This is a genomic window from Mucilaginibacter lappiensis (assembly GCF_050433765.1).
GTDB classification, from domain to species: Bacteria; Bacteroidota; Bacteroidia; order Sphingobacteriales; family Sphingobacteriaceae; genus Mucilaginibacter; species Mucilaginibacter lappiensis_A.
Map to the genome: position 1 here is coordinate 288,356 of NZ_JBNPWP010000003.1, position 57,671 is coordinate 346,026.

The 57,671-nt window shown below is 39.2% G+C and carries 61 protein-coding genes and 1 tRNA gene (2 of these 62 running past the window's edge); 23 read left to right on the top strand and 39 right to left on the bottom strand.

The window, feature by feature from the left end:
- The 9 genes from M2273_RS11355 to M2273_RS11395 form a co-directional block, all read left to right on the top strand.
- Nucleotides 1-1,987, top strand: the 3' portion of a protein-coding gene (locus M2273_RS11355) for a hybrid sensor histidine kinase/response regulator (RefSeq protein ID WP_429396813.1). The gene continues 2,129 nt to the left of window position 1, outside the view; 1,987 of the gene's 4,116 nt are visible here — the last part of the coding sequence; its start codon lies off the left edge, out of view; it ends in the stop codon at nt 1,985-1,987.
- A 166-nt stretch (nt 1,988-2,153) separates the two neighbouring features.
- Complete coding sequence (locus tag M2273_RS11360) at nt 2,154-3,671, top strand: glycosyl hydrolase family 28 protein (protein WP_429396815.1); 1,518 nt, start codon at nt 2,154-2,156, stop codon at nt 3,669-3,671.
- A complete protein-coding gene (locus M2273_RS11365) occupies nt 3,668-5,329 on the top strand; it encodes a hypothetical protein (RefSeq protein WP_429396817.1) in 1,662 nt (553 codons plus the stop codon). The genes M2273_RS11360 and M2273_RS11365 overlap by 4 nt, the downstream gene beginning before the upstream one ends.
- Nucleotides 5,326-6,957: a hypothetical protein gene (locus tag M2273_RS11370; protein ID WP_429396819.1), complete on the top strand. Its 1,632-nt coding sequence runs from the start codon at nt 5,326-5,328 to the stop codon at nt 6,955-6,957. Before M2273_RS11365 ends, M2273_RS11370 begins: the two co-directional genes overlap by 4 nt.
- 92 nt (nt 6,958-7,049) lie before the next feature.
- Nucleotides 7,050-9,080 carry an alginate lyase family protein gene (locus M2273_RS11375; RefSeq protein WP_429396821.1) on the top strand — a complete coding sequence of 677 codons (2,031 nt, stop codon included), beginning with the start codon at nt 7,050-7,052 and terminating at the stop codon, nt 9,078-9,080.
- Between the two features lie 628 nt (nt 9,081-9,708).
- Entirely contained in the window at nt 9,709-10,578 is an 870-nt protein-coding gene (locus tag M2273_RS11380) for an alpha/beta hydrolase (protein WP_429396823.1), read from the top strand.
- A gap of 22 nt (nt 10,579-10,600) precedes the next feature.
- Nucleotides 10,601-11,896: a CitMHS family transporter gene (locus M2273_RS11385; RefSeq protein WP_429396825.1), complete on the top strand. Its 1,296-nt coding sequence runs from the start codon at nt 10,601-10,603 to the stop codon at nt 11,894-11,896.
- The gene (locus tag M2273_RS11390; protein WP_429396826.1) at nt 11,897-13,231 is read left to right on the top strand and encodes an acyclic terpene utilization AtuA family protein; all 1,335 of its coding nucleotides are present in this window, start codon (nt 11,897-11,899) and stop codon (nt 13,229-13,231) included.
- Entirely contained in the window at nt 13,221-13,526 is a 306-nt protein-coding gene (locus tag M2273_RS11395) for an AtuA-related protein (protein WP_429396828.1), read from the top strand. The genes M2273_RS11390 and M2273_RS11395 overlap by 11 nt, the downstream gene beginning before the upstream one ends.
- A 710-nt stretch (nt 13,527-14,236) precedes the next feature.
- Here M2273_RS11395 and M2273_RS11400 read toward each other — a convergent pair.
- Nucleotides 14,237-14,659, bottom strand: coding sequence for a hypothetical protein (locus M2273_RS11400; protein WP_429396830.1), 423 nt, complete (start codon nt 14,657-14,659; stop codon nt 14,237-14,239).
- Between the two features lie 872 nt (nt 14,660-15,531).
- Here M2273_RS11400 and M2273_RS11405 point away from each other — a divergent pair.
- On the top strand, nt 15,532-15,726 hold the full coding sequence (locus tag M2273_RS11405; RefSeq protein WP_429396831.1) for a hypothetical protein: 195 nt from the start codon (nt 15,532-15,534) through the stop codon (nt 15,724-15,726).
- Nucleotides 15,727-15,993: 267 nt separating this feature from the next.
- Here the strand turns inward: M2273_RS11405 and M2273_RS11410 are convergent, their stop codons facing one another.
- Nucleotides 15,994-18,423, bottom strand: coding sequence for an ABC transporter permease (locus M2273_RS11410; RefSeq protein WP_429396833.1), 2,430 nt, complete (start codon nt 18,421-18,423; stop codon nt 15,994-15,996).
- Nucleotides 18,424-18,653: 230 nt separating this feature from the next.
- Between M2273_RS11410 and M2273_RS11415 the strand changes: the two genes are divergently transcribed.
- Nucleotides 18,654-18,776, top strand: coding sequence for a hypothetical protein (locus tag M2273_RS11415; RefSeq protein WP_429396835.1), 123 nt, complete (start codon nt 18,654-18,656; stop codon nt 18,774-18,776).
- Nucleotides 18,777-18,971: 195 nt separating this feature from the next.
- Here the strand turns inward: M2273_RS11415 and M2273_RS11420 are convergent, their stop codons facing one another.
- The 10 genes from M2273_RS11420 to M2273_RS11465 form a co-directional block, all read right to left on the bottom strand.
- The gene (locus M2273_RS11420; RefSeq protein ID WP_429396837.1) at nt 18,972-19,430 is read right to left on the bottom strand and encodes a JAB domain-containing protein; all 459 of its coding nucleotides are present in this window, start codon (nt 19,428-19,430) and stop codon (nt 18,972-18,974) included.
- A gap of 194 nt (nt 19,431-19,624) precedes the next feature.
- Nucleotides 19,625-20,245 carry a hypothetical protein gene (locus M2273_RS11425; protein ID WP_429396838.1) on the bottom strand — a complete coding sequence of 207 codons (621 nt, stop codon included), beginning with the start codon at nt 20,243-20,245 and terminating at the stop codon, nt 19,625-19,627.
- Between the two features lie 632 nt (nt 20,246-20,877).
- Nucleotides 20,878-22,206, bottom strand: coding sequence for a hypothetical protein (locus M2273_RS11430; protein WP_429396840.1), 1,329 nt, complete (start codon nt 22,204-22,206; stop codon nt 20,878-20,880).
- Between the two features lie 766 nt (nt 22,207-22,972).
- Nucleotides 22,973-23,404 carry a hypothetical protein gene (locus M2273_RS11435; RefSeq protein ID WP_429396841.1) on the bottom strand — a complete coding sequence of 144 codons (432 nt, stop codon included), beginning with the start codon at nt 23,402-23,404 and terminating at the stop codon, nt 22,973-22,975.
- A gap of 1,161 nt (nt 23,405-24,565) precedes the next feature.
- A complete protein-coding gene (locus M2273_RS11440) occupies nt 24,566-24,823 on the bottom strand; it encodes a hypothetical protein (RefSeq protein ID WP_429396843.1) in 258 nt (85 codons plus the stop codon).
- Between the two features lie 132 nt (nt 24,824-24,955).
- On the bottom strand, nt 24,956-25,414 hold the full coding sequence (locus M2273_RS11445; protein WP_429396845.1) for a hypothetical protein: 459 nt from the start codon (nt 25,412-25,414) through the stop codon (nt 24,956-24,958).
- Nucleotides 25,415-25,778: 364 nt separating this feature from the next.
- Nucleotides 25,779-26,663: a hypothetical protein gene (locus tag M2273_RS11450; RefSeq protein ID WP_429396846.1), complete on the bottom strand. Its 885-nt coding sequence runs from the start codon at nt 26,661-26,663 to the stop codon at nt 25,779-25,781.
- Nucleotides 26,664-26,812: 149 nt separating this feature from the next.
- Nucleotides 26,813-27,019: a hypothetical protein gene (locus M2273_RS11455; protein ID WP_429396848.1), complete on the bottom strand. Its 207-nt coding sequence runs from the start codon at nt 27,017-27,019 to the stop codon at nt 26,813-26,815.
- Nucleotides 27,020-27,088: 69 nt separating this feature from the next.
- On the bottom strand, nt 27,089-27,556 hold the full coding sequence (locus M2273_RS11460) for a hypothetical protein (RefSeq protein WP_429396850.1): 468 nt from the start codon (nt 27,554-27,556) through the stop codon (nt 27,089-27,091).
- Between the two features lie 60 nt (nt 27,557-27,616).
- Nucleotides 27,617-28,348, bottom strand: coding sequence for an N-6 DNA methylase (locus M2273_RS11465; protein ID WP_429396851.1), 732 nt, complete (start codon nt 28,346-28,348; stop codon nt 27,617-27,619).
- A 379-nt stretch (nt 28,349-28,727) separates the two neighbouring features.
- Between M2273_RS11465 and M2273_RS11470 the strand changes: the two genes are divergently transcribed.
- The gene (locus tag M2273_RS11470) at nt 28,728-29,627 is read left to right on the top strand and encodes a hypothetical protein (RefSeq protein WP_429396852.1); all 900 of its coding nucleotides are present in this window, start codon (nt 28,728-28,730) and stop codon (nt 29,625-29,627) included.
- A gap of 72 nt (nt 29,628-29,699) precedes the next feature.
- On the opposite strand, the gene M2273_RS11475 is transcribed toward M2273_RS11470, so the two are convergent.
- From M2273_RS11475 to pyrE, 12 genes are all read right to left on the bottom strand, one after another.
- Nucleotides 29,700-30,005, bottom strand: a complete 306-nt coding sequence (locus M2273_RS11475) for a helix-turn-helix domain-containing protein (protein ID WP_429396854.1) — start codon at nt 30,003-30,005, stop codon at nt 29,700-29,702.
- Between the two features lie 298 nt (nt 30,006-30,303).
- Nucleotides 30,304-30,726: a hypothetical protein gene (locus M2273_RS11480; protein WP_429396856.1), complete on the bottom strand. Its 423-nt coding sequence runs from the start codon at nt 30,724-30,726 to the stop codon at nt 30,304-30,306.
- Nucleotides 30,716-31,291: a hypothetical protein gene (locus M2273_RS11485; RefSeq protein ID WP_429396858.1), complete on the bottom strand. Its 576-nt coding sequence runs from the start codon at nt 31,289-31,291 to the stop codon at nt 30,716-30,718. The genes M2273_RS11480 and M2273_RS11485 overlap by 11 nt, the downstream gene beginning before the upstream one ends.
- Before the next feature lie 219 nt (nt 31,292-31,510).
- The gene (locus tag M2273_RS11490) at nt 31,511-31,912 is read right to left on the bottom strand and encodes a hypothetical protein (RefSeq protein WP_429396860.1); all 402 of its coding nucleotides are present in this window, start codon (nt 31,910-31,912) and stop codon (nt 31,511-31,513) included.
- Between the two features lie 136 nt (nt 31,913-32,048).
- Nucleotides 32,049-33,053, bottom strand: coding sequence for a DUF4407 domain-containing protein (locus M2273_RS11495; RefSeq protein WP_429396862.1), 1,005 nt, complete (start codon nt 33,051-33,053; stop codon nt 32,049-32,051).
- 1 nt (nt 33,054) lies between these two features.
- Nucleotides 33,055-33,636, bottom strand: coding sequence for a hypothetical protein (locus M2273_RS11500; protein WP_429396864.1), 582 nt, complete (start codon nt 33,634-33,636; stop codon nt 33,055-33,057).
- Nucleotides 33,637-33,639: 3 nt separating this feature from the next.
- A complete protein-coding gene (locus M2273_RS11505) occupies nt 33,640-34,077 on the bottom strand; it encodes an HNH endonuclease (protein ID WP_429396866.1) in 438 nt (145 codons plus the stop codon).
- Nucleotides 34,078-34,783: 706 nt separating this feature from the next.
- Nucleotides 34,784-34,936 (bottom strand): Arm DNA-binding domain-containing protein, encoded by a 153-nt coding sequence (locus M2273_RS11510; RefSeq protein WP_429396867.1) that lies wholly within the window; start codon nt 34,934-34,936, stop codon nt 34,784-34,786.
- A 136-nt stretch (nt 34,937-35,072) separates the two neighbouring features.
- A tRNA-Lys gene (locus tag M2273_RS11515) sits at nt 35,073-35,145 on the bottom strand.
- Nucleotides 35,146-35,308: 163 nt separating this feature from the next.
- Complete coding sequence (locus tag M2273_RS11520) at nt 35,309-36,937, bottom strand: ABC-F family ATP-binding cassette domain-containing protein (RefSeq protein WP_429396869.1); 1,629 nt, start codon at nt 36,935-36,937, stop codon at nt 35,309-35,311.
- 368 nt (nt 36,938-37,305) lie between these two features.
- The gene (locus tag M2273_RS11525; RefSeq protein WP_429396871.1) at nt 37,306-37,701 is read right to left on the bottom strand and encodes an SRPBCC family protein; all 396 of its coding nucleotides are present in this window, start codon (nt 37,699-37,701) and stop codon (nt 37,306-37,308) included.
- A 203-nt stretch (nt 37,702-37,904) separates the two neighbouring features.
- Entirely contained in the window at nt 37,905-38,564 is a 660-nt protein-coding gene (pyrE, locus tag M2273_RS11530; RefSeq protein ID WP_429396873.1) for an orotate phosphoribosyltransferase, read from the bottom strand.
- Between pyrE and M2273_RS11535 the strand changes: the two genes are divergently transcribed.
- Nucleotides 38,563-39,195 (top strand): NUDIX hydrolase, encoded by a 633-nt coding sequence (locus tag M2273_RS11535; RefSeq protein WP_429396875.1) that lies wholly within the window; start codon nt 38,563-38,565, stop codon nt 39,193-39,195. The genes pyrE and M2273_RS11535 overlap by 2 nt on opposite strands.
- Here M2273_RS11535 and coaD read toward each other — a convergent pair.
- The 3 genes from coaD to nudK all read right to left on the bottom strand — a co-directional run bounded on the left by coaD (nt 39,170) and on the right by nudK (nt 40,657).
- Nucleotides 39,170-39,631, bottom strand: coding sequence for a pantetheine-phosphate adenylyltransferase (coaD, locus tag M2273_RS11540; RefSeq protein ID WP_429396877.1), 462 nt, complete (start codon nt 39,629-39,631; stop codon nt 39,170-39,172). The two genes, M2273_RS11535 and coaD, sit on opposite strands and share 26 nt — an antisense overlap.
- Before the next feature lie 82 nt (nt 39,632-39,713).
- On the bottom strand, nt 39,714-40,082 hold the full coding sequence (locus M2273_RS11545) for a DUF4406 domain-containing protein (protein ID WP_429396879.1): 369 nt from the start codon (nt 40,080-40,082) through the stop codon (nt 39,714-39,716).
- The gene (nudK, locus tag M2273_RS11550) at nt 40,079-40,657 is read right to left on the bottom strand and encodes a GDP-mannose pyrophosphatase NudK (RefSeq protein WP_429396881.1); all 579 of its coding nucleotides are present in this window, start codon (nt 40,655-40,657) and stop codon (nt 40,079-40,081) included. Before nudK ends, M2273_RS11545 begins: the two co-directional genes overlap by 4 nt.
- 60 nt (nt 40,658-40,717) lie before the next feature.
- Here nudK and M2273_RS11555 point away from each other — a divergent pair, with 60 nt between their 5' ends.
- Nucleotides 40,718-41,467, top strand: a complete 750-nt coding sequence (locus tag M2273_RS11555) for a DeoR/GlpR family DNA-binding transcription regulator (RefSeq protein WP_429396883.1) — start codon at nt 40,718-40,720, stop codon at nt 41,465-41,467.
- Between the two features lie 9 nt (nt 41,468-41,476).
- On the opposite strand, the gene rsmD is transcribed toward M2273_RS11555, so the two are convergent.
- The 3 genes from rsmD to M2273_RS11570 all read right to left on the bottom strand — a co-directional run bounded on the left by rsmD (nt 41,477) and on the right by M2273_RS11570 (nt 43,361).
- Entirely contained in the window at nt 41,477-42,019 is a 543-nt protein-coding gene (gene rsmD, locus M2273_RS11560; protein WP_429396885.1) for a 16S rRNA (guanine(966)-N(2))-methyltransferase RsmD, read from the bottom strand.
- Complete coding sequence (locus tag M2273_RS11565; protein WP_429396887.1) at nt 41,995-42,807, bottom strand: DUF3822 family protein; 813 nt, start codon at nt 42,805-42,807, stop codon at nt 41,995-41,997. Before M2273_RS11565 ends, rsmD begins: the two co-directional genes overlap by 25 nt.
- A gap of 62 nt (nt 42,808-42,869) precedes the next feature.
- Nucleotides 42,870-43,361 carry a hypothetical protein gene (locus M2273_RS11570; RefSeq protein ID WP_429396889.1) on the bottom strand — a complete coding sequence of 164 codons (492 nt, stop codon included), beginning with the start codon at nt 43,359-43,361 and terminating at the stop codon, nt 42,870-42,872.
- 56 nt (nt 43,362-43,417) lie between these two features.
- Here M2273_RS11570 and M2273_RS11575 point away from each other — a divergent pair, with 56 nt between their 5' ends.
- Nucleotides 43,418-44,842 (top strand): ATP-dependent DNA helicase, encoded by a 1,425-nt coding sequence (locus M2273_RS11575; RefSeq protein WP_429396891.1) that lies wholly within the window; start codon nt 43,418-43,420, stop codon nt 44,840-44,842.
- A gap of 485 nt (nt 44,843-45,327) precedes the next feature.
- Nucleotides 45,328-46,161, top strand: coding sequence for a nuclear transport factor 2 family protein (locus tag M2273_RS11580; protein WP_429396893.1), 834 nt, complete (start codon nt 45,328-45,330; stop codon nt 46,159-46,161).
- Between the two features lie 176 nt (nt 46,162-46,337).
- On the opposite strand, the gene M2273_RS11585 is transcribed toward M2273_RS11580, so the two are convergent.
- The 3 genes from M2273_RS11585 to M2273_RS11595 form a co-directional block, all read right to left on the bottom strand.
- Entirely contained in the window at nt 46,338-46,664 is a 327-nt protein-coding gene (locus M2273_RS11585) for a HesB/IscA family protein (RefSeq protein ID WP_429396895.1), read from the bottom strand.
- A 99-nt stretch (nt 46,665-46,763) separates the two neighbouring features.
- Complete coding sequence (iscU, locus tag M2273_RS11590; protein WP_183561102.1) at nt 46,764-47,177, bottom strand: Fe-S cluster assembly scaffold IscU; 414 nt, start codon at nt 47,175-47,177, stop codon at nt 46,764-46,766.
- A gap of 125 nt (nt 47,178-47,302) precedes the next feature.
- Complete coding sequence (locus M2273_RS11595) at nt 47,303-48,514, bottom strand: IscS subfamily cysteine desulfurase (RefSeq protein WP_429396897.1); 1,212 nt, start codon at nt 48,512-48,514, stop codon at nt 47,303-47,305.
- Nucleotides 48,515-48,620: 106 nt separating this feature from the next.
- On the opposite strand from M2273_RS11595, the gene mce reads away from it, so the two are divergent.
- From mce to prmA, 6 genes are all read left to right on the top strand, one after another.
- On the top strand, nt 48,621-49,028 hold the full coding sequence (gene mce / locus M2273_RS11600) for a methylmalonyl-CoA epimerase (RefSeq protein ID WP_429396899.1): 408 nt from the start codon (nt 48,621-48,623) through the stop codon (nt 49,026-49,028).
- A 112-nt stretch (nt 49,029-49,140) separates the two neighbouring features.
- A complete protein-coding gene (locus tag M2273_RS11605; RefSeq protein WP_429396900.1) occupies nt 49,141-49,389 on the top strand; it encodes a type B 50S ribosomal protein L31 in 249 nt (82 codons plus the stop codon).
- Between the two features lie 65 nt (nt 49,390-49,454).
- A complete protein-coding gene (locus M2273_RS11610) occupies nt 49,455-50,639 on the top strand; it encodes a putative sugar nucleotidyl transferase (protein WP_429396902.1) in 1,185 nt (394 codons plus the stop codon).
- Between the two features lie 90 nt (nt 50,640-50,729).
- Entirely contained in the window at nt 50,730-51,494 is a 765-nt protein-coding gene (gene tpiA, locus M2273_RS11615) for a triose-phosphate isomerase (RefSeq protein ID WP_429396904.1), read from the top strand.
- A 123-nt stretch (nt 51,495-51,617) separates the two neighbouring features.
- A complete protein-coding gene (locus tag M2273_RS11620; protein WP_429396906.1) occupies nt 51,618-52,088 on the top strand; it encodes a hypothetical protein in 471 nt (156 codons plus the stop codon).
- Between the two features lie 103 nt (nt 52,089-52,191).
- Nucleotides 52,192-53,028, top strand: a complete 837-nt coding sequence (gene prmA, locus M2273_RS11625) for a 50S ribosomal protein L11 methyltransferase (protein WP_429396908.1) — start codon at nt 52,192-52,194, stop codon at nt 53,026-53,028.
- 125 nt (nt 53,029-53,153) lie between these two features.
- Here the strand turns inward: prmA and M2273_RS11630 are convergent, their stop codons facing one another.
- On the bottom strand, nt 53,154-53,807 hold the full coding sequence (locus M2273_RS11630; RefSeq protein WP_429396909.1) for an NAD(P)-dependent oxidoreductase: 654 nt from the start codon (nt 53,805-53,807) through the stop codon (nt 53,154-53,156).
- Nucleotides 53,808-53,858: 51 nt separating this feature from the next.
- Nucleotides 53,859-54,266 carry an Rrf2 family transcriptional regulator gene (locus M2273_RS11635; protein ID WP_429396911.1) on the bottom strand — a complete coding sequence of 136 codons (408 nt, stop codon included), beginning with the start codon at nt 54,264-54,266 and terminating at the stop codon, nt 53,859-53,861.
- A gap of 307 nt (nt 54,267-54,573) precedes the next feature.
- On the opposite strand from M2273_RS11635, the gene M2273_RS11640 reads away from it, so the two are divergent.
- Nucleotides 54,574-54,915 (top strand): helix-turn-helix domain-containing protein, encoded by a 342-nt coding sequence (locus M2273_RS11640; RefSeq protein ID WP_076378169.1) that lies wholly within the window; start codon nt 54,574-54,576, stop codon nt 54,913-54,915.
- 25 nt (nt 54,916-54,940) lie between these two features.
- Here M2273_RS11640 and M2273_RS11645 read toward each other — a convergent pair whose 3' ends face one another.
- From M2273_RS11645 to mqnC, 4 genes are all read right to left on the bottom strand, one after another.
- Nucleotides 54,941-56,062, bottom strand: a complete 1,122-nt coding sequence (locus M2273_RS11645) for a GNAT family N-acetyltransferase (RefSeq protein WP_429396914.1) — start codon at nt 56,060-56,062, stop codon at nt 54,941-54,943.
- Nucleotides 56,063-56,148: 86 nt separating this feature from the next.
- A complete protein-coding gene (locus M2273_RS11650; RefSeq protein WP_429396915.1) occupies nt 56,149-56,349 on the bottom strand; it encodes a hypothetical protein in 201 nt (66 codons plus the stop codon).
- Nucleotides 56,350-56,487: 138 nt separating this feature from the next.
- A complete protein-coding gene (scpB, locus tag M2273_RS11655; protein WP_429396917.1) occupies nt 56,488-57,078 on the bottom strand; it encodes an SMC-Scp complex subunit ScpB in 591 nt (196 codons plus the stop codon).
- A gap of 54 nt (nt 57,079-57,132) precedes the next feature.
- On the bottom strand, nt 57,133-57,671 hold the end of the coding sequence (gene mqnC, locus M2273_RS11660; protein ID WP_429396919.1) for a cyclic dehypoxanthinyl futalosine synthase. It continues 586 nt past the right edge of the window; only the last 539 of its 1,125 coding nucleotides appear in the window; its start codon lies off the right edge, out of view — the gene reads right to left on this strand; the stop codon is at nt 57,133-57,135.

The window sequence follows — 57,671 nt, forward strand, 5'->3', positions numbered from 1 at the left end:
AGAATATACTGCACCCGATAAAATTAAATATGCTTACTATATGGAAGGCTGGGATCATGGTTGGACTTATTCCGAGTATGTACGCTCTGCTAATTATACCCACCTTGACGAAGGAAACTACACATTCAGGGTAAAGTGTACTAATGCCGAAGGTCGATGGATGTCGGAGCAAATTTCGTTGAGTATACATGTTCTGCCACCCTGGTACAGGGCCTGGTGGGCCTATTGCTTGTACTTAATGGGTATTATAGGGGCAATTTATGGGTATCTTTTTTATCAAAAAAAACAAACCCAATTGCAATATGAAGTGAAGTTTGTCAAGGAATTGAATGAAAAGAAAATTGCCTTTTTTACCAATATATCGCATGAGCTGAGAACCCCACTTACACTTATTGTTAACCCGATCAAAGATCTGTTACACAGCAACGGAACCAACATTGATTTAATAGATATTAGTGCAGTATATCGCAACTCACGCCGTTTGCTGAGTTTGGTGGATCAGTTGCTACTCTTCAGGAGTTCTGAAAAAGAGGTAGCTGATCTGAATCCTGCTGTACTCAATTTGAAAGATGTTTGTTATGAAGTTTTCCTTTGTTTTAACAACCAGGTAAAAGCAAAAAAAATTGATTATCAGTTCCTTTGCCACGATAATAATATTAAGGTTTATGCGGATAGGGAAAAACTCGAAATTGTATTGTTTAATCTCTTATCGAATGCTATAAAATATACACCAGAATGTGGCTCTATCAGTATTCGGGTAGACAAGGGTGATGAATTTACTGAAATATTGGTAAAGGATACCGGTTATGGTATTGCTGAAGACACGGGTGAAAAATTATTCGAAAAGTTTTACCGGCTAAATCAGGACGCGGATAAGATAAAAGAAAGCGGATTTGGGATCGGCCTTTTCCTGGCAAAAACATATTTAGAACTGCATCATGGTAAATTATCCTACACCAGTGTATTAGGAAAGGGCACTACATTCAAAATATGTTTACCTAAAATAAGTGAACATTTGTTTAATGATACGCAGAAAGAACAGGAAGATCAAAGTAAAATTACCTATCCACTAATACAGGAATTGATTACAGAGCCGGTTGAAATAGGCGATAGTTATTTGATGAGATCTACCGCACATATTGACGAAATTATGAATGATGTAGTCAATAAAAAATCTGTCATTTTGTTGATCGATGATGATGCGGAAGTAAGACGTTATATCAGACAATTATTGCAGGATGAATTTATTATTCATGAAGCTGGGAATACAGAAGCGGGTTTTAAGAACGTGTTAGATTGTGAACCGGATATTATAGTTTGTGATGTAATTATGAATGGTGCGAATGGTGTGGAGTTTTGCTCAAAGATGAAGGAATCCCCCTCATTTAGCCATATCCCTATTATATTATTAACCGGGAGTTCGTCGCCTGAAATCAAACTCAAAGGTATAGAATGCGGTGCCGATGATTATATCACTAAACCTTTTGAAAGTGACCTGCTAATTGCACGTATAAAAAGCATGTTGAAAGGCCGGAGTACGCTTAAAAATTATTTCTTTAACGAAATCACGCTTAAGAATAACAGCTTGAAGATCCCTGCTGAATACAGCGAGTTTCTCGCTAAATGTATCCGGATTATTGAAAGCCATTTAGAAGATGAGAGTTTTTCTTTAAAAACATTTACTGATGAAATTGGCATGAGCAGATCTAAACTATTCAGGAAGATCAAATCTATCTCTGGCTTGTCCAGTACAGAATTCATCAGGTATATCAGATTGAGAAAGGGTGCTGAATTAATGATCCAGACCGATTTGCAAATAAAAGAGATCGCGTTCAGGATTGGATTTCAGGATATCAAATATTTTAGGGAACAGTTTAACAGGTTATTTGAAATGAACCCATCGGATTTTATCCGCAAATACAGGAAGACATTTATCAATAAAGACAATTTAAATACCAGCATTTCTTATTCAAGAAATAAGCATTAGTATTTAGTGGGCCACCATCATGTTTTACACTATATACCCCCTTTATTTGACCTGGTAGCCACCCTCTATTGGTTTTTTTTCAAAGCAATTTAGCATTGGAAATATTTGATAAGGTAACTGAACCTTACCGGAATCATCAAAATTTTATCTTTTATATAATCAACTAATGAAGAAAAACTTTCTGCTTATTTTAATGATCTTTAATATCTGCTTTTATGCCAAAGCAGAGCTGATTACCTACAAAGCCCCTGAAGGTATTGTTTTAAATAAAGACTTTAAGATCACGGTAAAAGAACCCGGGCATCAGTACCTGCCGGTACCAGCTTATAATGCATCAGTGACCGAAGTCGTTGGCACAACAAATACAGTTCAATATACAGCTTTTGGTTATTTCGACTTTTCAGGTAAGGTGGAAGTAACTGTTACCTATCAAAAGGGCCCGATCCAACATGTTAAAATAAGGCCATCTGCCTATGGAATTACACCTAAGATTGCAGGAAATACCATTGTTTTTTCTTTAACTGAACCTCGTAATATTTCAATAGAGGTTAATGATGATATTTTTCATAATCTCCAATTGTTTGCCAATCCAATTGAAACAGAAAAGCCGTCATGGGCCGATCCGGATGTTATTTATTACGGCCCTGGGTTTCATCAAATAGGTGTATTAAAAGTCCCATCCAACAAAACAGTTTACATTGATGGCGGGGCTATTGTTCAGGGACAATTGCTGATAAGCCGGGTTGAGAATGTTCGTATAATGGGCCGTGGTATATTAACGCAGTTACCATTAGTAAATTCAGCGGAAAAGGCTGCTCCAAATGCACCCAAAAAGGAACAGCGCGGGCGTAATGACCAGATCACCATTGAGTACTCCAAAAATGTTGGAGTAGATGGGCTTGTTGTAATGCCACATAAATATAGTATACTCATTGGGCAATCAGCCGGTGTAAACATCAGTAATATCAAGTCATTTAGCTCAGAAGGAAACGCTGATGGAATAGATGTGTTTTGCAGTTCCGGTATTCTTATCAGCCGGGTATATATGCGAAATTCCGACGATTGTGTGGCTATATACGGGCATCGCTGGGAATACTACGGAAATACAAAAAATATTACTGTTCAAAACTCAACCCTTTGGGCTGATATCGCTCATCCTGCACTTATCGGCACCCATGGTGATACACCTCATCCCGACACACTGGAGAAAATTAAATTTATCAATGTAGATATTCTTGACCAGCATGAAAACCAAATCGACTATCAGGGCTGTATGGCCTTAAACGCGGGCGACAATAATTTATTGAGGGATATCACCTTTAACAATATTCGTGTTGATGATATCCGGAAAGGGCAGTTAGTGAATATGCGTGTTATGTATAATCAAAAGTACAATACCTCTCCAGGTAAAGGAATTGAAAATATATATTTTAAAGATATAACCTACAATGGTAACAAAGCTAATCTCTCCGTCATTGCGGGTTATGACGAAACGCGGGGTATTAAAAATGTACTTTTTGAGAACCTTAAGATCAATGGGAAAGTAATTGCGGATAATATGCCCGGTAAGCCTGGTTTTTATAAAACAGGTGATATGGCTAATATATTGGTTGGTGAACATGTGGAAGGCCTCAGGTTTATTCAAACTCCGGTGAATCCTGTCGATAGTTCAGGTTCAAAATGAAAAGGTATCCGATATTTGCTTTCCTAAGTATACTGCATATTTGTTTATTATTCCATACTGTGGCTATTGCTCAGAACGCGGTATGGCAATGGTCGGTACCGGTAAAAGGTGCTAAGGACAATAGTGGCAAAGCAAGGGCATTCTTATGGATACCACCTGATTGCAAAAAAGTAAAAGCATTCCTCTTCGCGCAAAATAATATGGAAGAACAATCCATATTGGAGAATGCTAATTTCAGAAAGGAGATGGGAAAGCTTGGTTTTGCTGAAGTTTGGGTAAGTCCGGCATATGATCTTTTATTCCATTTCGATCAGGGTGCCGGCAAAACTTTCAATAATATCATGAATGAGCTGGCTCAAGTATCTGGTTATTCCGAACTCAACTACGTGCCTTTTGTTGGTTTAGGGCATTCTGCGGCGGCAAGCAATCCCTATTATATGGCAGCATGGAATCCTGGCAGGGCACTGGCTGCCATTTCAGTTAGTGGGCAATGGCCATATTTCAGACATCCTTCTTTTGCTCCCGATATATGGGGAAACAGGACTGTTGATTATATCCCATGCCTGGAAACAATGGGTGAATATGAAGCGGCCGATAATTGGTCGGTAGAAGGATTAAAAGAAAGACAAACCCACCCATTGATGCCGCTGAGTATGCTGGCTTGTCCGGCTGAGTTTCATTTTGCAAGTACTGATAGTAAGGCGGCTTATATCGTGCTCTACTTAAAAAAAGCGGTTCAATACCGTATGCCTAAAAATACATTCGATGGACAAGCGCCAAAACTAATACCCATTGATCCCACCAAAACAGGTTGGCTGGTTGATAAATGGCGCTTTGATCAGGCCCCTGTAGCAAAACCGGCACCAATTGATCAATATGGGGGCGACCGTACACAGGCTTTCTGGTACTTTGACGAGGAACTGGCTAATGCAACTATAGCTTACCAGGCCCGGTACCGTAACCAAAAGCCACAACTGATTGGTTATACACAACATGGTAGACTGTTGGAACAGCATAATGTCCATCAGCAGTTTAACCTAAAGTTTGAACCAGAGGCCGATGGCGTTACTTTTAAGGTGCATACTGCTTTCTATGATACGGTTCCTGGCGGCAGTCCAAGACCCGCGGGCTGGGCCCATATGCAAGTTGGGGCGCCTATCGGGCATACACAAAGCAGTTCCCCTATTACTGTTGACCGCATTACCGGGCCGTTTGTTAAAATCAATGATTCCACATTCAGGGTTCATCCCCAAAAGGGATTCTATGAATCTACACATAGTTATGAATTGTGGTTTTCGGCCAGCCACCCGGGCGATAATGAACATAAACCAGCAGTGCAGCAGGCTTTAATGTCCATACCGCCCAGGAATACACAAGGGAAAGAACAGCATATCACTTTTTCGGCTATACCGAATCAACGCTCCAATAAAAAGGGGATAAAACTGAACGCTGTGTCAGATGCCCATGTTCCTGTTGGCTTCTATATACAGGATGGCCCTGCAGAAATAATAGGTGACCGTTTAAATCTCACCGTAATACCGCCACATAGCAGGTTTCCGGTAAAAGTAACGGTAATAGCCTGGCAATATGGCAATAGCAATGAACCAAAGCTACAGACCGCAGAGCCGGTTGAGCGCGTATTCTGGATTAACAAATGATAACAATTGCCTATTCCATGCCTCGTCAGATTATCTTTCTTTTACTGGCTGTTTTTGTATCGATTAGCTGCAAAGCTCAGGATAATCCCGAAAATCATGTTTACCAGTATAGCGTAAAGGTTGGCAGCCGCAGCGCTTATCTATGGATCCCTCCAGATTGCAAACAAGTAAAAGGAGTGATCATATCGCTGGCTAATTTATTGGAACGTAACTGGCTGGAGGATCCGTTAATACGCCGTACAGCAACAGCAATAGGTTTGGGCATTATTTGGATTGGGCCAGCACAAAGAAACGACCACTCTTTTACGGCTGATATGAAACCCGGTATGGAAATCATTTTTCAGCAAATGATGAATGACCTGGCCCGCGAGTCTGGCTATCCGGAACTAAAAAATGCTCCGGTTATACCTATGGGACACTCGGCCAATGGGCATTTTGCATGGACCTTCGCCAACGCGCTGCCTGAACGTACCATTGCTTGTATCCCGGTTAAAACTATACCATTACCAGATTCATTGAAGTTTAAAGACATTCCGCTTTGTTATGTCGTAGGAGAAACCACGGAGTGGCCCCAATACCGTGTGCCCGATCCGGCAACCAAACCGGGCGACCGTGATTTTTACTGGCCGGTAGTCAGACAAACGGCTTTGGCTTTACGCCGCCAGGATGCCGATAACCTTATTGGTGTAGTGACCGATCCAGGTGGCGGGCATTTCGACTGGTCAGAGCACCTGGCAAAATTTATCGCGTTGTATATCCGTAAAGCGTGCCAGTACCGTTTGCCGAATCAGGGGCAGGCCGTTTTAAAATCTGTTGATAAATCATCTGGTTGGTTAACCGGTACGGGCGGTATGGAAAAGGACGAATTTAATCCCGCACCCTATAGCTCATTTATGGGTAGAAGCGCCAATGGTTACTGGTTTTTTGACCGGGAAACGGCGATGACCGCAATGAAGTTTGAAGGTGATCGTGTAAAACGAAAAAGGCAAATGCTGACATTTATACAGGGTGGGCGGCTACTACCTGTGGCCAAATTGGGTTACGCTGCTTTGAAGTTTGAACCGGAAGAAGATGGTATTTCTTTTCAGCTAAAAGGAGGTTTTTTACCAGAAATGCCTCCGGAGCTTATTGGTGCTGGCCAAAAACTCGGGCATGCATCCGGGCCTATTAATTTTAGAGTGATTGCAGGTCCTGCGATACAAACTGGCCCCTCCTCATTCCGGTTACAGTTTGACCGGACAGGAATGGGCGGTGAGCTTTGGATACAGGAAGAAAATGCCGGCGATACGGAATACCGCCATGCGGTTCAGCCCGGTAAAATGACTATACGGTCCAGATTAATTGTTGGTAAGCTCCAAAAAATAACATTTCCTCAACTACAGAATGTGAAAAATGATGTAAAAGAACTGGCCTTACGCGCCACATCAGATTCAGGGTTACCTGTTGATTACTATATCATCTCGGGGCCTGCATATATAGAAAATGGTGTGATTAAATTTACACCAATCCCGGTTAAAAGTAAATACCCGGTAAAAGTGAACATCGTAGCTTATCAGTGGGGAAGGATGACGGAACCTTTGTACCAATCTGCTGAGCCTATAGAGCAAACCTTTTATATCACCAGATAATGCAATGGGCTTATGCGCACTTTGCCGGAAAGCAAAGGCGAAATAGATTTAAGAATCAATATTTTATAAAATACTGTATCATCAAAAAAATTATGGATTATATAAAAGGAGTGTGTTTATTTCTATGCGTTTTTTTATTTGTATGCCTATCTGACGAGGTAGAAGCACAATCGTTCATACATCCGGGATTACTGCAAAGCAAACAGGATATAGAGCGGATGAAAACAGCAATAAAAGAGAAACAAGAACCGATATATAGTGGTTTTCTGGTTTTTCAGGCACATCCACAATCACAAAGTTCTTATCCTATTCAAGGGCCCATGGAAATGGTCGGCAGAAACCCAACCGTTGGGCAAGGTGTTTATGACGCGGATGCTAACGCCGCTTATCAGAATGCATTGATGTGGGCACTAACAGGTCAGCAGGAGTATGCAAATAAAGCTATCCAAATTATTAATGCATGGTCGTCAACATTAAAATCGATCACTGGACGAGACGCGGTTTTGATGGCGGGGCTTGGCCCGTTTAAAATGGTGAACGCTGCCGAGATACTGCGTTATACCCATTCAGGCTGGTCTGTGGCGGACATTGAAAATACAGAGAAGCATTTTCGCAAGGTCATCTACCCAGTGATCAAGGATTTTGCACCCTTTGCTAACGGTAACTGGGATGCCGCTGCTATGAAAACTATGATGGCGATCGGTATTTTTTGTGATGATCGCCCAATATTTGAACGGGCTTTGCACTATTATATTAATGGTGCCGGCGACGGTAGCCTGTTTAATTATATTATTAATGAGGCCGGGCAATGTCAGGAAAGCGGAAGGGATCAAAGCCATACCCAGTTGGGTATAGCCCATTTAGGTGACTGTGCTGAAATGGCATGGCACCAGGGATTAGATCTATATGCTTATGCAGATAATCGATTACTAAAAGGATTTGAATACACTGCCAAATATAACCTGGGGCAAGATGTGCCTTTTACCCCGGCTATGGACAAGACAGGCAAATATTTGCATCAACAATTATCAACTGAAGGTAGGGGGAGGCTCCGGGCCGTATATGAGCAGATCTATAATCATTACGTCAATCGTATGAGTTTAGCTGCGCCTTATACCCAACAGGCTGCAGAAAAGATCAGGCCGGAACAGCAGGGACTTCCCGGTGCCGATCACGTAGGGTTTGGAACGCTGCTTTACTCCAGAAAAACCGCAACAGGTCGGGAAGATGACACCTATATTATACCGGTTTCCCCAGCTGGTTTATTGGCTAAAACTTCATTAGCCAGCGGTAATACCATAACCTGGGTGGCTTCCATCGCAGCGAAATACTATGCTATAAAAAGAGCGGAACAGAAAAACGGACCCTATACGATCCTGGCAAATAATATCACCAAGCCATTGTATCAGGATAATACAGCATTAAAGGGCAAAACCTATTATTATGTTGCTTCCTCGTTTAATAAATCCGATGAGAGTGTGAACGCTTATCCGGTCGGCATAACAACAGGTTTTCGGGCTAGCTGGCAACATTCATACATTGGAGGGGAAGAACATACAGCAGGTCCCGTGATTTATGATGGCCAGCAATTTACTATAGAAGCTGATGGAATGGGAATTGACAGTTTACATAATCAGTTTAAATTTATTTATACGGCGTTGAACGGCGACGGGGCGATCACAGCCCGGTATGTTCCGCAGATTAGCTCACAGTTTACCAGTTTTGGACTGGTCGTACGGGACGGGTTGACAGCCAATAAGCCGCAAGTGGCCTTGATGGTAAGGCCCGAATTATCAGGGCAGCCAGAGGCTCCCCATTGGTTCACCAGATTATATTCATGGACGGCCCCGGGGAATACGAGGAAAACTGTTGCCTCAAGCCAGGTTCTTGCAGCACCGGTAGTCACCTTTAGTCGTTTAACGGGGTATTACTGGCTTCGTTTACAACGAAAGGGAAAGGAACTGTCTGGCTATTCCTCCATTGATGGAAGGAGCTGGGTGAAAATTGGTTCCATAGTGTTGCCCATAAGGAAACAAGTTTTACTGGGCTTAGCAGTTGCATCAGGTTTAGAAACAGTATCCACTACAGTTTATTTCGATCAGGTAGATTTAAAAAAAAGATGATCGTTCCCTCATGGCAATGGTAATTTATAAGGTGTTTCGGCTCTATCGGGTCACGAGAGTTACTCAGGCCACTTTCCTGACCAATGGAAAATTTACAAAAGGATTTGGAACTCCTATTTTGCCGGCCTTTAACCCCTTTTGTCTTGCCATCTTCCATATTTGAGAAAATGAAGCAATTGCCATTAAGAGGATTCTTAAAATGTCCGAGGTGCGGAAGAACACTAACGGGAAGCCCATCTAAAGTAAAACGCAATGGTATTTCTATTATCACTGCCAATCTTCCTGTCGGTTTCGCTTAAATGCAGATTGTGTCAATAGTTCGTGTCCAGTCATGGCACTCAAAAGCCTATCAAGAAAATGAGGGACTTTTTTAAATAAATCTAATTAGGTTTTTCTTTATTGTGTTATATTTACACATTGACTTTTAAGTTGTCAGGAAAATAAACCATTCAATCCACTTAATACGCCTTATTAAAATACAAGATGCCTAAAACAATGAGCATGTTTTGGAATAGCCTATTCCTGTTTCTGGCATGTTTGTTATGTTTTTTCGTTTTTTTTCCGAGGCGAAAATCATGAGGCTTGCCATCGCCAAAACAGATAAAAGCAATGTTAACGCAATAGAATTATGAAAAAAGCTTTCTACATTATCTCCCTTATGATGTTCAGCAGTTTGTGCTCATTTGCCTCCAAAGTGGATACAATTGAGATATCAAGCGCTGTTATGACTAAAACGTTTAAAGCGGCCGTTGTATTCCCTGACGCTTATGCAAAAAGTAAAACCACTAATTTTCCGGTCTTGTACCTATTGCACGGTGGTTACGGACATTTCAACGACTGGCTGCTGAAAACCCCGGATAAAATGCTGGTCAGGAACCTGGCAGATCAGTATAACATGATCATTGTGATGCCTGAAGGCGAGATATTCAGTTATTACATTGATAGCCCGGTTGATCCGAAAAGTAAATTTGAAACGTATATCACCAAAGAGGTCATTTCATTTATTGACAGTAAATACCGGACGGTGAAAGATAAAAAGGGGAGGGTGATCACCGGTTTATCCATGGGTGGCTATGGGTCGTTATATCTTTCAACTCGCCACCCTGAGCTGTTTGCTGCAGCCGGAAGCATGAGCGGTGCGCTCGACCCTAATATGACAACCTGGAAACTGGAAAAAGAACGGTTTGACATGCTTACCAAATATGTAGGTGCGATATTCGGCCCTTTTGATGCAGAAGCATATTTGAAGTATTCTGTCGTAAATATGGCTGATCAGATCAAAAAAAATGACATGCCGCTGGTGATGGATATTGGTGTAGACGATTTTCTGCTGGAACCCAATCGCGAATTACACCGAAGACTTGTTTATAACCATACGCCGCATGATTACACCGAACGCCCCGGCGGCCATACCTGGGAATTTTGGCAAGCAGCCTTGCCGAGTCATTTATTATTCTTTAGTAAGGTATTAAAAGCTAATAATACCGCTGTTCAATAATTTAGTTTCAGATAAAAATTAAATGCTGTCACTGCTCGGATTTTTAACCATTTGCGTCTTTTTAGGATTGATCCTGACGAAGCGCCTGTCTGTACTGCTTGCGCTTATCCTGGTGCCAATCGTATTTGCACTCATCGGCGGCTTTTGGCCAAAGGAGATAGGTGAAATGGTATTAGGAGGGATCAAACAAGTAGCACCCACCGGTATTTTGCTGATATTTGCGGTATTATATTTTAGCCTGATGATAGATTCAGGATTGTTTGATCCGGTGATCCGGGGCATTATCAATGTCGCCAAAGGCGATCCTCTCAAAATCACTTTGGGCACCGCTATTTTATCCATGCTGGTTCACCTTGACGGTGATGGAACTGCGACTTTTATGATCACCATTACCGCGCTTTTCCCAATTTATAAAAAATTAGGGATAAAAAAACTGATACTTCCCTGTATTGTAGCGCTTAGTGTAGGAGTAATGCATCTGGTGCCTTGGTCGGGGACTGTGGCAAGAGCATTGACTGTTATGAAAACCGATCCTGCCCACTTGATCGTCCCTATACTGCCATCGATGATAGCCGGAGTATTTTGGGTGCTTTTCGTGGCTTTCCGGCTTGGCAAAAAAGAACGTAAAAGGCTGGGCATCGTTCATCTTGATTATAACCATTACCAGGAACTTTCTGACGAACAAAAGGAAAGTCGACGGCCGGCGCTATTTTGGTTCAACGCTGTTTTAACTGTTATTTTGATCGCGGCGCTTATTTTGTCGCTGGCTCCACCTTCAGCATTATTCATCATCGGTTTTGCTGTTGCTTTGTTGGTCAATTATCCATCCCAGGCCGAACAAAGAAAAAGGATTCAGGCACATGCTGCCAATGTTTTTTTGGTTTCCATCATAATTTTTGCGGCCGGGGTATTTTCCGGGATCCTTACGGGGACTAAAATGATCGATGCCATGGCTTTGTCGATGGTTTCCATTATCCCCAAAGAGCACGCGGGCTACCTGCCTGCATTGGTCGGGGTTACCAGTATGCCATTGAGTTTGATTTTCACACCTGATGCTTATTATTTCGGCGTTATCCCGGTTTTAAAAACGGCTGCTACACATTATGGGTTAAATTCTATAGAGATAGGACGGGCGGCTATTTTAGGGCAGATGACCACCGGGTTTCCGTTAAGTCCTTTAACCGCCTCAACTTTTGTGCTGGTGGGATTGTCAGAAGTGGAATTGGCTGATCATCAAAAATTCACCTTTAAATGGGCGTTTGGTACAACATTGGTAATGACACTCATAGCCATATTAACCGGAGCGATAAGCATATAAATGAAGCAAAAAGAAAAAATACGTATAGGCTGTGGGGCCGGCTTTTCGGGAGACCGGCTGGAACCTGCTGTTATTCTTGCCGAAAAGGGAGGGCTTGATTATTTAGTTTTAGAATGCCTGGCGGAACGGACGATCGCCCTGGCGCAAAAACGTAAAGCAGCAGACCCCGCCCAGGGTTATGATCCGCTATTACAGCGTCGCATAGAACAGCTGTTGCCATTGCTCAAAAAAAATAAAATTCGTCTCATCACTAATATGGGTGCGGCGAACCCAGTAGCGGCAGCGGATAAAGTTATTGAAATAGCAAAAAAACAAGGGATCTCTATCAAGGTAGCAGCAGTTATCGGCGACGATGTTCTCGAATATATCAGCGGCGATGAAATTGCTATGGAAACAGGAAATCCTATTTCCTGGTCAGGACAAGTTGTTTCGGCCAATGCCTATTTAGGGGCAGATGCTATTTTGCCGGCCCTGGAAACTGATGCTGATATTATTATAACCGGGCGTATTGCCGATCCTTCCTTATTTATTGCACCATTAGTACATGAGTTTGGCTGGTCTTTAGATGATGCCGATATTATTGCCAAAGGAACTGTGATAGGCCACCTGATGGAGTGTGCGGGACAGATAACCGGAGGTTACTTTGCAGACCCGGTTAAAAAGCCAGTCGAAAACATGAGCACATTAGGGCATCCTTTGGCAGATGTTTACCGGGATGGGTGTGCAATTATAACCAAAGTTGACGGAACCGGAGGACGTATAACTTTAGCTACCGCTAAAGAACAATTATTATACGAGGTAACAAATCCCAGTCAGTATATTACGCCGGATGTTGTCGCTGATTTCACCACGGTGTACCTGAAGCAGATGGAAAAAGACTGCATAACAGTTACCGGTGGCAACGGCAACAGAAAGCCGCCTACATTAAAAGTCAGCATTGGTTACGCGGCAGGTTTTACGGGCGAAGGCGAGATTACTTACGCGGGGGTAAGTGCGTTGGAAAGAGCCCGGTTAGCGGGCGAAATAATCGGGCAACGTTTAACAGATCGGTTTCCAGGTTTAAGAGTTGATTTCATCGGCCATACATCGGTGCACCCAACTTCGCTGGCAAATCAGCATAAACCATATGAAGTGAGGTTGCGCGTAGCCGGCAAGGCGGTAACAGCTGATGAAGCAGCTATTATAGGCGAAGAAGTTGAGGCGCTTTATACCAATGGACCCGCTGGTGGCGGTGGTGTGCGAAAATATGTAAATGAGGTGATAGGCATCGTGTCAATCCTGATCGATAGAAACAAAACAAAGTCATCAGTAATCGTGAAAAGTTATGAGCATTAGACTTTATGATATAGCACACAGCCGTGCGGGTGACAAGGGAAATACACTTATCTTGTCGTTGATCCCTTACGAAGAAAAGGATTATGAATTGCTGTGTAATTTAGTGACTGCGGATAAAGTGAAGCAACATTTTAAAGAGGTGATATACGGCGAGGTTGTCCGATATGAGTTACCCAATATTTCTGCCCTGCAATTCGTATGTCAGCAAGCCTTGGCAGGCGGGGTTACCACCTCTTTAGTTATGGATACGCATGGCAAAACGTTAAGCTATGCACTGCTTGAAATGGAAATCTAATACAATGTAAATTGCGCTATATTTTTTGAGTTTCCGGTATGATATTGCTACTTGTCCGATTATTAATACCTATTAGGGCATGAATTTTCAATAAAAATATTTGCATGATCTTTGATTTATCGTCAACGCTGTAAAAAGCAATTTAACGTGAAGATAACGATGGAGATTGCAATCATTGTCCGCCAGATACCGGCTGGACAAGCTGAAATCCACACCTGACTTTACGGCTTCCAACTACAAAAAATGCATGGATTACTCTGGCTGTAGGGTGATGTTTTTTACACAGCAAGTAGCCTATATGCGCAAAGTTATGCGGGAATACCCGTTCCAAGTTTGAAATAACAGCACGAGATAACGTCTTCAGCCGATTACATCAATCAGTCTGTAATATTTTAAGCGGCTTGATCCATTGATGAAGCTTTACTAGTACCGGCAGTATTGTGTGGTATAAGTCAGAGGATATTAACAGGCTATTGTAAGGAGGCTTGGTATAAAGTAGGCGTTTCCTGCAACCTTATCACCCTAAACCCGGCAATCAGGTTTACTGGCTGCCGGGTGGGAGTATAACCGATACTGTGCATCAGCGCATCTCGATAATAAACCATATTTAACACTGATTAAAAACGTAAATCATATATAAGGCAAACACCCTCAAAAGGGTCAACCTGTTTTAAAACGATTTACAGAGCCTATTAGTTAATTTAAAGCTATTAGCTATGGCCGGTAATGATGCACTGGCCAGAGCCGCTACTGGGTAAATAGAAGTAATAATTTACCCCTCCGATATTCATCGTGTAGCTTTGATTGGGCAGTAATGTATATGCACTGCCAACCCATAAAATATATGAATGTGTATGAGGGTCTACAACTTGTGTATTACCCATAAATGTGAATGGTACGCCTGCGAGAAAAGGATTGTCGACCAGCGGCCAGTTGAGCGACACCCAGGGATTGCTGGCATCATATCCAATAGTCCAGTTAACACCAGTCGGAAAGGTTACATAAGGTTTTTTAATAGCTGTTTTCACTTTGTGTGGTTTAGGCACTTTTGGCACAACTACAGCATCCGAAAGTGTAGTAAATGATAAACAGAACACTGCTATTGCAGCAGGAAAAATGAGAAATTTTTTCATAAGGGTTATTGTTTTAAGTTTAAGCTAAAATAAATAACTATATTATTGGTACACCCGTTTCAAAAAAATGGCGCAAACGATTGTTTTACAAAAAGTTATTAACAATATGACTAAATGTATTAATTCACAAAAGAGAAGCTGTTTAATAAGTAATCTTCAGGATAATTCCCTCAGAAATCGATACTCAAATTCGCCCGGGACGATTGGTCAGGACTCCTGGAATATCCAACGGGGTGGTCAATGACTCCGAATATCTAGTTGCCTCCATTAATCTTTATTATTTCTTCGTAAAGCATCTTCATCGAGGTTAGGCGAAACCTGTTGATACAACAACGTAGCTTTCTGCTTCTGTTTTGGAAAAAATGCCGAACTTATCATAAGATTTATGCACTGCCGATATGAAACCAGCTTATTTATATGTCCGTGTTAGTACAGACGAACAAAAAAGAAAAGGTTACTCCTTACCTGAACAAGAGGATCGCTATTAAAATATTGTGAGCATAATGATATAGAAGTTAAAGGCATCTATCGTGAAGATTTTTCGGCGAAGAACTTTAACAGACCAGAATGGAAGAAACTAATCGCAATAATCAAGAAAAAGCGAGCAACAAGCCATTTCCTGCACTCTGGAAAAGGAACTGTATACCATTAATATGAAATTAAGCGCATTGATGGACAATTAAACCTGGCCAATAGGCCGATGATAGATGTTTTTCGTGGTTTTGAAGACTTGGAAACCGCTGATAAAAAGCAGATCATTAGTTTAATTGCGCCAACCTGCATAGACTTAAAAAAACGCGAAGTTTCTATAAAAATAGACAATGCGTTATCAAAATATTAGTAATAAAAAGAGTTGGTAAATCCATTAAAAAATGAGTTTCATTGATAAGAAGATATCCGTTAAGCGAGCAGTCTTGCTTTTGGCAAAACGTGGCATTCTGGTTGATGATGATGAAGCTGTAGTCATATTGAACTTTCTTTATTTGGTCGCAAAGACTTATCAATATGATAGCAATTTAGGCGCAGTAAACCTTAACAAGAAATCGAACTACAAAAAAATAGGTTAATAGCATTCCTGACACACTTTTTAAACCGTTATCTCTTAACGGTTCAGGAATTTCTTTGCTAAAATCGAACTACAAAAAGCCTTATTGTAAATGCTTGTTTATCAGTATTTTATTGTATAAAAAAGGAGGCAACATATACATGTTGTCTCCTTAAGTGACCCTTAGTACACAGTTTTCGAACTTTTTTATGGTAGATTTGATGGCTCTCGCTTCCCTAAATCAGATGTAATGATTAACTAAATGAGCGAGGTACTTGTGATTGTCAGGTTATTCAGCTTTTAAACTTTTAATGGGGTTTGTTAGCGCCGCCTTTATACTTTGGTAGCTAACGGTTAGCATAGCTATAAAAATTGATATGCCTGCTGCCATTGCAACCATCCACCAGCTTATATCAATACGGTATGTGAAATCCTGCAGCCATTTTGCCATTGCCCACCAGGCGATTGGCGTAGCTATTACAATGGATACTACTACGAGCTTAACAAAATCGAAAGACAGCAGTGCGGTGATGTTGCCAATACTTGCGCCCAATACTTTACGTATGCCTACCTCTTTACTGCGCTGTTCAGCCATAAAGGCCGCCAGTGCAAACAAGCCAAGACAGGCTATTACAACGGCCAGTACTGCAAACGTAGTTAATATGTCCCTCATGCGCTGTACATCAGCATACATGCTGGCAAAGGTTTCGTCCATAAAGGTGTAACGGATAGGTTGTCCCGGTGAAAATTCTTTCCAAACGGCAGTGATTTGTGCCAGGGTGTTTTTCACATCGTGGCCTTTTATCTTAACAGATACTATTGACGAGCTCTGGCCAAGGTGCATTGCTAATTCATGAATGCCCTGACGTAATGATTCGTAGTTAAAATCATGCACTACTCCAATAACCGTAAATACTTCTCCGTCGTTGGTTATCCTTTTTCCTATAGCATTTTTAAGGTTAAGGTTATTAGCCAATGTTTGGTTGATAATAACTGCATGTGAGTCTGCATGGGTTTCTGGAGCGAAATTACGACCGGCAACTAACTGCATCCCCAGCGTTTTTAAGTAATCTTTATCAATCTGCCACATCTGGCTGGTAGTTCCCACGTCTTCCTGGGCCTTACCCTCGTTCCAAAACCTCCTACCACTGCGTTTGGTACCATCAACAGGTAAATAATCGCTTACAGATACACTGCCTACAGCAGATATTTTTTGCAATTCGTTTTTAAAATCGGTTACCTTGTTGTCAAGCGTGTTCGTTCCCTGTATCATTACAACCTGATCTTTGTCAAAGCCGACTTTTTTATTCAGGATATATTCCATCTGGCTGTATATAACAATAGTGCCGATGATCAGAATAATAGAGATAGTAAATTGAAAAACAACCAGCCCATTCCGTAAGGCCGAACTTTTACTACCCGCACTTAACCGGCCTTTTAATACATCAACCGGTTTAAAGCCTGATAAATAAAACGCGGGATATATACCTGCTGCAACACCGGTTATAAATGCTGCCACTATAATTATTGGGAACAGCCACCACTCTTGCCATGGCATTACCAACGATTTAGAGGTAAGTATATTAAAATAGGGAAGTAACAGCGCCGCTAAAACAAGGCCTGACATAAACGATAAGGAACTATACAACAGTGATTCTATTAAAAACTGAACAATAAGCCCACTGCGTAACGATCCTACCACTTTGCGTAAACCAACTTCTTTGGCCCGGTTAGCAGATTTAGCAGTGGATAAATTTATAAAATTAAAACAGGCTATAATCAATATAAAGGCAGCCAACGCACTAAAAAGCCATATAAAACGGATATCCCCATGCGATATCTCATCTTGTATGTCGTAAGATTTTAGGTTTATATCTGAAATATTCTGCAGCGTGAAAGAGAGTTTATTTCTTAATTCACCAGCCATTTTATCACCACTTTTTGCTAACGATTCTGCTATGTTGGAAACGATAGTTCGCTTCATGCTTTTCTCAAATGCAACTGCATCTGCACCCGGCTTCAACAAAACATAAGTGCGATAATTGCTGGCAGTCCATCTTGTTTGCTCGCCATCTGAAAGTTGGTGAGCCGTAAGTGTTAAAAAAAAACTATACTTAAGGTGAGATGTTGCAGGGAAATCATGCATAACGGCGCCTATCCGGTAAGGCTTGGTTTTATCATTATTGATATACATCACCTTACCTACTGGATTTTGATTAGGGTAGTATTTATCAGCTTTACTTTTTGATATTACCATGGTAAAGGGCTCGCTAAGTGCCGTTCTCCTGTCACCGTAAACCATGGGTAGCTCTAATATATCCAATAACGATTGGTCTGCATATGCAAAACCCTCTTCATGTGTATTTTCAATAGCGCCTGCCCGTTTTAACTCAACACTGCCCGCTCCCCAAAAAAGTGATTTGTCCATTATCCGGCCAGTGGCTTCTACTTGTGGATATAAGGCCTTTAATGTAGTTGCTGTTGGAGCTGGCACATCTGTACCTTGCCAGTATGAATCGTCACCTCTAAACCCAGCCACTATCCTAAAAATTCTGTTGGTATTAGGATAGCTTTTATCAAAACTCATTTCATTACGTATATATAAGCTTATTAGGAGGCAGGCGGCAATGCTTAATGCGAATCCACCTATCTTAATAAGTGCATACATTTTTTGTTTACCCAATTGCCTTAGTGCAATTTTGAAATAATTTTTTATCATACCAGTGAGTTAATAGCATTAATAAGCAAGCAAAGCTTGCTTAAGCAGTATTAAGATGCGTGCCAGTTTTATAAAATTATGTTAATCAAGTATTTGTGAATATTAAAAAAGAATAATCGTTCGAATACGAACAGCTATGTGTTCGGTTATAGAGCGTTATTCACAGTACAGCATTTAAATACTTAAGATCAGAAGTGCGTCATAAAATGAGTCATGTTTACCTCATACATATGAAAAAGGTTGCTGGTGTTGAAGAAACTGATTCGATTTATCTGAGTATCATTACCCCATGGACTAAAATACACTTTTTTGATATCGTAAAGCACAAAAAAGCCCTTAACAGAAACTACTAAAGGCTAACAATTAAAGGTGACCTGGGAGAGGATCGAACTCTCGACCCACTGATTAAGAGATAGGGGCATTTTCTGCCTTTTCAGATACTTAAAGCCAACTTTGAACGCCTTAACAGTTATTTGTGCAAACTATGTGCAAACGAACGACCTTGTTAATAAATTAATGAACTAAATTGCTAATATAATGATTTGCTTTTATAAGATACCTTCATCTGCAAATGAATAGTAACCATCTGATGTTACGATGATATGATCTAAAACCTGAATGTCCAGGACCCTTCCAGCCTCTTTTATTCTTCTTGTCATACTCAAATCTAACTCGCTTGGCTGCAAGTTACCTGATGGGTGGTTATGTGCTAAAATTACATGATGAGCACAACTTAATAACGCTGATGCGAAAACCAACTTTACATCTACAAAGCACCCTGCCATTCCACCCGTACTCACTGTATAAATTCCAAGTACCTTATTGGACCTGCTTAGTAGCATCAATTTAAATTGTTCTATAAACTCGATATTACCTTTATCCCAGGACGATAAGAATAACTCGTAAGCTTGTCTACCCGTTTCAATTTTGGGTCTGCGTTGAGCCTTAATGACTGGCCTGTAGGTCAACTGAATTTCTGCACATTGAAGCATGTTTTGCATTTCCATAATCTTGATTGTTAAGTGAATAAATAATTATGGTGCCCCAACAAGTGCAAGGCTGAATTAAATGCAAGGAGGAACGGAATAAATGTAGGGTAGTGAGTAGGGTTGTGTTTATGCCGGAAATTCCTTGCCTTGTATTCCAGACTCCCACTTAACTTTGCTGAATAATTATTATCTCACTCTTCCTTCTTTAAGAATTATTTCATGAGTGCCTCGTCAATGAAAAATAGCATCTCCTGATTTGCCTCCATATAAGTAGTATTAAGACAACTTTTAGCAGATGAATACCCCAACATGTTCGGCTTAGATGCTATCTTACTTATATCTTTCGTATGCTTATCCTCCTTGTTCCCTCTATAATCATAAACCTTTAAAGCGTAAGCAGTAAGTGCATTCCATTTGCCTTCGGGAATAACACCATAAGAAAAGCTACCACCAACGCTTCCAATGCCCACCTTAACATCAGCTCCAAAAGCTGCATGATAAGCTGCAATTCCGACTTTGACTGTAATATGATTTTTTATTGGGTCTTTATAATAGTTGCTTGATGGCAATAAATTAACTACAGCAGAAGGATATGTTGCTTTGATAAATTCAGCCAATTGGTTAACAGTGTTTTCTGAAGTACATTCTATTTTAGAATTTTTCGTCAGCAATCTTCCATCAAAAATTACGAGGTCTAATGTATCATGTTCAAGAAAATTCTTTCTTGGGGTAATTAATTGTTCTTTTGGGCACCAAACATATAGTTTTTGCGCATGGATAGCATTTGAAATAAAAAGCAAGGCAATTGTCGCAAATCTGGCAGCGTTCTTCATTGAATATGTGAATAAGATTTAAGTAAATGTAACCAGAAAAATCATTTGCCCTAATTTTAAATCCTAAATTAAAACTGCATTAACTGCTACACTTTTTCAAAAAAAAGGGTTCTTAACACCCTTAATATCAAGTGTAGCAAATCCAAGAAATGCAAGAAATTGTTGTTTGATGAGTTTAGATGACTTTTTACTCTCATTTATTAAAAGGTAAGACTTGTAAGTGATACTTTCCTATTTTTTGAGAGTTTTTGTAAGTACCTCTATAATAGTAAGATTGTTATAAAAAAAGGAAAAAGGAAAGTGGTTGATGATGGTTTAAATGCTATGTTCATCTGTTTGCCTTAAAAGGTAACTGTTATTTGATTTGCGATTGACTTTATAAATCATTTGAAGCTTAATTGTTAAATCTGTTTTGGTGTTGTGATTACGGATTGGTTGTATATGATTCTACATGGTCACTTTAAAAAGTTTCCTTTTAAATGAATGTTGCCAACACTTGTACCTTAGCACACGTAACTATAAGTTTAACTTTATCCATTAATTCATTCTTTACTCCTTTATACCAGTTTCTTGTAAGAATTGGATTTTGATTGATAACCGTCTATCGCAAAAAGTTTGATGGTTTCCCTTATTTATCTTTTTAATTTATCCAGTGTAATTGATGCTCCAATATAATTTGTGAAATAATGCATATTTCCGAATACTGTTCGATACTCTCCTCCAAAAGCAATATCAACTGGTGCAACTGTAGTGATTATTTGATACTTTGCCAAGTAGAATCCCTTTTGTTCCGATCTTTGACCATTGCCATATCTTTGCACATAATCAAATGGGTCAGCAGGAGTGCTTGTTTGAATTGTTGCAGCACCTAATGTCTGAGTAATGTTAAACATTAGTTTGTTTTTGTAATTAATTTTTAGCGGTAATCCTATACCATAATAAAAATCATAAAAGGTGCTTTGCCGATAAGTATATGGTACAGCAGGGTGTGGTAATATAGAATTTATTACAATTTTAGTCGGCACTTTTCGATTATAATTAATCGTATCATATGCTAGATATTTAATGGTTGGACTATATGTTATGGTGGTAATCAATGCCTCTAGGTGTGCACTTACATAAAACTGAGCAAAATCGTTTTCTGCAATTTTCATTACTGGCTCAATAAAAGCGCCCCATATGCTGTAATCTACTTTTCTGTTGATGGAAAAGGATCTATGGACCACTTTTGCACTATCTGGGCTACTATAAGCATCTTTAGGATTGAGGTAGTAATTATCTGAATTGTTTAAAAAACTACTTGAGTCAGCTTGATAATAGTGATATTTAAATATGCTAAACTGAATTCCAAATGGATGCTCTTTCATTTTTTTAATCGCAAATATACTTGGAATCGACACATTGATTTCTCCAGCAAAGTCTTTGATTTTGGGGCCATTAAAGAAATCAAAGTTACCTCCTGTAATTATTCTTACATCCCATCGCCCAGTATCAGGTATATTTAATTTAGGTGAGCTTGAAGTTAGATCCTCCCCTGTGTTAAATTTTAACTTTAATTTGAACGTTTTCTTTTCTTTTCCATTGCTTACGATAGATATTACAGCGTCCCTTTTCCTATCAGTTAATACTTGCATATCAACTGAAAAAAAATTGGGCGAATTATATGTAAATGTTTTACTAAATGGTAATGTGCCATTGATATATTTATAATCAGTATTTAATGTTGCTGATTCCTTACCAGCCTCGCTTACGTCACTTACATCAAGAGTGACTTCTTCCCCTTTCGGAATATTGTTAATTTTAAATAAAAGATTTACCTCTCCTTTATTATTTGGCTTCGGTACATTAAAAGATGTTGATTCTTTTAGTGGGATATCTTGATTAGCAACAATGCTAATGGTTTGTCCTCCAACTAAGAGGGCAGAAAAGACATTAATTGTGGTTATTATTAATCGTTTCATGATAAGATTATGTTAAGTTCTATTAAAATTAAAAAATAATATTTTTAAATAAATAAAATTTGCTACACATAATTTGAACATATTGCGCTGATAAGCAATAACTTAAAGTTTGTTTTCGTGGGGAAGTAAGTGAAATGTTAGAGTAGGTAAATAAGTAGCCTATTGTTATTAATCATTGTTTTTATCTTGTTTCTTTAGAAATAAAATGAGCAATGACGCTATCTTGCAGGAATTCAAGAGTCTTAAGATTTTTGCTTTATAGGGGTAGATGGTTGAATTGGAGAGTAATTGTAGAGCCGATATAGGCTACGACACTTTTTTATTAAAAAGGGGTATAATACCCCCATGTCAACTAAAGTGTAGTAGATTTATGAGATTGAATAAAATGATGTTTTGGGAAATGGTAAAAGTGTCTTTCAACCTTATTGCCTTAAAAGGTAAACCTGTTGTATTCTTGGGCAAGTGATTTGTATTATCTGTTTCTATAGATATTAGACAAGTTACCCGGGCTGTGTTACCTTTTAATAAGTCAGACAGAATGTTATTTATAAATTTCCTATATACAGATAACGTAACCGTTACTTCTTTGGCTGCTCATTAAAGATCGGAAACATTGAAAAAGCTGTTTTCTCTGCCTCGCTTCTGTTATCGATAAAACCATAGTGTCGAAGTTCATCTTGCTCTCCTGTAAGTATAATCGTGCCTTCGTCTATCCAATTCTCAACTCGGTTTAGCTCGTCTTCTAAAGCAGGTGAAATACTGTTAACTAATATTTTAAATCTACCTGGTTAAGCGCACTCCAATGATCAACCATATAGGAACTTGGTAAACAATTCATTTCTAAACCAAAGCCAATTCCCAAATTGCTAAGAAACTGATAACCGCAGCAATACAAATCATAAAACTCTTCCAGAATGCCTGGAAGTTTCAAATCTCTAAGTCTTGCTTCACCAAGCAATTGTTTAAGCTTAAATGTTTCATACTCTCGTAAATCGATGGTTTGTTTTAGCGATTCAAACAACTCATACTTAGCGCCATTCTTTTTATAATCGAATGAAATAAGATTGAAATAAGCCTCTTCAGATAAAGTGTTTTCCAATCCCTCGGTAGAATAAACCCATTGTTCAAACTCTATTAGGGGAATTTGACCTGACATTACTTTGAAGAATGTTTGTTTTATAGTATAAGGCAACTGCATCAACTTGTAGATAACGGTATTTGTAAATATAGCAAAGTGCTGCTGTAAAGAATTATGATTTTTAACATTGAAATGACCCTGCTACAACTTATAAATACATACTGCCTTTCCTAAATATTCTCAATTCTTGTAACTCCTCTTACAGAAGCATATCTTTCAAAAAATAAGAAATTGGGTCTGCACATACTTAGCTTGTAATAGTCAACTGTTGTATATTAGCTGTACTTAAACCTGTTTGATGCTATGAACCTTACTAAAATTAATACTGCTGCTTATAGAATTATTTGCATAGTGATTTGCATCTTTTTATTAGGTGGAGGGGGAATCATGCTCTTCAATCACTCATATCTAAAAGGAGGAATAGGAGTAGTGACTGCGATAATCATTGTGTTGTTATTCTTCAGTAAACCCTCACTGAAGTCGTGGACTGCTGTTGTACTTACCTTTATGCTGTCTTTATATTTTATAGGACTTGCTGGTCATGTCTCACCGTAACTACCGACTGGTGTATATTAGCTTTACTTATCACTTACCATGAACTATCACGTTTTTAATTACTGTTTAAAGGTTTGGTTGACAAGCGTGGTTGTTAGTCCTATACTTTATATCCTAATAGAAGTAATTATAAATTCTGGTTACTTTGAGAGCATTCCAAGCGAAATTGCTTTCATCTTGTTTTCAATCCTTTACGGATTAATTCTATCTATACCGAGCTGCTTGTTGCTATTAGGTTCACTCTATGTTTTGAATCGCATGAATTTATCTATTTCAACAAGTAAGATTTGGCTTAGCATAACAGGTATTATACTAACATTGATTCCATTCGTGATAATGTATCATAGTTATGACATCGAACGCCGACCAGCCATCATTCCCTGGGCTATTTCTTATTGCTTGGTAATTGTAGCAGAGATTTGGTTTTATAAGCTTAAATTGGTTAAACAATAATCGAATGCTATGAGAAACGTAGTTGTTTATATAATCAGAGGGTTCTTCATCGTAGTATTATTTCTACTGATACTTGGATTTGTAACTTTACAGCCACTCAATTAACCGTTTTGAAAGTAAAGGTATATACGACATATTAGCTGTGAGTTTCGTTGCATATTTAACTTACTTGAGCTTTAACCTGAAGTTTAAAGAGAAGGGTGTGTAAACATATCATTTCTTATGCTGCTCGACGAACTCCTTTGCTTCTCTTAGGTTTTCAGGATACTTTACAACCCTTGTTGCTCCTCTGGGGTGATCAGGAATAGGTTCGTAAACATGGTTATATATAAAACCATTGTCGACATAGAACTTTACCACGCCCCATTTTCCTATATCAGATTTTCTAGGTGGCCTAAAGTTGTAAGACATATAAGTCATAGGTTCATTACAATTTGGGCAGTTGGCTTTTTTTACCTCCTCTGCTCTCATGTTAAAAGCCACCCTGCAACTTAAGCAAACATTTTTGTGTCCCATGATAATATTTAATTAATATGGTAAAGTTAGCCTTTAGAATACATTCTTTAAAAGGTAAAACTGGGGTAATACTTGTCTACCTAGCCTTTAAGAAATGCGCCAATCATTACTACTGTTAACCCTTACGCCTTCATCTCTCAGATCATTTGCGAGGTTACCAATAATATCTTCAGTCCACCCATTGCGATTTGGAAATAGAACAAATGTTCTGAATGTTTCATCATAAAGTGTCAATACATACCCTTCTTCTTGTTTATGAACTGACTTGAGTTTATAGGTAACATCTAACTCCGTTATGTTCAACAATACATTTTTCTTCTGTTTGCCATAAGCATTGACTTCAGTGTAGGTTATTTGACTTGGTTTTACATCAACTGCGATGACCATATATATCCACTTGTACAATAATAAATATAACGCATTAAAGCCTAATAAAAAGTAAAGCCAGCCAACAGGAAGAAAAATACAACCGATAATATCAATGAATATCAAACGCACAAGAAACACGTAAGAAGACTTATATTTATTTGCGGTATGTAGGGCCATTGAAATACCAATTTAGCTATTTATTACGCTTATCAGAATCTGAGCATCTATAATTAATTAGGCCATTCTATTTACGTCCATGAAGTACAATATTGTTCTTATCTCGCATAGGGCAATACCATCCATATGGTTTGACCATCTTTTTCTGACTTAACGAATGTTACCACTTCATACATGCCATTCTTTCGGGGTACATGGATATCAATATAAGAATTGTCGTAACTAGCAGGTTCTGGCAGCATCCGTCTTGCCTCTTGCTCGGTATGTTTATCAATCATTGCATTAATATCTATTTCAAAATGATTTGATCTGTCAAACCAAACGTCAGGCTGATTTAGCCTGGCGTTGAGAAGACTTTACAACATTACTTTAAAGATATAACGATGTTGTATGCAGTTCCTTTATGTTTATAAGCAACGCTAAAAGTATTTTCGGTCAAACTCGCCAATTGGAAATTATTGTTGTCGTTTTCACCTTTTAATTTAGCAGTTATTAAAACAATCCCATTGTCAGCAGTGACATTTGATATAGTAAAAGCCTTGTCGATAGCATCTACAGATACGTCCGTATCACTTGCCCCTAATTCATACTTTTTAATTGCCGTGAAATCAGTTTTACTACCTATTAGTTGCTTGAATTTGTCGTAATCAGGCAACATATTGGAATAAGCAACTCCTGTTAAATTTGTTTCAGCTGTAGAACCACTTTGGAAATAGCCTCCGTACTTGTTTCCTTCGGTACGTTGATTCGTTAGATAAACAATGTTAGCTCCTACCATCGCAGCTTGCAATTTCATTTTATGGTAGGCTCTATCCTTTACTCTTTCTTGGCTAGAGAAGACAGTAGTTCCTTTAGCCTTTGAACTCACATCTCCCAATTTATATAGACCTTTAACTTCGCTTTCTACAGAAGTGATAGCAACTTTATCATAGTCCGTTACGTCACTAACTGTTTTATATGAAGTGGTTTCTGCAAAAGTTTGGACGCGGCCACTTTTAAAGATTATCTTTTGGATAGTGTTTTTGTAAACTGAGTTTAGCACATCTTCTCCTGGAAAGGTATACTTAACCGCATCTGGAGTTACTTCTTTAATTGTGCAAGCGATTTTAGTGTTATTGGCATATACGGTGTCAACTTGCGCATTAGCAAGCAATGAATATGTCGTTAAAACGATTGTTAAGGTTAAGACTTTAGACAGTACGTTTGAGCTTAGGTTACGGCAGATTTTGCCCTTTAGATTTGAAATCATGATATGTTTAAGTTTAAGTAAGGCAAAGATAATAAAGCTTGGTTAAAACGAGATACCCTGAGCTCCCCTTAATAAGGAATACATTTGCAGTCGTTTGGAATCAGTGACCTTTTAATAACAGCGTGGGCAAATTTAATTGATTGTGATCCCTACACGTTATCTTGGTCAATATTATATAAGATCTTGTATGTGTCCCATGGATTTTGATTTAAGCCAGCATCGAAGTCAGCTATTAGCTTATACACATCTTGGAGATTGGCATTGAGAATATCAAGTTCATGCAAGTGCTCTTCAATTATTTCCTGAATTGCTTGTTCCTCTTTTATTAGTATTTCGCGTTGTGTTAGTTCACTCATAACTGCAAACATAAGGCAAATAGGAACAATGTAAAACGCCAGGCTGGTTGAGCCTAGCGTTTACTATTATCATTTGATAGAATAAATAGTTGTGTAGGTGTCCAATTGAACCGAAAGAAGTCGCCCTTCTTCAACAGGATTTTTAATAATTAAGAAATTCCCTATGGTATCCAAAAGTTCTAAAGTTTTAGTTACAAGGTAAAGATATAATACTCCATTATTTACGCCACGATCATATGTTTTTGATATCGTCAATATACTCTCCAACTCTAATTCGTGATCATTTAAATCTACAAATGGATTGTTCTGAGAAAGTTTGGATGCAATCCTTGGTGCATATAAGCTTTCTACCTCCTTGTTTATCGCTATTCTTGTTTGGTTTGTAACTGCACTACCAGGTGGTTTACCGAGAAACTCTAATTGATAATTAATTTCTTTAAAATACTCGCCGTACCACTGTTCTATGTTGTAGGCTTTAGCTTCATCTTCATTTGAGATGATTAACTTTTTCGATAGTTGAATCTGTTTATTTGTCATAAGGTTGGTTTTAAGTCTAAGGTATTAAAAGGTTTTGGATTAAATCCCTGAATATTCAAATTAAAATAAGCTACCCTGTAATCCGTTCATTGGCTGTGATACTCTAACCAGTTCGAATGGTTTATCGAACTTTGATTTAACTTCAATACCTTTTAAATCATGTAACCAGATGTGACTTTGCTCTGCTTCGGTAAATTCTGTATAGAACGGGTAATGATGCGTTCCAATAAGTACAGTTCCAGTTTTGAAACCCCGATAAAAGTCGTTGCTTAGGGTATTCATGTGAGCAATTTCACCTTGTAATGAGTTAAGCAGCATATTAACAAGCGACATCTTACAACAAGTAATATCAAGGTCTGCACCATACAATAGCATGTGTCGGTTGATCTTTGCAGCAGCTAATAACATTCTTCCAGAGCCACAAGTTGGATCACAAACTGTTTGTCCTGGCTGGGAGTTATCACCAATGTTCATAGTTGCCATCATATCGCATATTGGTGTTGGTGTGAAGTATTGGCCATTGTGCCCATTTGAAATTGCTTGCATATAAAGTTCACCAAGTGGATCGTTGAAGCCTTCTGAGAGGTCGCCAATTATGGTAATGAGCTTTACCAGTTGGTCAACTTTGGGGTGAGATTGGTAAGTTTCAAGTGCGTTGTTTTGCAATTCTGCATTATCCCATTTCTTAAAAGGTAACAGTGTCCAATCAAGTAGTTCAGAAAAAGCAGTGTGCAAGGCTTGTCCATAAGCAAATCGTTCAAATGCAGTTAGCAGGTGTTTAATCTCTGTCATAACGGTAAGTTTTAATGTCGAGTGAATTCTCGAACGAACGAACTGCTGAACAGAAGCACTAAGGCAAGGTGGAGAGCTAAAAAAATGCGGAAGGCTTCCATAATAATGGAATACCCATTTTTGTGATACTACCTTGAAGTGAAACAACTATGTGCTGATGTATCAGCTAACTTTGTGTGTAGAATTGCATTTAATATTTATCATTAATTAATAGATCAAATTTATAAGAGGGATCGCTGATTTGGGGTAAATTCATTATTTAAAATAAGCTTAAAGTTCAAATAGCTGAAGATAATGACTTTATAAACCTATTATGGCTTATTATCATTTACTATCGATATTTTATAAATGCTATCTTTAAGTCCTTAAATCCTTATCGATGCCGTTAAATGAAATTGAACAACACCCATTTTTAAAGTACTTTCTTGAACATCATAATGGAAATGTTCCCTGGGAAAAGTACACTAAAATGATTATAGGGAGTTTCCCTGTTTATAACATTACTGAAACCGTATATCCTTTCAATGAACAAAGGCACTTAATTCAAGATGAGAGCATGCCATTCTTTTATGGTAGTCCAACTAATCGGTTTTGGAGTTCTCTCGCAGAGGTATTTGGTGTCGATGATAAACAATTAACACCAATTCAGCGAAAAAAATGGGCAATCGATTTAATAGAGGATAAAAACATCTTACTTACAGATATAATATTTCGCACAAATCGTTTCGATAATAGCGCATCCGGTCCTTACTCCCCTAATGATAGTGCTTTGTTTAATCGTTCAGCCCAACAGAATGTGATTGAACAATTTTCCCTAAATGCAGATATGTTAGAATGGTTAAAGTTAGCTACCAACATAAGTTGTATCTACTTTACAGCACAAGGGACAAAAGGCAAAACCCCAGGGGGATGGTTTGATAGTTTGTTAAGTAACTCTAATATTCAATATGAGGAATTTCATCGACAAGATAATGCAGTGAAATATAGAATAAGCCTAAACGGTCAGGTTAGGGTTATAAAGTTATTCTTTTTACCAACGCCATCAAGCAGTCGATCATTGGCTTTTACTAAGTCGACTAGGCATAATATGTTTAGCAATTATTTAGAATCTCACCATCAAGAATTTTATAAAGAGCTTCGTGATGTTGATTTTGTGATGAACCAATTTCACAAAGACCGCCTTAAAGAACATCGATTGGTTTTTAAGAAGCTTTGGTGGTATCAATATTTAATGAATAATAGTGTTTATTTCGATGGTAATCGTTACGTCGAAGTCTGATCAGTTGCCATTTAAATATTATACGATAATCAAAACGCCAAGCTATTTGAGGCCTGGCGTTTACTGTTTTGTTTAGGAGATATATTTTAAGATGTTATTTATTTCATCATCTGTAAAATATCTATTCTTTCCAACCTTGGCTCCTTTGATAATTCCTCTGTTGATCCAATTGTGGATAGTCGCTTTACTAACTTGAAACTTTTTACAAATATCAGCTATTGTAAAGATTGATTTGATTTCAACGATTTGACTTTGATTTTTAAATAGTACAGCTTCTAAACTCTCTGTAAAGAACTGCTTCATAATTTGCTCTAACCATTTAAGTTTAATTTTCAACCTAAGTTCTTTGATGGTTTGTTGTTCCTTTGATGTTAGCATGATTTTACATTTAAAAGTGAGACAAAACATTATTTATTCTCTTTATAGAAGGTAAAATCTAATTGTCTCACTTTTTAATAATATGTAATAAATGTTATTAGAGAGTTAAACGCTATCGAAATTATTTATCCGTTAATAGATATAAAAAACGCCAGGCTGATTAAGCCTAGCGTTTTAGGTGTATCTTATGTTTGTTATAAATGCCATTTATCATAGCAAAATCAAATGTTAGCTCTCTGTTAAGAACAAAAAGTAGTTATTTGATTGGATTATTAATAATTATTTAATTAAATAACTATTAGAAAGGTAGATCGTCATCGTCGCTACTTGTTGATTCATTTTCTTGGGGTCTTTCTTCAGATATTCCAATTACCTCCTTACTACTTAAGGCAGCCATTAGGGAATCTAGCGTCTCGTCGACCTTATAGTATGCATCAGATACAGATTTATAAAAATCCTTCATTAATTCAAAATCAGCCATTTCTGTGTATTGATCGGTACTATATTTTTCAATGGCGTACCCGTCCTCATTAAATATAGTTAAACCATAGCTTAGCTGATTACTGTAGTCCTCGGGCCATTCAACTATCATTAAGGCGATACCTTCGGAAAGAGATAGTTTAAACTGATTTTCTCCACTTCCTTTGTTCCATATGGTCTTTTTATCTTTAGTTTTTTGAGTCAATAGCTCGATTAACTTTTTTAATTTTTCAGGAATCATGGTTCTGGTTTTTTAATTGTACTTCTACGCTTAAAAAAAGCGTGGATAAGTCTTCTAAATGTGTGCTAATTATCGCCTTATCTATTTTTCCCTTAGCGGTGAATTTGTGAGTTTGAAAATTTGTTAGGTCGAGATTAAAGTTTTCGAATATTGTACGAAATTCTTTTTTTGCAACTAAAGACCGATATCGCTCCTGGTTTTTAATAGTATTCAAAATTACTTTTAAATCTCGCATTCTTAATATGCACATTTCAATTTTATCATCCCTCAAATAACCTTGGATTTCACCTACTATTTCAGCTTTTCGAGCGAGATCTGACAGCATGAGGATATTGTTATTTAATGTGATGTTCTCTGTTATTTTCATTTTCGTATCTTCTGCTATTTGCTTTATCGATAGTATTTGAATATAAGCGAGTACCAATCCCACGAGTGATAAAATGCATCCAATAATACCTAAAGTATTAATGAAAGTTTTATCATTTTTAGGCAAAAATAGATATAGTAAAATACAGATAAATATTGCGGTTATTATTGCATAAGTTGCCTTGGTTCTGTTAGTCACGATTAAAAATTATATTTTATTTAAATTGACCATTTCTCTTAATTTCATTTAATCGATTATTTGAGGCGTTGTTCAATTGACCTTTGTTAATTGGGTATGTTTGAATACCTAATTAGCAAGCGTAAATTGTTTCGTTATTAGTTTGAATGTAAAATTAATTTTACCAAGCATATTGGTAAATGTGCTAAGGCACAATACTTTTTGCCATCTCAAACATGGTTACAATAGAATAGATAATAAACATAGAGGAATATTGCCATGAATAGTGTAAAGCGTATCGCTACCACTTGTAGATCGACCTTTATTCAAACATTTACCATCAAAATTGTATAAAGTATCACTTCCGACGGTAGACCGGCCCTTGAAAATGGCTTTTCCATCTAACGTATAAATGATGTCACTACCACTTATGGACCGTCCTCTAAAAACGTGGCTACCATCAAACGTATAAAGGATATCACTTCCGCTTGTCGATCTTCCTTTATAAATATATTTTCCATCGTATGAGTATAAAATATCGCTACCGCTTGATGAGTGTCCTTTATAGATATATTTTCCATCAAAGGAATATTGAATATCAATGCCGTTTGTTGATCTTCCACGATGAATTGTTGTAGACATAAAAATGGTTTAGTTAGTTTAATATATAAATAGGTTTAAAATTTTGTAACATAACAACTGATAGTTGAACCATTTGCTAATATATCCGCTTCTTGAGAAGTAATCTCAGATTTTGTTATCACCGTTTAAAAATGGTTTATGTTGATTTTGATTGCATACCGATTGAAAGTATATTTAATTTCTTCTTTTGTAGATCCATTTGATGAAATATTGTTGCGTCATAGTCATTGGGTTCTTCTCCCATCTTACTTACCATTATAAATAATTCAATACATAATAGAAACAAAAACCATAGTAGCCAAACCGCCAATGCGACACCCGATTCGGATATCAACTTATACATCACCTGTAATTCATCTAAAAAGCCAATTCTGGAACTAATTTCTTTCTCTATCTTAGGTCGTAGCGCTATCAAGGCGCTATCTTTCCTGGCTTTTTGATTTCTCAATCCTGAAATTTGTATATCCAAAGGATTTAATAATGCCATTTTGGGATTCTGAATTGAACTAATTGTAAAGCTATTAGTTCTTACTAAGCTGGTCTTTGTGGTCAACGCTTTTAAAGAATCAGTAGTCGTTGTCTGTATAGGAACCGCATTACTTTGTGATGTTACAGTTTTAATTGTTGGGTGGAGGGATATATCGTCAACGATGATTTTCCTGTCCTGTTCTTTTTTTGTAATGATTGAGTCCAGTTGGTTTGCTTGAGATCGTATCTCCTTTTCTTTGGCTGGTAAAACGCTATTAACCTTTGCATCTAATAGGAATATTTGCTTTTGCTCAATATCCTCCTTAAAGATAATTTGATCGATAATTACAGAGCCGATGATCGCCATTGTTATCGCAATCAAAGCACGGAATGCATAAAGTTTCCAATTTTTATGAACAGCTAATATAATTTGGCGCTCGATCTGGATAATTATCACACAAAGAATGATTGAACCAAATGCACAGCCGAAGAAATTTGCTTTAAGGTAACGCTGAGTAAAGACATAACCAATGAATGACCATAAAATGCAAACAATCAATAAAGCAGATGTATATCGTTTAACGGCCTTAGCGGAAATTTCACTCGACGCGTCCAATATATTATAGTTATAACCTGTCAGAAAACAGCCAACTTTAAGCCACCAATTTTCCATTTTATAATTTCCTTTTTAATACGGCATGATGTGATATCGCTGCCAACCCATTTCTAAACCCTCGAGTATAACTTATTAATATACCCTGACTATCTCCGGTATTATTGTGAGCATCCACTTCTATTTCCAACACCTTTTTGATATGACTTTCTGCGATCTCTCGTTTCATTTTTAACTCTTCAACTGTGTCTACCATGCCACTTCGGCTTCTGCTATCAATATGATAATTGATCTCCTTTATGAAATCTTCATAAAAAGTCTTAACCTTGTTCACCGTCCGTATTAGTTCATTTTTCAATGCTTCAAGATTTTGCGCAAGATGGTTTGCGTCAGGATTCACGATTGCATCGTCATATCCTTTGCTCTCGTGATTGCGATCCAAAAAGCTAAACAAAACGTTAATATTATTATCTATCTCTTGCAATGATGTTAATTCGTTTTTCGAGATAGTCGAGTGTCCGTTTTGAATAAATACACTTTCTGGAATATCGATAGAGGATTGCTCTGACTGTGAAATAACTGGCAAATGCGGTTGATTGGCATTGTCCCTATTTCTATTATTAAGAAAGTTGAATATTCCCATAGTTTAAATTGTTAGGGTTGGTACTTTAAATTTGCTATGCCCTCGATTATGGCAGCTCTTACAAAGAGTAATCAATAATTCATTTTGATAATCCCAAGGTGGTTTGAATTGATTTGTGGATAATACAAAATGATATTGACGATGGTGTACTTGAAGATTTTCTGATTTTGAACAAATGACACATCGGTGTCCATCACGATTTAAGATGAGGCTTCGTCTTTCTTTCCATCGACTATCAAATAAAAGTGCCCCATAAGTTCCATGATCGTAAATTGCAATAGCTGTCTTATCTGGAATCGCAATAGATTGCTGTAACCTATTTGTATTATCAATGGATTTTATCGCGCCTTGACTGCGCAGCGATGGATATCTGCAATTATTGATTCCTGAACTCACTTTTGATAAGGTTAGATCATAAATGTAGTAATTAATTTGGAACATACAATCTGATTTCTACATATTTTAAACAAGAGCAGAGCCACACCCCTTAGTCTTTAATATATAATCAGCCGATGTTATTTAGCTATTACTAGAAAGGTGCTTTCTGCGAGCCGCCTGCGAACAGAGCAAACCGTCTGTGAAGGGAGAGCTGCAAAGCGGCTTCACAGAATGCTTCACAAAGACTTGGCGCTGCATTTGACTTTTAAAGGCTGTGTGACTGGCTTCTCAAATGCTGTGACAAGACTGAAGCGGTTTGCGAGAAAGCAGGTGAGCTAAAATTATGGAAAGCGTCTGACTTAACAATGAGTGAGCATAGCGAATGGATTGATAAGGCCAGAGAGAGCTTTCATGGAGCGATGATTTTGCTTAAGGCAAATTGGGTGACAGATCGCAATAGTTGGTTAATGCCTGCACATTTTATAAGTGGGTGGTATATGTGTATAGGAATTGAAATAAAAAAGTGCAGGTATGGTGTTAATGGCTTGCGGTGGAGTTTAATGGGTGCATAGCACTTATTAAACGTAACAATATCTGGCGACTGATTTGAAAAGCTTAAGAGTTGCGCAATACGTATCTTCCTGGTGTGTGAGAGGCCTATGCGATGGACAGGCATAAGCATAGCTTTCCTTTGCTCTCCTAAGCAACAAAAGAGGGTAAAGGAAAGTGAGAGCTTAGGTGTAATAGATCATTAAAAAAATATCCACATTTATGAAGCGTGGGCATTCCAATGCTCTTTATTTACAGCAATACCAGTTGAATAATTGCTTGTGTTGCGATTAAAGGTAATCCTAAACATAATAGGATATTTACCATCAGCTTTGGCTCTTCTTTCATCAAGAACCACTTTGTATGTTATCATAAAACCACTTGTTGTGGTCGTTCTGATGTACAAACTTGTGCAAACAGTGTGCAAACATTTCGGTTGGCTTACATCACTTATCAAATTCACTGAAACTAAAAAACCCTCTCTGATTACTCTAAGAAGGCTTTTTAAGTGACCTGGGAGAGGATCGAACTCTCGACCCACTGATTAAGAGTCAGTTGCTCTACCGGCTGAGCTACCAAGTCATTTATTTTTTTCCGGGTTGCAAATAAACGAAAATTTTCCGGTTTTTCACAGCTGTTTATTTTCAAATACGCTTAAGAAGGTTGCGCTGTTTCGGAGTTAGGATGTTCAATTTCGGAATCCTTTACCTTTCAGTTTTTACCCTTCGCCTTTTACCTTAAATAATTATACCATCGCGTACAAGTCTTCGCGTTGTTTTTGTACTACGTCGCTGTTGATGTACTCGTCGTAGGTCATCAGCTTATCAATATAACCACCCGGAGTTAATTCAACAACGCGGTTGGCTACAGTTTCAACCAGCTCATGATCTCGTGAGGTAAACAGAATGGTTCCCCTAAAGTCTTTCATGCCATTATTAAGCGCCGTGATCGATTCCAGATCAAGGTGATTGGTAGGCTCGTCGAACATTAAAAGATTGGCTTGTTGCAGCATCATACGGCTAAACATGCAGCGCATTTTTTCGCCACCCGATAGTACATTGCTTTTTTTCAATACTTCTTCGCCCGAGAACAACATACGGCCCAGGAAGCCGCGGATAAACTGGTCGTCCTTTTCGCCCGGAGAATATTCACGCAGCCAGTCGATCAGGTTCTCGTCTTTTCCTTTAAAGTAGTCGGCATTATCAATAGGGATATCAGCCGCGTTAATAGTAACACCCCATTTAAAGGTGCCTTTAAAATCGGTATCCCTACCGGTTAAAATATTGTACAGTGCGGTGGTAGCCAAACTGTTTTGTGATAGTATGGCAATTTTATCACCTTTATTTACGGTAAAGCTAATGTTGTTGAATAAAAGCTCGCCATTGAGCGACTTGCTTAAGTTTTCAACCTGTAGTATCTGGTCGCCTGCTTCGCGGCCCAGGTTATTAAATATAATACCAGGGTATTTACGGTTTGATGGCTGTATCTCGTCGATGTTGATCTTATCCAGCGCTTTTTTACGACTGGTAGCTTGTTTTGATTTAGAGGCATTGGCACTAAAACGGCGGATAAATTCCTGCAGTTCCTTAACACGGTCCTCGGTCTTTTTATTCTGGTCCGAGCGTTGTTTGAGGGCCAGCTGGCTTGATTCATACCAGAAAGTATAGTTACCGGTATAAATGGTCATTTTGGCAAAGTCAATATCCACCACGTGGGTACAAACCGTATCCAGAAAGTGCCTGTCGTGCGATACTACCAGCACAATGGCTTCGTATGAGGCCAGGAAATCTTCCAGCCAGCTCACGGTATGTATATCCAAATCATTGGTAGGCTCATCCAGTAATAAAATATCGGGTTTGCCAAAAAGGGCCTGTGCTAATAATACCCGTACTTTTTGGGTATTGTCAAGCTCTTTTACCAGTTTATAATGAAATTCTTCTTTAATACCCAGGTTGCTCAGCAGGGTAGCGGCATTACTTTCGGCATTCCAGCCATCCATTTCGGCAAATAGGTTTTCCAGTTCACCGGCACGTTCGCCATCGGCGTCGCTGAAATCTTCTTTCAGGTAAATGGCATCCTTTTCCTTCATTACGGCATACATCTCTTTGTAGCCCATCATAACGGTTTCAATGACCGAAAACTCATCAAAAGCATAATGGTTTTGGCTTAAAACAGCCATGCGCTCGCCCGGGGTAAAACTTACCGAACCACTTGTTGGGTCAATATCACCCGAAAGGATTTTTAGGAAGGTTGACTTACCCGCGCCATTAGCACCAATAATGCCATAGCAATTCCCTTGAGAAAACTTAAGGTTAACGTCTTCAAATAATGTCCGTTTTCCGTAACGTAAAGATAGATTGGATACCGTAATCATGCTGCACCTGTATTTTGGCGCAAAAATACGGTAAATACTTCATTTTTTGGTACACTAAGCCGATATTATGTTTGGGGTAACATTGGGGATATTTCAGTATATAAAAGCCCCGTTTTATTGACATTGCTGTGTATATTATTGCCCAGATTTTTAGTAAATTTATGAGACAAGAGGCTGGGTGAGCACTGTTTAGCTATGAAATTAACCAATTAGAAAAAATGGAACAACCTTTGACTTATAGTTATAGAAATTACTTAAATATTATGGTCATGGTAGCATTAATTATCGCTTTGGTTATTATTAACATAGTAATAGCCATCAATAACATATACAAAAGAAAAGTTTATTAACTGGCAATTAATTAACGTTTAGTTTAAAATCTCACTTAAACTTTGCGTTTCATAGTGGGCCAATTTTTGCAGAGGACCCGAGGCGAGCATTTTCATCATCATGCTCAGATCTGCATGAATAGTAAAAAGAACATTGGTATGGTCGTTATCAAAAGATAGCGACCATTTTAATTCCAGGTCAAACGGTGGCTTTGCGGCCGGTACAATCCTTATTTCCTGATCAGGTATCCGGCTATCTACCTTTAAAGAAAGTTTGGCCATATTGGGGATGCTAAAACTGGCTTCGTCGGCTGTGGATACCCACTCCTGTATGTTTTCAGGCATCAGTTTCTGATGATTGTTAAAATCAGCCAAATAGCTGTAAACCTCATTCAAAGGCTTATTAATGCTTATGTTGCTTGTAAAAGTGGTCATTTGAGGTTCGAGTTACGGGTTATGAGTTGCCAGTTATCAAAATTGACAATAAATAATTAAGATCATTGGTCAAAAATCGTGATAATCCTTTAATCGTGTAAAAGGCAACGCCTTCTTAAATTCCACTAAAAACAATCCGTCTGTGAAAAATCAGGTTTCAGATAAAAATCAACGAAATCATCCGAATCAAAAAAATCAACGGTTTAGCTCGATGCTACTTGTCCCCATGCGGCAGGATTTTCGCGCCATTGTTTTAATATGGCAACATCCTTATCAATAACATATTGATTTTCTTCGGCGTATTTAATTAACGCGTTATAGTTTGACAGGGTAACAAACGGGCAACTTGCTTGTTTAAAGTTTTCGGTAGCAACATCAAACCCGTAGCTAAAAATAGCGGCAAGGCCTGCTACTTCATAACCGGCGGTGCGCAGAGCATCAACAGCCTGCAGACTGCTTTTTCCGGTTGATATCAGATCTTCAATAACAACCACCCTTTTGCCGGTGGTAGTTGGTACATCTCCTTCAATTAAACTTCCGGTTCCGTGCTCTTTAGCTTTGGCACGTACGTAAATAAATGGAAGGCCAAGTTCTTGTGCTACCAGTGCACCTTGTGGTATCCCGGCAGTAGCTACACCGGCTATACAACCTACACTACCAAACTTTTCTTGTATTATAACTGTTAATTGTTGTCTGATATAGGTGCGGATAGACGGATGAGAAAGCGTTACGCGATTATCACAATAAATTGGTGATTTCCATCCCGACGCCCATGTAAAAGGATTGTTAGGTTGTAATTTAATTGCTTTAATTTGCAGCAGGAATTCGGCTACTTGCTGCTCGATCTCATTATTATTAAACATGGCTCAAAAATACAGAATTTATATTAACGAAAAGGTTATCCTGATAACGGAATCTGAACCTGCCAAAGCTGAAAGTTATGAAAAGCTTGATGCAGAGACCTTTGATTTGAAAATAATTTACACCTGGATACTCGCAAAGCCCAACAGGTTGTTCTATATCCAATGTAGTAATGCAAGGGTTTTTTTAAAATCTGTTATAAAAAGTATCACCCTAATTGAGGCCGCCGGGGGACTTGTGAAGAGCGCTGCCGGTAATTATTTATTCATTTACCGCAATGATAAATGGGATCTGCCCAAAGGAAAAATAGAGAAAGACGAGACAATTAAGGAAGCCGCCGTGCGCGAAGTTGAGGAGGAGTGTGGCATAAAGGTAAATAAGCTAAAGGAGAAGATCTGCAAAACTTATCATGTTTATGTAAGCAGGGGCGAGGTAGTGCTGAAAAAAACGCATTGGTTTAATATGGCCAGTAAAGGGCAGGAAAAGCTGAAGCCACAAAAAGAAGAAGGCATTACCGATGTACGCTGGTTTGAAATACATCATATTGAACCCATAGTTCATAATACTTTTCCATCCATTATGGATGTGCTGCATAAGGAGAAACTGGTTACAAATAAGCTAATGCCTCAGTAGGTATAAACTGGGCAACATCGCCGTGGTGCCGCATAATTTCGCGCACTATGGTTGAGCTTATAGACGAGTAACCCGGTTTGCTTACAATAAAAATGCTTTCAATATCGGGCACAAGCGCATGGTTCATCTGGGCTATGGCTTTTTCATATTCAAAGTCTGATACGGTACGTATCCCCCTGATCATGTAGGTGGCGCCAATGCTTTTGCAAAAGTTTACGGTTAAACCTTCGTAAGCTACTATGTGTATGCGATCGTCGTGCTTAAAAACCGCCCTCAGCATTTGTTCGCGGGTTTCGATACTCAAAAGGCCTTGCTTGCTGCTGTTTGCGCCGATGCCTATGTACACTTTATCAAACAGACCAACCGATCTTTTTACAATATCAACATGGGCTTTAGTAACCGGATCAAACGAGCCGGGGAAAAGAGCGATCTTCATAGTAAGTAGATGTTATGCTTTATCCAAAAGTAACAATGATTTCGAATGTTTACGTGTATCAGGCCGAAATAATTGACAGGTTTTAGCCCCCCATGATATCTTCCAGTTTATAATAAACCTTAATGCCATTTTCACGGGCTATCCTTACATCTTCGTCAGCGCCTTTTGATGCGCCATCAATCCTTAAAACAGCATCACATTTTGCAAGGATCCGCCTGGATACCGGGTAGGAGATCTCTTCGTAAGCCTCGTCTCCAGGATATTTTGAACCGGCCTGTTTTAAAAGCGGTAATGCAAACCATTCGCCGATAACCGGTACATGCCCTGCCCGGAATATAGGTAGCGCCAAAGATTCCATTTTTCGTAAATTTTCGGCCATCAGTTCAGGGTCATCATTGGTGCCAGATCGGTAGGGGCCCGCTATTAAAATTATTAAGGCTTTGTTTGTCATGATATTAAATTATTGATTTGAGCATACTGTAAAAGCATTATAGTTTTGGCATCTCTTATTTCGCCGGTGCGTATCATTTGCAAGGCCGCCGTAAAGGGTAACTCCAGCACTTCTATATTTTCGTTCTCTTCCTCAAGGCCGCCACCATCGCCAACTTTCATGTCATTGGTGTATTCGGCTATAAAAAAATGCAGTATTTCTGTTACCGATCCCGGCGACATATAGGCTTCAAATACCTTTTTTACGTTAGTGATCTGATAACCTGTTTCTTCCTCCGTTTCCCTTCTGATACAATCTTCCGCATTATTCGTATCAAGCAGTCCGGCACAGCATTCAATAAGCAATCCGCTTTCATTACCGTTAATGTAAGTCGGCATCCTGAATTGCCTGGTCAGTATCACAGTTTTATTATCGGCGTTGTATAGCAGTATAGTGGCGCCATTACCCCGGTCATAAGCTTCACGACTGAGCTGCAGCACCGAGCCATCCTGTTTTGTGGCCTCAAAAGTTATTTTGTTTAAGATGTACCAGTTGTCTGAAAGAACTTCTTTTTTTAATATTTTTATTTCGTTCATGTATGAATTGATCAAATATGATTATTTATGATTATTTTTGAACAAATTAACGCTATTGTAATGAATTTTCAAAAAAGAAAACAAAAAATACTTGATAAATTAAATAGCACCGGTGAGGTTGATATTAAAGATCTGGCCGCGGAGTTAAATATCTCAGAGATCACCGCCCGGCGCGATCTGAACCAATTGGCAAACGATGGACTGCTTTATCGTACGCACGGCGGCGCCATGAAGGTTGATCCTTTAGCCAAACCGCACGATTTTGTAAATAAGGCAGCCCAAAACTCAGCCGTAAAAGATGATATTTGCCGCAAGGCCGCAGAACATATTAACGATGGGGATATCATTTTTATGGATTGCGGGAGTACGGTTTTTCGTTTGTGCCAGTTTATAAAAAACAAAAAAATAAAGGTGATAACCAATTCGCTACCTGTTATTTATGAATTGCAGAATTGCGCGGTATCCTTAAATATAATTGGCGGGGAGTTTAACAGTGAACGACAGGCCGTGCACGGTAAAATTGCAAATGAACATATAGCCAGGTACCGCGCAGGCAAAGCTTTTTTAGGGGTAGACGGCATTTCGGCGAACGGCTTATTTGCCAACAGTGAACTGGAGGCCGATATCACACTGGCCTATATTAACCAAAGCGCCTACACCTATGTGTTATGCGATGCCGGTAAAATAGGGAAGGAGACTTATTTGAAATTTGCCGATATTGATCAGGTAGAAGCTATTATTACTAATGCCGGGGATGAAAAACTTGACTGTTTTAAAGATACGGCTTTGACTATCCTGAAAGTGAAATAATTAAGGCTGCTAATCTGTTGCGTTTCTAAAAAAAGAAAAAGACGAATGCCCATACTTACGCTGTTCCACAAAAGCGGGATGTTTGCTCAGGTTTTGCAACGACTGATGTTCAACTATTAATAATGCTCCTGGTAACAATATGTTCCGTTCAAAAACTATTCCGGGTATTTCGGGGATCTTGTTAAGGTCATAAGGAGGATCGGCGAATATGAGGTCGTACTGCTCGGTTTCTATTTGCAGGTATTTAAAAACATCCTCCTTGTAGGCTTTTATCCGATCAAGCTTATGCTGGCGCGAAGCGTCTTTTAAATAGTTTACGCAATGTATGCTGCGGTCAACAGCTATTACCTGCGCGGCGCCCCTTGAAGCAAACTCCATTGATATATTACCTGTACCGCTAAACAGGTCGAGCACCTTAATGCCTTCGAACTCAATTTGATTTTGCAGAATGTTAAACAGGGCTTCCTTAGCCAGATCAGTAGTGGGGCGTACCGGAAGATTTTTTGGTGGATTAAGCCTCAGCCCCTTTAAACTACCTCCGATGATGCGCATAACGATAAAGCAGCAATTGACAATAGTTTGTGTGAAGCGATCTCTTCGGGCAACTGTAACACCTGCAAATCATTGGGCTGTACCTTGCCAAAAAACTCGGCCAGGCGGCTAATGCTTTCATCTTCAGCGTTAATATCACCGCTTATATAAAGATTGGTATCAGCAGGTTGCAGATTTAGTTCGGTAGTTACCAGCGCGGCGAAATAGGCAAGCTCGTCGCTGGTTTTAAACTCAAACCTGTTATAAAAACGCAGTTTACTGTCGTTAAAAGCCAGAAACTCTACGTTATCTCCGTTTATATCCAGATACAAGTCCTTATCGCCGGGATTATTTTTAGCAATGGCTGCTATCCATCCTTTTGATGAAAACACTGTATTACGCAGGCCAAACTCTTCGGCAGCATTTATGATGGTTTTGTCAGTTTTATAAACAATAACATTTTCGTTATCCAATGATTGGGCTGATACCCTTTCGTTTGGTTTTACATCAAGGAAACGGGCAAAGTCGGCAATACGATCCTGGCTGAACAGAATTTGGGGTACCAGCGTAAAACCGGTAGCCGGCAGTCCAATAACCACCTGTTTGTATTTGGCAGACAACAGATCAAGCAGTTCCTGCGGATCACTAAATTCTTCCAAAGAATGGTTCTCGGCCCAGGCAATCAGTTTATCCTGATCAATAATCGCATATGAAAACGATGTTTTATCAATCTGGATCAATAAAGTATAATCCTCAGCCTGGTTAAGACTAAAGTTATCATCATGGTAATTATAATTATGTTCGCTCATGCCAGTTTAACAAAAGTAATATTTTTTGGCAGATACAACAGATGCTGCCATTAAAAATGCACTTAGCCTATCCTTACTATATAAGATGCAGCTATCGCTATCAGGATTGCTACCAACAAAGGTGTCCAGATTGGTTTTGGATAATAATCATTATCAGGAAAGTACTTTTTGAAAAAATACCTGGTAAGTACCAGGCCTCCTGCTATATTAACAACCAAAGTTAAAGCGTAAAGCGCTATAACTGACTGGACTTGCTCGGGGCTTAACTGCGCGCCGTTTGCTCCCGCTTTGATGGCTGCCACGTTAATCTTCATGCCTGTTGAGCTTATAATAATACCTGATAAGATATGGTAAAATATTGAAAAGATTAAAACCTGCCAGGCTGCTCTTTTGAATCCGGCGGCCCTTAAATTAAGCATAAGCAGTACACCACCAAATATAACTCCAAAGAAAGCTGAAAACCCTAATATGGCCCCTTTTGAATAAATATCCACATATTCATCTTCAGTATATTTATCTTCTGTTTCCTCGTCTTTATTTTCATCAAATTCCATGGTCAAATGTAAAACTAATCTTACTTAATTAAATTACTTATCAGCATTTTTGCAAGGTGACAGAAACTGATCATATACGCAAAGCTTTTCCGCACCAGCCCACCGGCCAGCAACTGGAGTTGTTTGACCGCTTGCACAGCTTTTTGCTGAGCGATGACGGCGACGAATGTTTTATACTAAAAGGGTATGCCGGTACGGGTAAAACCACGGTATTGGGCGCTTTGGTAAAAGCATTACGCCAATACAAATATAAAGCTGTTTTGCTGGCGCCTACCGGGCGTGCTGCTAAAGTGATCACTAACTATTCGGGCCGCAAGGCATTTACAATACATAAGCGCATATACCGTAAAAAATCAGCCTTAAACCTTGATGAGGGCTTTGCTATTGCAGATAACCTGGCCAGCGATACGCTCTTTATAGTTGATGAGGCTTCTATGATATCTGACGAGCCCAATGGCAGCAACCGGGCATCGTTGTTATATGACCTGTTAAAATATGTGTACAACACTAAAAATTGCAAACTGGTATTGGTAGGTGACACTGCTCAACTGCCTCCTGTAGGCTCTGAAAATAGCCCCGCGCTGGACGAGCAGATCATGAAAGGGAAGTTTGCGGTAACCGTGTTTAGCTATGAGCTTACTGATGTACTGCGCCAGGCCAAAGACTCTGGAATCTTGCTTAACGCTACCCGGATTCGTGACATCATCCGTAAGGAAAAAATAACTACGCCTAAGATAGTCACCAAAGGTTATAAGGATGTTTTCAGGATGACGGGCGAGCGCCTGGAAGAGGGGCTTAACTATGCCTATAACAAGTATGGGTATGACCGTACGCTGATCATCTGCCGGTCGAACAAAAATGCCAACCTGTATAACGGCCAGATCAGGAACCGGATCTTGTTGCGTGAAGAGGAGCTTACCGGTGGCGACCAGATCATGGTGGTCAAAAACAACTATTTTTGGCTGCAGGATCAGGACGAAAGCAGTACCGGCTTTATTGCCAATGGCGATATTGCCCGGATAAAAAAGGTACGCCGTATTGAGGACATGTATGGTTTCCGTTTTGCCGATGTGCAGCTGGAGTTTATTGATTATGCCGAAGACCCCGTATTGGATTGCAAAATACTACTGGATACATTATACGCCGAATCGCCGGCCCTGTTACAGGCTGATCAGAAACGCTTTTACCTGGAGGTGATGAAGGATTATGAGCATTTGGCCAATAAACGCGCTATGCATAATGAGTTAAAGCTAAACCCTTATTATAATGCCCTGCAAATAAAGTTTGCCTACGCCATTACCTGTCATAAGGCGCAGGGCGGGCAATGGGATGCCGTATTTGTTGACCAGGGTTACGTTACAGAGGAAATGATAAATATGGATTTTTTACGCTGGTTTTACACCGCGGTAACCCGTGCCACTACCGAACTTTTCCTGGTGAATTTTGATAGCCGGTTCTATTCGGCACCAGCGGAGGAATAGGTTGGGTCATTGGGTCAATTGTTCATTGGTAAATAGTTCGCGAATAGACTCACCCCGCCCACGCTTCGCGATCCTCTCTTCGCCTGCGGCGGAAAGAGGGTGTTTGAAAATATAGTTTGTCATGCTGAACATAGTGAAGCATCTATTCAACACCATGTTAGTTCACGAATAGATCCTTCACTATGTTCGGCATGACAAACTATATTTTCAAACACCCTCTTTCCGCCGCAGGCGAAGAGAGGGTGACCGAGCGCAGCGATGGTTGGGTGAGTCGAGCCGTCAATAGGTTTAATATCCTTTGTCTTTAAATCCTTCACCCTTTATCCTAAAAAAAACTATCTTTAAGCCATAATTACTTCAACAACATATCAAACAAGGATTGTCAAAAATCCGGCCTGCTGAGCAGGTTATTAAAAACGCTGAGCTTTTAGCGTCAGTGTTCCGCACGAACTAAATTTTTACATCATTTATTTTTTAATACAGTAATGGAAATTACAAACCTATTGGCATGGGGCTTTTGCTGCATTTATGTATGCGCATGCCCGGCCGTTAAAGCAAATACTATTATGGATACCTTAACCAATAAACAAAGAATACTATCATTTTATAAACAAATTGTTGGCCAGCGTAAAGTCGAGCTGATCCCCGAATTTGTGCGCGAAGATTATATTCAGCATAATCCCACGGTTAAACAGGGCAGGGCCGGCATCACAGAAATGATCAACTATTTAAAAACGCTGCCTCCGCCGCCTGCCGGAGCAAAGTCACCCATCATCAGGGCCATACAGGAGGGCGATTTGGTGGTTACACATCTCGACATTCAGTTTATGGGCAAGCGCATGGCAGTCATTGATCTTTTTAAGCTGAAAGATGGTATGCTGGCCGAACATTGGGATGTGATACAAGCCATGCCCGATCAAACAGGTGTGGCTATCACCGCAACAAATGGCAGCACTGAAATTGACGTAAGCGCATCCGCAACAAACAGCAAGCATATTGTTGAGCAGTTTTATAAAGCCATTATTAATAAAAATACTGCTGCTGATTTTATTGAATTGGATTATACAGAACATGATCCGGCGGTAATTAGTAGCGGTAAAAGCCTGGTAAGTTACTTAAGTGATGCTCCACAGCGGGAAATTAAAATACACCGGGTCATCGGCGAAGGCAATTATGCGGTAGTTCAATCTGAATTTAAAAGAGGAGGGAAATCTTATGCACTTTACGAGATCTGCAGGATAGCGCACGATAAAATTGCCGAGCATTGGAGCGTGGAGCAAGCCATTCCGGATGGGGTGGAAGCGGAGAAGATGTTTTAGCCCTTAATCAACAGGTCATGCCGAACTTGTTTCGGCATCCCACATGCAGGATTGCAGGCATGGTAATTTAACCTATCCTGAGAGATCCTGAAACAAGTTCAGGATGACTTCATGGGCAGGGTATAAAACAAAAGCGGCCCCAATTTGGGGCCGCTTTTAGTATTTCATAGTAAATTTTATACAGAGAAACTTTCGCCGCAACCGCATGTACGGCTGGCGTTAGGGTTATTAAAACTGAAACCCTTACCGTTCAGTCCATCAGTAAAATCAAGCTCGGTACCGGCAAGGTACAGGAATGACTTCATGTCGAGCGCGAAACGGATACCATGGTCTTCAAAAAACTGGTCGCCCTTTTTCTCTTCGTTATCAAAATCAAGATTATATGATAAACCAGAGCAACCACCCCCCTGAACAGATACACGCAGAAAATAAGAGGCATCCATCCCCGAATCCTGCATCAGGTGTTCTATTTTACTTTTTGCTTTATCAGTTATCGTTACCATTGTTATTCGTATTTAGTAATTAGTATCAGGTATCAAGATTTTAAATCAAAATTAGTACCAACTATATCTTGATACTAACTACTTGATACTTGCTACCAATTAATGGTGTACTTTTTCGCTTGCAATTGGCTCTAAGCCATTTTTTACGCGGAAATCATTAATTGCTGCTTTAATAGCATCCTCTGCCAACACTGAGCAGTGAATTTTTACTGGTGGCAGCGCAAGTTCTTCAACGATATCCATGTTGTCGATCTTCATGGCATCGTCAATGCTTTTGCCTTTTAACCACTCGGTAGCCAATGATGAAGAAGCGATTGCTGAACCGCATCCAAAAGTTTTAAATTTTGCATCAGTGATAACATTGTTATCATCAACCTGAATTTGTAAACGCATTACGTCGCCGCACTCAGGTGCACCTACCAAACCGGTACCAACTTTGTGGCTGCTTTTATCCAAAGTGCCTACATTGCGGGGATTAGTATAGTGGTCAATTACTTTATCTGAATATGCCATTTTTAAAGTTATTAGTCTTAAGTTATAAGTTCTGAGTCTCGAAAACAATCTAAACTCTAATTTTTAATTCTATATAAATTTTGTGTCAGATCCGAAATCGAAATTCCGAAATCCAGCATCAAAAATTAATGTTCTGCCCACTCAATGGAGTTAAGGTCAATGCCTTCTTTAAACATTTCCCAAAGCGGTGATAGTTCGCGTAAATGGGTAACCGACTGCTTAGTTACTTTTATAGCGTAATCAACTTCTTCTTCGGTAGTGAACCTGCCTAAACCAAAACGGATAGACGAGTGTGCCAGATCGTCTGATAAGCCTAAGCTTTTCAGTACGTATGATGGCTCCAATGAAGCTGAAGTACAGGCCGAACCTGATGATACAGCCAAATCTTTCATAGCCATCATTAAACCTTCGCCTTCAACATATTTAAATGATATGTTAGCTACATGTGGCAAGCGGTGTTCAACGTTACCGTTTACATAGCTTTCTTCCAGCACAGTTAATTCTGATTGTAATTTATCACGTAAAACCGACAAGCGTTTTGCTTCGCTTTCCATTTCTAAACCACAAAGTTCACAGGCTTTACCTAAGCCAACAATGCCAGGCACGTTCAATGTACCTGAACGCATACCGCGTTCGTGGCCACCACCGTCCATTTGTGCGGTTACTTTTACCCTTGGTCCTTTACGCCTAACGTATAATGCGCCAACGCCTTTAGGGCCATATATTTTGTGTGCCGATAATGCCAGCAGGTCAATACCATCGGCATTTACATCAACCGGTATTTTACCAACCGCCTGTACAGCATCTGTCATAAACAAAGCACCATATTTGTGCGCAATGGCAGATATTTCTCTGATGGGCTGTACAACACCAATTTCATTATTACCATACATAACCGATACTAAAATAGTATCAGTGGTCATTGCTTGTTCTAAAACAGCAAGATCAACCAAACCATCTTCTTTAACCGGAAGATAAGTAACCTTGCCTCCCAGTTTTTCTACGTGTTTACAGGCATCAAGCACTGCTTTATGCTCTGTAACCGTGGTGATGATGTGGTTACCTTTATCTTTATACATTTCAAATACACCCTTAATAGCAAGGTTATCTGACTCAGTAGCACCTGATGTAAAAATGATCTCCTTATCAGATGCGCCTATTAATTTGGCTACCTGCTCACGTGCATAATCAACACCCTCTTCGGCCACCCATCCAAAAGGATGGTTACGGCTGGCTGCATTACCGAATTTTTCGTTAAAATAAGGTAACATAGCCTCAAGTACCCGTGGATCCATGGGTGTTGTTGCATTATTATCTAAATAAATTGGGATGTTCATATTCTAAAATGTATTAATAAAACAAAGATACGCAAGTTTTTATTTAAAATCGTTCAAAACAAAGCGTAAATTATCAAAGCTGACTATTAATTTACAATATTTGGACATGAATAAAGTAGAGCATATAGGTATTGCCGTAAGCAGTATAAAAATTGCCGGTGATATATATGAAAAACTATTAAATACCACCATCTACAAAACCGAACTGGTAGAACAGGAGGGCGTGGAGACCGCTTTTTTGCAAACCGGCCCCAATAAAATTGAATTGCTGCAAGCCCTTCATGATGATAGCCCTATTGCCAAATTTATAGCTAAAAAAGGGGAGGGGATACACCATGTTGCTTTTGAAGTAGATGATATTGAAGCCGAAATGCTGCGTTTAAAACAGGAAGGATTTGTATTACTAAGCGATAAACCCAAGCCCGGTGCCGATAACAAATTAGTGTGCTTTGTGCACCCCAAAAGCGCCAATGGGGTTTTGATTGAGCTGTGCCAAAGCATGAATAAGGGCTGATTTTATGATATTTACGTGGTGGAAAACTTTTTACTTTTGATTTTTTACTTTTGACTTTTTTTATTACATTTGCGCCTCTTTTAGAAGGAATAGAAGAAAAAGTTTATATATAATGAAAAAAGATCTGCATCCATCAAACTATAGATTAGTTGTTTTTAAAGATATGTCAAATGACTATTCTTTCATGACTAAATCATGCATCGATACACGTGAAACCATTAAATGGGAAGACGGTAACGAGTATCCATTGATCAAATTAGAAATTTCGCATACATCGCACCCTTTTTACACCGGTAAAATGAAACTGGTTGATACTGCAGGTCGTATCGATAAATTCCGTACACGTTACAACAAGAAATAATTACTTGTTTAATTAAATATTTATAAGTCTCGGTTGTACAGCCGGGACTTTTTTTATTTTTGCGCATGGCTATTATCCTTTTTGACGATAACGCACACCAAACTCTGCTTCCGCTTACTTATACCCGGCCCGTGGCCGATTTGCGCATAGGTATACTTACCATAGCCGAAAAGTGGACTAAATATTTAAACAAGGATCATTCTTTTCATACCCTTGATTACTTACAGGCCAAGTTCCCCGTAAAAATAGAAGAAGACAACTTATTCATAAACGGAGCAGTTTGTCCTGACGAAGGCTTGTTAGAGGCTATTGACAAACTGCAAATGGGCCAGGCCCTTAAATATAATGATCAATTATTGGCCGTAAGGTTAAACCAAACCGATGCAGGCAATTTTGACACACAGGCCAACTTTAGCACCGTTGTTAACTATCCCGGCTTGTTTGTATCCCTATTTTACCCGGAGGATATTTTCAGGAACAATGATGCGGAGCTGCGTAAGGACTTTGCTTTAATTACCAAAGGCCGTACAAGTGCAACTATAAGCACAACCAATACCATTATAGGCAGTGATTTTTTTGCTGAAGAAGGGGCTGTAGCCGAATGTTCGACATTTAACACCACCAACGGGCCAATATATTTAGCCGGCAATACCGAAATTTGGGAAGGTACCCACATCCGCGGAGCGTTTGCCATTTGTGAGCATTCACAGGTGAAAATGGGAGCGAAAATATACGGAGCCACTACTATTGGTCCATACTCGCGTGTTGGCGGCGAAATAAACAACGCGGTGATCTGGGGCTATTCATCTAAAGGGCATGAGGGGTATTTGGGCAATTCTGTACTGGGCGAGTGGTGCAATATAGGTGCCGACTCAAATAACTCCAATCTTAAAAATAATTATTCGAATGTTAGGCTGTGGGATTATAGCACCCAGTGTTTCCGTAATACAGGCTTACAGTTTTGCGGCTTAATTATGGCCGATCATGCCAAATGCGGTATCAATACCATGTTCAATACCGGTACAGTAGTAGGCGTAAGCGCCAATGTTTTTGGTTCGGGCTTTCCGCGTCATTTTGTGCCCGATTTTGCATGGGGCGGTGCGCAGGGGTTTGAAGTATATGCGATCAATAAGATGTTTGAAACCGCCGAAAAGGTTTTTGACCGTCGCGACCACCGTGTATTTGGTGAAACAGAACAAAACTTACTACTAAAGATATTTGAATTAACAGAGGAGTATAGAAGATTTTAGTGAGTAGTTATTGGTTGATTGTGTAGTTAAAACGCGCTCAATCAACAAACAACCACTCACCACATTAACATAATTACTAAAATAAAAATCATGAGAAAAAAAATTGTTGCCGGAAACTGGAAAATGAACCTTGACTATAACGAAGGTTTAGGTGTATTTTCTGAGATCATCAATATGGTAAAAGATGAGGCAACCGGAACACAGGAAGTAGTTGTTTGCAGTCCTTTTATACACATCCATAGCCTGGTTCAAATGGCAAAAGGTTATCATAAAGTTGCAGTAGGTGCACAAAACGCCCACCAGGCCGAATCAGGCGCATACACAGGCGAAACATCTGCAAAAATGATCAAATCTGTTGGAGCTGCTTACGTGATCATTGGCCACTCAGAGCGTCGCCAGTATTTTGGCGAAAACAATGAATTGCTGGCAAAAAAAACCGATACCGTTTTAAAGCATGATCTGCACCCAATTTTTTGCATTGGCGAAACCCTGCAGGAGCGCGAAGCCAATCAGCATTTTGATGTGATAAGAACGCAGCTTGTTGAAGGTGTTTTTCATTTAGATGCCCCCCAGTTTGCAAAGTTGGTTTTAGCTTATGAGCCGGTTTGGGCCATAGGTACAGGTGTAACCGCATCATCGGCCCAGGCACAGGAAATACATGAGTTTATCCGTAAAGAAATAGCTGCAAAATACAATCAGGAAGTTGCAGATAATACCACCATTTTATACGGCGGTAGTTGCAATCCTAAAAACGCGGCCGAATTATTTGCCCAGCCAGATATTGATGGCGGACTAATTGGCGGCGCTTCCCTTAAATCGCGCGATTTTGTTGATATTATAAAAGCATTTAATTAGTTAGATTTGAGATGTGAGATTTGAGATAAAACATCACATTGCTTAGAAATACAAACAGAAACAGCCATCCGCTGTTAAGTTTAAAAAAACTCAAATCTCACATCTCAATACTCATATCTAACCATGAGGAAGCTATTAAAGGTTCTGTTACCGGTTTTAATTGATTTTGGCATCTTCGGGATAGTGGTTAAGTATAATATGCCCGATCATCCCATGAAGCTGATAGAGATTGGTAATGGTGACCTGTACAGTTTAATGGCCTACTTTCATCTTTTTTGGCTTTTATTGCTTGCTGTGGGAATTTTAACCCAATACCTGATCATTGTACCTTTATGGGATAATAAAGCCGTAAAAAGCCTAAAGGCCCGCGTAATTATAGGGATATGCATTGCGGTAATTTGCGTAGCATTTGCAGGCGCTATCAGTTATATTATATGGGACCCCACCGAAGGCCGGGAACCTTTACTCAGTTTTTGGTGGTACCTTTCTGAAATACAGCTTGTTTATTGGGTAGTTACCTTTATCATATTGTATCTGATGGATAGGCATAAATTTGTAAAAGCCACATCTGAAGAACTTGAAAGCGCTGTATAATTAACGTCATGCCGAACTTGTTTCGGCATCCCACATGCAGACCAACTGTCCTGAGAGATCCTGAAACAAGTTCAGGATGACTTTATTAGTTATCTATTTAACAATGAATTATTACGAACTACTTTTTACCACCATCACTACCGAAGATTACCAGCAGGACCTGCTGATCAACGCTTTGGGCGAGATTGGTTTTGATACTTTTGAAGAACTGGAATTTGGCTTTAAAGCATATATTCCTACTGATGATTTTGATGAGGAAAAACTGAAGGCGCAATTATTGCCTTACCAGGAGATGTTCACTTTTAGTTATGAGGTAACGCTTATTCCGCAAAAAAACTGGAACGAGGTATGGGAAAGTAATTTTGAACCGATTGAGATAAGTGATAAAATATATGTAAGGGCAACTTTTCACCCAGCCAAACCAGAGTTTCCTTATGAAATAGTGATCGACCCTAAAATGGCCTTTGGCACCGGGCATCATCAAACCACATCCATGATGCTGCAGTTGATGCTGGAAAATAATTTTGAAGGCAAAAAGATATTGGATATGGGTTGCGGTACAGGTATTTTAGCCATTATGGCAGCCAAATTGAATGCTGCCGAAATTACCGCCATTGATTATGACCCGGTATGTTTTGATAGCACCATTGAAAACTCGGCACTTAACCATATTGAAAACATCATACCACTGTGCGGTTCAAAAGAGGTGATCCCTAATGAACAGTATGATATTATAGTGGCCAATATTAACCGCAACATACTGCTCGATCAAATGGAGCGTTATGCCGAAGTGCTGAAACCTGATGGAGAGATCTATTTCAGCGGTTTTTATGAATCGCCCGATCTTGATATTATTACTGATGCCGCTCGTACCTATGGCCTAAAGTACATTATTCATAAGAAGACTAATGAGTGGGTGGCGGCTAAGTTTATAAAATAAATTGTCTGAACCGAGATTAAGCGGATTAACGGATTATCATGATTTTTGGATTATTATAACGTTTGTTAGTTGAAAATTTCAATCCCAAAAATCCTTTAATCCGCTTAATCCCGGTTCAGACAAAATTAATAACCCACTGTAAACCTTCTCTTGATAAACTGGTTGTTCTCCAGTTCATCGATGATCGCTACTGCCAGGTCTTCAATAAGAATAAAGTTCTCGCCTTTTTCATTAAACACAGGCTGATCTGTACCTAAGCGGAATTTTCCGGTACGTTTGCCATGGGCATCGGGGTGCATATTAATAGCAGGGCTTAAGAAAGTCCAGTCCAGTTCTTCTTCTTTCTTTAAAATGTTCAGATAATCGCGGGCTGCAGTAGCACCGGGTTTATAAGCCGCTGGAAAATCAGGCGAATCTACCAGTTGAACACCAGGAGCAATCTCTAAACTACCGGCGCCACCAATAACCAGCAGGCGCTTAACTCCCGCTTGTTTAACCGCTTTTTGAATAGCTTCAGAACCTGCTATAAAATCGGCATAAATATTCGGGTTTGTCCAGCCGGAGTTATAAGCGCTTACTACGGCATCGTGGCCGGTAAGTATACCCGCTAAATGGTCAACATCAAATACGTCGGCAGCTTTAACTGAGAGTTTATCGTTGGTAATATCCAGTTTTTCAGGGTTACGGGCAATGGCGGTTACTTCATGACCGCGTTGCAATGCTTCGTTTAAAATAGTTTTGCCTACATTTCCGGTGGCGCCTATCAGTGCAATTTTCATAATTTATTTGTTTAATGTAATTAAATTTGTTACAGTTTTAAGTAAAATTTTTTATTTGAATTTCTGGCTAAAATCAGCCAGGGTAATGGTGCTTAGTTTATTGATAATGGCTGCATCCACCTCATCGGCTATGGCATTAAGATGCTGGTTGATCTGCCGGCCAACAGGGCATTGCGGGTTGGGCATGTTTTTGGCCTGGCCCAAAGCCGGGTGGTGCTTAACCGCTTTATATACATCGCTGAAAATTATTTTTTGCGGGGGCAAACCCAGCGAATACCCGCCTGTCTTCCCTTCCTTACTGTTAATTAAACCATAATTGCGCAGGTTACGAATCTCTTTACGTACCAGTACCGGATTAATGTTAATGCTACCTGCAATGTACTCAGATGATAAAAGTTCACCGGGCGCATGGTCAAGCAGTGTAAGTATGTGGATAGCTATTTGAAATTGCCCGTTCATCTGTAATTAAAAATGTTACAGTACAAATATGAATTTAAATTTTTATTTTACAAATTCTTTTAATTTAGCAGGGCTTTAAATTACGTTTTGATGATAAACAGGCTGATTTAATTGTGAGTTAATGCGTTAGGGTAGTGGCAATTAAAAGAGGTATTTTTCGGACTAACGGCTATACAAACGCAAATTGTTTTCCTTATGTTCAATTTTAAATAAAAAATTATGCAAATTAGTTGATAATTAGCGTAATAATAAATAATATTGCAAAGTAATTAACTTTCGCGAAACCTAAATACTATTATTAAATCACATGAAAACACTTGGAAAAAAAATCAGATTATTACGTCATCAAAAAGGGTGGAGCCAGGAGGATGTTGCAAAACGATTAGATATTTCTATTCCCGCTTTTTCGAAGATCGAAACAGGGATAACAGATATTAATTTATCGAGACTTGAGCAAATAGCAACTTTATTCGAAATGTCAGTAGTACAGCTGCTAACATTTAATGATGCTGAGCAGGACCAGAAATTTGTTAATGAATTAGAAACTGTTAACAAACGCCTTATGGACCGTGAAACAGAAGTAATTGATCTGCAAAAAAAGGTAATTGAATTATTTGAAGAGCTAAGGCACTCAAAAGCAACTGCATAAATTTGGGGCCCGGCTTAAACCGGGCTTATTTAAAAACATAGCGCATTGTTAAATGCTTTTTCCCAAAGGTGGCCCCTACAGCGCTATGTATGGCAATCATTTTCTCATTAAAATCTCCAACCCAGGATAATTCAAGTTCATCATATTGCTTTAAAGGCAAAACATATTCCTTAAGCTTTATGAATATAGCCGATTCGAGCCCGTGTTTTTGATATTTTTGTTTAGTACCCATTACTATTGCTCGCATTCGTGATACACCTTTCCACCTGTAATATACAAATTTGAGCTTCCCGATGATATTAAGCTTTCCGTTAAGTGGTTTTAGCATTTGATTGGCATCAGGCAATATAATAATGAATGATGCCGGTTCCTGATCTATGTAGGCAAACCAGATGAGTTTTTCGTCCATCAGGGGTTTCATCTTTTCAAAGCTCTCGGCTATGGTAGCATGGGTTATAGGCACAAAATTTTCAAAATCCTTCCAGGCATCATTGTAGATCTCTATAAAATCGGCCGCGAACTTTTCCATTTCCTTTATCCGGAAGTGTTTAAGCTCGTATCCCGGTTTTTGAATTACCCAATTGGCAATTTTGGTGAACCGTTCTGAAAACGGCTTGTGTACATCCAGGTGATTAGTGATCTGCTCGTAAAGGGTTTTAAAACCATAATCCTCAAAAAAGGCTTTGTAATAAGGCGGGTTATAATTCATGCCGTAGGAGGGATGGGTAAAGCCCTCAACCAACAAGCCCCAAAAGTTATCGTTCTCGCCAAAATTAATAGGGCCATCCATGGCTTGCATGCCATTGTCTTGCAACCATTTTTTGGCGGTATTAAACAACAGGAAAGCCGCCTCTTTATTATTAATGCATTCAAAAAAGCCCATGCCGCCGGTTGGCTGCTCATAATGATAAGCTTTTTTATTGTTGATAAATGCCGCAACCCGGCCAATCAACTGGTTGTTATCATCAGTAAGTATCCAGCGGATGCATTTACCATCCTGATGAAAATTATTTTTAGCCGGATCAAATACTGCTTCCACATCATTATCAAGCGGGCAAACCCAGGTTTTATCATCTTTGTAAATAATACGGGCTACGTTTAAAAATGCTTTTTTTGATGCTCTATCTGTTACTTCTGTTATGATCATGAATGCTTACTGGGATGGCTAAATATGAAAAAAAGCATTCAGTGGCATACTGAATGCTTTTAAAAATTAGCTATGTATCTTAAAAATTAATAATCGTCGTCGTCGTCATCGTCAAATGATTCGTAACCTCTGCCCAGATCATCATCTAAAGGGCCATCAAAATCATCCTCATCCTCATCAACTACTTTTTTCTTAGTTTTTGGGTCAAGTAATAGATCATCATCGTCTTCGTTTTCATCTTCTGAATTGTCGATCTTCTTAGTGGTCGGTTTTTTTGGCGCTCCCATTTTAACGGATTTTATTTGTCAAACTTTATCAATGTAATTTAAATCAGTTTAAAAGTATTAAATTTTTTAGCTACTTCCTTTATCTAATTCAGTAGTAAAAATAATTAAAATCATTTTTATTAAAAATATCTTTTAAAATTATTCTGTTTGTTCGCCAATGGTAACAGAATTAGTCGTAAAGTCCTTAATTTGAGGTAATTCCTCAATACTGTTTATGCCAAAATAATCCATAAACATGCTGCTGGTACCATATAAAATAGGTTTTCCGAGCGCTTCCGACTTCCCAATAATTGCAATTAACTCCTTTTCGAGCAGTTTTTGTATCGAGTAATCGCAGTTTACGCCGCGTATTTGTTCAACATCAGTTTTGGTTACCGGTTGCTTGTACGCAATAATTGCCAATGTTTCTAAAGCTGCCTGGCTCAGTCTTTTTTTAGAGCGTTGTAACTGTAATAAATTAATAACCGGATGGTACTTCTTTTTTGTGAAAAACTGGTAGCCATTGCCAATCTTTACCAGTTCAATAGCAAGGTTATCGTCATTATACTTGTGTGTAATAGCCGTTATGCATTCGGTTACTTCCTGGGCAGTAAAATCGCGTTCAAACGCGGCTTGCAGGCAGTACATGATCTCTTCCATGCGAATGCCCTGCTCCGACGCGAAAATTAATGCCTCTATATAATGCTCAGTATTGTCCATGCGAAAGTTAGTCTGAAGTCTTGAGTTCAAAGTCTAAAGTATTAACAAATTTCGACTTAAGGCTCAAGACTTCGGACTTCTAACTTAATAATTTATAACCTGTTCTTCAATTTCGGCGGGGATATCGCGCCAGTCGTATTTCTGGGTGCGTAGCTGCGGTTCAAAACCGGCTTCAATGATTGATTCCTGGATGCCTTTGGCGGTAAACCGATGTGGTGCACCAGCAGCCGATACTACGTTTTCTTCGATCATGATAGAGCCAAAGTCATTAGCCCCGGCATGCAAACATAGCTGGGCCACTTGTTTACCAACGGTAAGCCATGATGCCTGGATGTTCTTGATATTAGGCAGCATGATACGGCTCAGGGCTATCATACGGATGTATTCATCGCCGGTAACGTTGTTGGTGATGCCCCTTACTTTACGTAAAAGAGTGCCATCATCCTGAAAAGGCCAGGGTATAAAGGCTACAAAACCATAAGCGCCTTCTGGTTTTTCGGCCTGTACCTCACGGATCCAAACCAGGTGCTCAAAACGTTCTTCAATGGTTTCAATATGACCAAACATCATGGTGGCCGAGCTTGGCAGGTTAAGCTGGTGAGCGGCACGCATTACATCAAGCC

Excerpts from the sequence above, each read along its gene's own strand:
- M2273_RS11360 (WP_429396815.1), top strand. The coding sequence starts at position 2,154 with ATGAAGAAAAACTTTCTGCTTATTTTAATGATCTTTAATATCTGCTTT.
- M2273_RS11365 (WP_429396817.1), top strand. The coding sequence starts at position 3,668 with ATGAAAAGGTATCCGATATTTGCTTTCCTAAGTATACTGCATATTTGT.
- M2273_RS11370 (WP_429396819.1), top strand. The coding sequence starts at position 5,326 with ATGATAACAATTGCCTATTCCATGCCTCGTCAGATTATCTTTCTTTTA.
- M2273_RS11375 (WP_429396821.1), top strand. The coding sequence starts at position 7,050 with ATGGATTATATAAAAGGAGTGTGTTTATTTCTATGCGTTTTTTTATTT.
- M2273_RS11380 (WP_429396823.1), top strand. The coding sequence starts at position 9,709 with ATGAAAAAAGCTTTCTACATTATCTCCCTTATGATGTTCAGCAGTTTG.
- M2273_RS11385 (WP_429396825.1), top strand. The coding sequence starts at position 10,601 with ATGCTGTCACTGCTCGGATTTTTAACCATTTGCGTCTTTTTAGGATTG.
- M2273_RS11390 (WP_429396826.1), top strand. The coding sequence starts at position 11,897 with ATGAAGCAAAAAGAAAAAATACGTATAGGCTGTGGGGCCGGCTTTTCG.
- M2273_RS11395 (WP_429396828.1), top strand. The coding sequence starts at position 13,221 with ATGAGCATTAGACTTTATGATATAGCACACAGCCGTGCGGGTGACAAG.
- M2273_RS11400 (WP_429396830.1), bottom strand. The coding sequence starts at position 14,659 with ATGAAAAAATTTCTCATTTTTCCTGCTGCAATAGCAGTGTTCTGTTTA.
- M2273_RS11405 (WP_429396831.1), top strand. The coding sequence starts at position 15,532 with ATGAGTTTCATTGATAAGAAGATATCCGTTAAGCGAGCAGTCTTGCTT.
- M2273_RS11410 (WP_429396833.1), bottom strand. The coding sequence starts at position 18,423 with ATGATAAAAAATTATTTCAAAATTGCACTAAGGCAATTGGGTAAACAA.
- M2273_RS11415 (WP_429396835.1), top strand. The coding sequence starts at position 18,654 with ATGAAAAAGGTTGCTGGTGTTGAAGAAACTGATTCGATTTATCTGAGT.
- M2273_RS11420 (WP_429396837.1), bottom strand. The coding sequence starts at position 19,430 with ATGGAAATGCAAAACATGCTTCAATGTGCAGAAATTCAGTTGACCTAC.
- M2273_RS11425 (WP_429396838.1), bottom strand. The coding sequence starts at position 20,245 with ATGAAGAACGCTGCCAGATTTGCGACAATTGCCTTGCTTTTTATTTCA.
- M2273_RS11430 (WP_429396840.1), bottom strand. The coding sequence starts at position 22,206 with ATGAAACGATTAATAATAACCACAATTAATGTCTTTTCTGCCCTCTTA.
- M2273_RS11435 (WP_429396841.1), bottom strand. The coding sequence starts at position 23,404 with ATGCAGTTGCCTTATACTATAAAACAAACATTCTTCAAAGTAATGTCA.
- M2273_RS11440 (WP_429396843.1), bottom strand. The coding sequence starts at position 24,823 with ATGAGAGCAGAGGAGGTAAAAAAAGCCAACTGCCCAAATTGTAATGAA.
- M2273_RS11445 (WP_429396845.1), bottom strand. The coding sequence starts at position 25,414 with ATGGCCCTACATACCGCAAATAAATATAAGTCTTCTTACGTGTTTCTT.
- M2273_RS11450 (WP_429396846.1), bottom strand. The coding sequence starts at position 26,663 with ATGATTTCAAATCTAAAGGGCAAAATCTGCCGTAACCTAAGCTCAAAC.
- M2273_RS11455 (WP_429396848.1), bottom strand. The coding sequence starts at position 27,019 with ATGAGTGAACTAACACAACGCGAAATACTAATAAAAGAGGAACAAGCA.
- M2273_RS11460 (WP_429396850.1), bottom strand. The coding sequence starts at position 27,556 with ATGACAAATAAACAGATTCAACTATCGAAAAAGTTAATCATCTCAAAT.
- M2273_RS11465 (WP_429396851.1), bottom strand. The coding sequence starts at position 28,348 with ATGACAGAGATTAAACACCTGCTAACTGCATTTGAACGATTTGCTTAT.
- M2273_RS11470 (WP_429396852.1), top strand. The coding sequence starts at position 28,728 with ATGCCGTTAAATGAAATTGAACAACACCCATTTTTAAAGTACTTTCTT.
- M2273_RS11475 (WP_429396854.1), bottom strand. The coding sequence starts at position 30,005 with ATGCTAACATCAAAGGAACAACAAACCATCAAAGAACTTAGGTTGAAA.
- M2273_RS11480 (WP_429396856.1), bottom strand. The coding sequence starts at position 30,726 with ATGATTCCTGAAAAATTAAAAAAGTTAATCGAGCTATTGACTCAAAAA.
- M2273_RS11490 (WP_429396860.1), bottom strand. The coding sequence starts at position 31,912 with ATGTCTACAACAATTCATCGTGGAAGATCAACAAACGGCATTGATATT.
- M2273_RS11495 (WP_429396862.1), bottom strand. The coding sequence starts at position 33,053 with ATGGAAAATTGGTGGCTTAAAGTTGGCTGTTTTCTGACAGGTTATAAC.
- M2273_RS11500 (WP_429396864.1), bottom strand. The coding sequence starts at position 33,636 with ATGGGAATATTCAACTTTCTTAATAATAGAAATAGGGACAATGCCAAT.
- M2273_RS11505 (WP_429396866.1), bottom strand. The coding sequence starts at position 34,077 with ATGTTCCAAATTAATTACTACATTTATGATCTAACCTTATCAAAAGTG.
- M2273_RS11510 (WP_429396867.1), bottom strand. The coding sequence starts at position 34,936 with ATGATAACATACAAAGTGGTTCTTGATGAAAGAAGAGCCAAAGCTGAT.
- M2273_RS11520 (WP_429396869.1), bottom strand. The coding sequence starts at position 36,937 with ATGATTACGGTATCCAATCTATCTTTACGTTACGGAAAACGGACATTA.
- M2273_RS11525 (WP_429396871.1), bottom strand. The coding sequence starts at position 37,701 with ATGACCACTTTTACAAGCAACATAAGCATTAATAAGCCTTTGAATGAG.
- M2273_RS11535 (WP_429396875.1), top strand. The coding sequence starts at position 38,563 with ATGGCTCAAAAATACAGAATTTATATTAACGAAAAGGTTATCCTGATA.
- pyrE (WP_429396873.1), bottom strand. The coding sequence starts at position 38,564 with ATGTTTAATAATAATGAGATCGAGCAGCAAGTAGCCGAATTCCTGCTG.
- coaD (WP_429396877.1), bottom strand. The coding sequence starts at position 39,631 with ATGAAGATCGCTCTTTTCCCCGGCTCGTTTGATCCGGTTACTAAAGCC.
- M2273_RS11545 (WP_429396879.1), bottom strand. The coding sequence starts at position 40,082 with ATGACAAACAAAGCCTTAATAATTTTAATAGCGGGCCCCTACCGATCT.
- nudK (WP_429396881.1), bottom strand. The coding sequence starts at position 40,657 with ATGAACGAAATAAAAATATTAAAAAAAGAAGTTCTTTCAGACAACTGG.
- M2273_RS11555 (WP_429396883.1), top strand. The coding sequence starts at position 40,718 with ATGAATTTTCAAAAAAGAAAACAAAAAATACTTGATAAATTAAATAGC.
- rsmD (WP_429396885.1), bottom strand. The coding sequence starts at position 42,019 with ATGCGCATCATCGGAGGTAGTTTAAAGGGGCTGAGGCTTAATCCACCA.
- M2273_RS11565 (WP_429396887.1), bottom strand. The coding sequence starts at position 42,807 with ATGAGCGAACATAATTATAATTACCATGATGATAACTTTAGTCTTAAC.
- M2273_RS11570 (WP_429396889.1), bottom strand. The coding sequence starts at position 43,361 with ATGGAATTTGATGAAAATAAAGACGAGGAAACAGAAGATAAATATACT.
- M2273_RS11580 (WP_429396893.1), top strand. The coding sequence starts at position 45,328 with ATGGAAATTACAAACCTATTGGCATGGGGCTTTTGCTGCATTTATGTA.
- M2273_RS11585 (WP_429396895.1), bottom strand. The coding sequence starts at position 46,664 with ATGGTAACGATAACTGATAAAGCAAAAAGTAAAATAGAACACCTGATG.
- iscU (WP_183561102.1), bottom strand. The coding sequence starts at position 47,177 with ATGGCATATTCAGATAAAGTAATTGACCACTATACTAATCCCCGCAAT.
- M2273_RS11595 (WP_429396897.1), bottom strand. The coding sequence starts at position 48,514 with ATGAACATCCCAATTTATTTAGATAATAATGCAACAACACCCATGGAT.
- mce (WP_429396899.1), top strand. The coding sequence starts at position 48,621 with ATGAATAAAGTAGAGCATATAGGTATTGCCGTAAGCAGTATAAAAATT.
- M2273_RS11605 (WP_429396900.1), top strand. The coding sequence starts at position 49,141 with ATGAAAAAAGATCTGCATCCATCAAACTATAGATTAGTTGTTTTTAAA.
- M2273_RS11610 (WP_429396902.1), top strand. The coding sequence starts at position 49,455 with ATGGCTATTATCCTTTTTGACGATAACGCACACCAAACTCTGCTTCCG.
- tpiA (WP_429396904.1), top strand. The coding sequence starts at position 50,730 with ATGAGAAAAAAAATTGTTGCCGGAAACTGGAAAATGAACCTTGACTAT.
- M2273_RS11620 (WP_429396906.1), top strand. The coding sequence starts at position 51,618 with ATGAGGAAGCTATTAAAGGTTCTGTTACCGGTTTTAATTGATTTTGGC.
- prmA (WP_429396908.1), top strand. The coding sequence starts at position 52,192 with ATGAATTATTACGAACTACTTTTTACCACCATCACTACCGAAGATTAC.
- M2273_RS11630 (WP_429396909.1), bottom strand. The coding sequence starts at position 53,807 with ATGAAAATTGCACTGATAGGCGCCACCGGAAATGTAGGCAAAACTATT.
- M2273_RS11635 (WP_429396911.1), bottom strand. The coding sequence starts at position 54,266 with ATGAACGGGCAATTTCAAATAGCTATCCACATACTTACACTGCTTGAC.
- M2273_RS11640 (WP_076378169.1), top strand. The coding sequence starts at position 54,574 with ATGAAAACACTTGGAAAAAAAATCAGATTATTACGTCATCAAAAAGGG.
- M2273_RS11645 (WP_429396914.1), bottom strand. The coding sequence starts at position 56,062 with ATGATCATAACAGAAGTAACAGATAGAGCATCAAAAAAAGCATTTTTA.
- M2273_RS11650 (WP_429396915.1), bottom strand. The coding sequence starts at position 56,349 with ATGGGAGCGCCAAAAAAACCGACCACTAAGAAGATCGACAATTCAGAA.